The 47391-nt window shown below is 63.2% G+C and carries 45 protein-coding genes (1 of these 45 running past the window's edge); 14 read left to right on the top strand and 31 right to left on the bottom strand.

Annotation, left to right across the window (positions count from 1 at the left end; all coding sequences use genetic code 11):
- The 12 genes from P272_RS0102590 to P272_RS0102535 form a co-directional block, all read right to left on the bottom strand.
- Positions 1 to 1342: HAD-IC family P-type ATPase (locus P272_RS0102590; protein ID WP_044097657.1), on the bottom strand; the 1342-nt coding region annotated here is incomplete at its 3' end.
- A 14-nt stretch (positions 1343 to 1356) separates the two neighbouring features.
- Positions 1357 to 1971, bottom strand: a complete 615-nt coding sequence (locus P272_RS0102585) for a substrate-binding domain-containing protein (protein ID WP_029678012.1) — start codon at positions 1969 to 1971, stop codon at positions 1357 to 1359.
- A 1-nt stretch (position 1972) separates the two neighbouring features.
- On the bottom strand, positions 1973 to 3259 hold the full coding sequence (locus P272_RS0102580) for a class I SAM-dependent RNA methyltransferase (RefSeq protein ID WP_029678011.1): 1287 nt from the start codon (positions 3257 to 3259) through the stop codon (positions 1973 to 1975).
- Positions 3252 to 3953, bottom strand: a complete 702-nt coding sequence (locus P272_RS0102575) for a DUF3159 domain-containing protein (RefSeq protein WP_029678010.1) — start codon at positions 3951 to 3953, stop codon at positions 3252 to 3254. The genes P272_RS0102580 and P272_RS0102575 overlap by 8 nt, the downstream gene beginning before the upstream one ends.
- Before the next feature lie 4 nt (positions 3954 to 3957).
- Positions 3958 to 4788 carry a DUF3710 domain-containing protein gene (locus P272_RS0102570; protein WP_029678008.1) on the bottom strand — a complete coding sequence of 277 codons (831 nt, stop codon included), beginning with the start codon at positions 4786 to 4788 and terminating at the stop codon, positions 3958 to 3960.
- 37 nt (positions 4789 to 4825) lie between these two features.
- On the bottom strand, positions 4826 to 6823 hold the full coding sequence (locus P272_RS0102565) for a dipeptide ABC transporter ATP-binding protein (RefSeq protein ID WP_029678007.1): 1998 nt from the start codon (positions 6821 to 6823) through the stop codon (positions 4826 to 4828).
- Positions 6824 to 6834: 11 nt separating this feature from the next.
- Complete coding sequence (locus tag P272_RS0102560; RefSeq protein WP_029678006.1) at positions 6835 to 7824, bottom strand: ABC transporter permease; 990 nt, start codon at positions 7822 to 7824, stop codon at positions 6835 to 6837.
- Positions 7825 to 7855: 31 nt separating this feature from the next.
- Positions 7856 to 8782, bottom strand: coding sequence for an ABC transporter permease (locus P272_RS0102555; RefSeq protein WP_029678005.1), 927 nt, complete (start codon positions 8780 to 8782; stop codon positions 7856 to 7858).
- A 190-nt stretch (positions 8783 to 8972) separates the two neighbouring features.
- Positions 8973 to 10634: a peptide ABC transporter substrate-binding protein gene (locus P272_RS0102550; protein ID WP_029678004.1), complete on the bottom strand. Its 1662-nt coding sequence runs from the start codon at positions 10632 to 10634 to the stop codon at positions 8973 to 8975.
- Between the two features lie 129 nt (positions 10635 to 10763).
- Entirely contained in the window at positions 10764 to 12434 is a 1671-nt protein-coding gene (locus tag P272_RS0102545) for a peptide ABC transporter substrate-binding protein (RefSeq protein WP_029678003.1), read from the bottom strand.
- 190 nt (positions 12435 to 12624) lie between these two features.
- A complete protein-coding gene (locus tag P272_RS0102540; RefSeq protein ID WP_029678002.1) occupies positions 12625 to 14298 on the bottom strand; it encodes a peptide ABC transporter substrate-binding protein in 1674 nt (557 codons plus the stop codon).
- Positions 14299 to 14448: 150 nt separating this feature from the next.
- Positions 14449 to 15414 (bottom strand): tyrosine recombinase XerC, encoded by a 966-nt coding sequence (locus P272_RS0102535; protein ID WP_044097656.1) that lies wholly within the window; start codon positions 15412 to 15414, stop codon positions 14449 to 14451.
- A 71-nt stretch (positions 15415 to 15485) separates the two neighbouring features.
- Here P272_RS0102535 and P272_RS0102530 point away from each other — a divergent pair, with 71 nt between their 5' ends.
- Positions 15486 to 15758 (top strand): DUF6725 family protein, encoded by a 273-nt coding sequence (locus P272_RS0102530; RefSeq protein ID WP_029678000.1) that lies wholly within the window; start codon positions 15486 to 15488, stop codon positions 15756 to 15758.
- Here P272_RS0102530 and P272_RS0102525 read toward each other — a convergent pair.
- The 13 genes from P272_RS0102525 to msrB all read right to left on the bottom strand — a co-directional run bounded on the left by P272_RS0102525 (position 15748) and on the right by msrB (position 28136).
- Positions 15748 to 16785, bottom strand: a complete 1038-nt coding sequence (locus P272_RS0102525; RefSeq protein ID WP_029677999.1) for a prephenate dehydrogenase — start codon at positions 16783 to 16785, stop codon at positions 15748 to 15750. The two genes, P272_RS0102530 and P272_RS0102525, sit on opposite strands and share 11 nt — an antisense overlap.
- 65 nt (positions 16786 to 16850) lie before the next feature.
- Entirely contained in the window at positions 16851 to 17816 is a 966-nt protein-coding gene (locus P272_RS0102520; protein ID WP_029677998.1) for a prephenate dehydratase domain-containing protein, read from the bottom strand.
- Positions 17813 to 18277: a hypothetical protein gene (locus P272_RS0102515; protein ID WP_052323137.1), complete on the bottom strand. Its 465-nt coding sequence runs from the start codon at positions 18275 to 18277 to the stop codon at positions 17813 to 17815. The genes P272_RS0102520 and P272_RS0102515 overlap by 4 nt, the downstream gene beginning before the upstream one ends.
- Positions 18278 to 18348: 71 nt before the next feature.
- Positions 18349 to 20268, bottom strand: a complete 1920-nt coding sequence (gene typA, locus P272_RS0102510; RefSeq protein ID WP_029677996.1) for a translational GTPase TypA — start codon at positions 20266 to 20268, stop codon at positions 18349 to 18351.
- A 114-nt stretch (positions 20269 to 20382) separates the two neighbouring features.
- On the bottom strand, positions 20383 to 21045 hold the full coding sequence (scpB, locus tag P272_RS0102505) for an SMC-Scp complex subunit ScpB (protein WP_029677995.1): 663 nt from the start codon (positions 21043 to 21045) through the stop codon (positions 20383 to 20385).
- The gene (locus tag P272_RS0102500) at positions 21042 to 21845 is read right to left on the bottom strand and encodes a segregation and condensation protein A (protein WP_029677994.1); all 804 of its coding nucleotides are present in this window, start codon (positions 21843 to 21845) and stop codon (positions 21042 to 21044) included. Before P272_RS0102500 ends, scpB begins: the two co-directional genes overlap by 4 nt.
- Positions 21842 to 22681 (bottom strand): ParA family protein, encoded by an 840-nt coding sequence (locus tag P272_RS0102495; protein WP_029677993.1) that lies wholly within the window; start codon positions 22679 to 22681, stop codon positions 21842 to 21844. Before P272_RS0102495 ends, P272_RS0102500 begins: the two co-directional genes overlap by 4 nt.
- 45 nt (positions 22682 to 22726) lie before the next feature.
- A complete protein-coding gene (gene xerD, locus P272_RS0102490) occupies positions 22727 to 23656 on the bottom strand; it encodes a site-specific tyrosine recombinase XerD (RefSeq protein WP_029677992.1) in 930 nt (309 codons plus the stop codon).
- 107 nt (positions 23657 to 23763) lie between these two features.
- A complete protein-coding gene (locus P272_RS0102485; RefSeq protein WP_081709019.1) occupies positions 23764 to 25350 on the bottom strand; it encodes a spermidine synthase in 1587 nt (528 codons plus the stop codon).
- 291 nt (positions 25351 to 25641) lie between these two features.
- On the bottom strand, positions 25642 to 26025 hold the full coding sequence (gene rplT, locus P272_RS0102480; RefSeq protein ID WP_015021618.1) for a 50S ribosomal protein L20: 384 nt from the start codon (positions 26023 to 26025) through the stop codon (positions 25642 to 25644).
- 48 nt (positions 26026 to 26073) lie between these two features.
- The gene (rpmI, locus tag P272_RS0102475; RefSeq protein WP_015021617.1) at positions 26074 to 26268 is read right to left on the bottom strand and encodes a 50S ribosomal protein L35; all 195 of its coding nucleotides are present in this window, start codon (positions 26266 to 26268) and stop codon (positions 26074 to 26076) included.
- Positions 26249 to 26920, bottom strand: coding sequence for a translation initiation factor IF-3 (gene infC / locus P272_RS0102470; RefSeq protein ID WP_029676114.1), 672 nt, complete (start codon positions 26918 to 26920; stop codon positions 26249 to 26251). The genes rpmI and infC overlap by 20 nt, the downstream gene beginning before the upstream one ends.
- Before the next feature lie 238 nt (positions 26921 to 27158).
- A complete protein-coding gene (gene msrB / locus P272_RS0102465) occupies positions 27159 to 28136 on the bottom strand; it encodes a peptide-methionine (R)-S-oxide reductase MsrB (protein ID WP_044097655.1) in 978 nt (325 codons plus the stop codon).
- Between the two features lie 171 nt (positions 28137 to 28307).
- Here msrB and P272_RS0102460 point away from each other — a divergent pair, with 171 nt between their 5' ends.
- The 5 genes from P272_RS0102460 (at position 28308) to gap (ending at position 31878) form a co-directional block, all read left to right on the top strand.
- The gene (locus tag P272_RS0102460; RefSeq protein WP_029677989.1) at positions 28308 to 29045 is read left to right on the top strand and encodes an AzlC family ABC transporter permease; all 738 of its coding nucleotides are present in this window, start codon (positions 28308 to 28310) and stop codon (positions 29043 to 29045) included.
- On the top strand, positions 29042 to 29398 hold the full coding sequence (locus tag P272_RS0102455) for a branched-chain amino acid transporter permease (RefSeq protein WP_029677988.1): 357 nt from the start codon (positions 29042 to 29044) through the stop codon (positions 29396 to 29398). Before P272_RS0102460 ends, P272_RS0102455 begins: the two co-directional genes overlap by 4 nt.
- Before the next feature lie 14 nt (positions 29399 to 29412).
- On the top strand, positions 29413 to 30189 hold the full coding sequence (locus P272_RS0102450; RefSeq protein ID WP_172636691.1) for a thiamine diphosphokinase: 777 nt from the start codon (positions 29413 to 29415) through the stop codon (positions 30187 to 30189).
- A 39-nt stretch (positions 30190 to 30228) separates the two neighbouring features.
- Complete coding sequence (locus tag P272_RS0102445) at positions 30229 to 30633, top strand: arsenate reductase family protein (protein ID WP_029677986.1); 405 nt, start codon at positions 30229 to 30231, stop codon at positions 30631 to 30633.
- A gap of 189 nt (positions 30634 to 30822) precedes the next feature.
- Positions 30823 to 31878 carry a type I glyceraldehyde-3-phosphate dehydrogenase gene (gene gap, locus P272_RS0102440; RefSeq protein WP_029677985.1) on the top strand — a complete coding sequence of 352 codons (1056 nt, stop codon included), beginning with the start codon at positions 30823 to 30825 and terminating at the stop codon, positions 31876 to 31878.
- Positions 31879 to 31950: 72 nt separating this feature from the next.
- On the opposite strand, the gene P272_RS08840 is transcribed toward gap, so the two are convergent.
- Positions 31951 to 32547 carry a DedA family protein gene (locus P272_RS08840; protein ID WP_052323135.1) on the bottom strand — a complete coding sequence of 199 codons (597 nt, stop codon included), beginning with the start codon at positions 32545 to 32547 and terminating at the stop codon, positions 31951 to 31953.
- 76 nt (positions 32548 to 32623) lie between these two features.
- On the opposite strand from P272_RS08840, the gene ybaK reads away from it, so the two are divergent.
- A complete protein-coding gene (ybaK, locus tag P272_RS0102430) occupies positions 32624 to 33130 on the top strand; it encodes a Cys-tRNA(Pro) deacylase (protein WP_029677983.1) in 507 nt (168 codons plus the stop codon).
- Positions 33131 to 33148: 18 nt separating this feature from the next.
- Here the strand turns inward: ybaK and P272_RS0102425 are convergent, their stop codons facing one another.
- On the bottom strand, positions 33149 to 34222 hold the full coding sequence (locus P272_RS0102425) for a 4-hydroxy-3-methylbut-2-enyl diphosphate reductase (RefSeq protein WP_044097653.1): 1074 nt from the start codon (positions 34220 to 34222) through the stop codon (positions 33149 to 33151).
- Positions 34223 to 34394: 172 nt separating this feature from the next.
- On the opposite strand from P272_RS0102425, the gene P272_RS0102420 reads away from it, so the two are divergent.
- The gene (locus tag P272_RS0102420; protein WP_155804927.1) at positions 34395 to 35363 is read left to right on the top strand and encodes an aldose 1-epimerase family protein; all 969 of its coding nucleotides are present in this window, start codon (positions 34395 to 34397) and stop codon (positions 35361 to 35363) included.
- A 96-nt stretch (positions 35364 to 35459) separates the two neighbouring features.
- Entirely contained in the window at positions 35460 to 35534 is a 75-nt protein-coding gene (locus tag P272_RS09660; protein ID WP_099327425.1) for a 50S ribosomal protein bL37, read from the top strand.
- 151 nt (positions 35535 to 35685) lie between these two features.
- Here P272_RS09660 and P272_RS0102415 read toward each other — a convergent pair whose 3' ends face one another.
- Positions 35686 to 35973 carry a hypothetical protein gene (locus P272_RS0102415; protein ID WP_198186955.1) on the bottom strand — a complete coding sequence of 96 codons (288 nt, stop codon included), beginning with the start codon at positions 35971 to 35973 and terminating at the stop codon, positions 35686 to 35688.
- Positions 35974 to 36022: 49 nt separating this feature from the next.
- Positions 36023 to 36634 (bottom strand): sigma-70 family RNA polymerase sigma factor, encoded by a 612-nt coding sequence (locus P272_RS0102410; RefSeq protein ID WP_081709018.1) that lies wholly within the window; start codon positions 36632 to 36634, stop codon positions 36023 to 36025.
- Between the two features lie 153 nt (positions 36635 to 36787).
- Between P272_RS0102410 and P272_RS0102405 the strand changes: the two genes are divergently transcribed.
- The 4 genes from P272_RS0102405 (at position 36788) to P272_RS0102390 (ending at position 41372) form a co-directional block, all read left to right on the top strand.
- Positions 36788 to 37546, top strand: a complete 759-nt coding sequence (locus P272_RS0102405) for an exonuclease domain-containing protein (RefSeq protein WP_029677978.1) — start codon at positions 36788 to 36790, stop codon at positions 37544 to 37546.
- 187 nt (positions 37547 to 37733) lie between these two features.
- Positions 37734 to 39302 carry a Mur ligase family protein gene (locus P272_RS0102400; protein WP_029677977.1) on the top strand — a complete coding sequence of 523 codons (1569 nt, stop codon included), beginning with the start codon at positions 37734 to 37736 and terminating at the stop codon, positions 39300 to 39302.
- Positions 39303 to 39387: 85 nt separating this feature from the next.
- Entirely contained in the window at positions 39388 to 40632 is a 1245-nt protein-coding gene (locus P272_RS0102395; RefSeq protein WP_029677976.1) for a carboxylate--amine ligase, read from the top strand.
- On the top strand, positions 40629 to 41372 hold the full coding sequence (locus P272_RS0102390) for an aspartate/glutamate racemase family protein (protein ID WP_029677975.1): 744 nt from the start codon (positions 40629 to 40631) through the stop codon (positions 41370 to 41372). Before P272_RS0102395 ends, P272_RS0102390 begins: the two co-directional genes overlap by 4 nt.
- Here P272_RS0102390 and smc read toward each other — a convergent pair.
- Together smc and P272_RS0102380 are read right to left on the bottom strand one after the other, a co-directional pair.
- The gene (gene smc / locus P272_RS0102385) at positions 41305 to 44943 is read right to left on the bottom strand and encodes a chromosome segregation protein SMC (RefSeq protein ID WP_029677974.1); all 3639 of its coding nucleotides are present in this window, start codon (positions 44941 to 44943) and stop codon (positions 41305 to 41307) included. The two genes, P272_RS0102390 and smc, sit on opposite strands and share 68 nt — an antisense overlap.
- Positions 44943 to 46364 (bottom strand): bifunctional folylpolyglutamate synthase/dihydrofolate synthase, encoded by a 1422-nt coding sequence (locus P272_RS0102380; RefSeq protein ID WP_029677973.1) that lies wholly within the window; start codon positions 46362 to 46364, stop codon positions 44943 to 44945. Before P272_RS0102380 ends, smc begins: the two co-directional genes overlap by 1 nt.
- A 155-nt stretch (positions 46365 to 46519) precedes the next feature.
- Here P272_RS0102380 and P272_RS0102375 point away from each other — a divergent pair, with 155 nt between their 5' ends.
- Positions 46520 to 47391 carry the 5' portion of an aminopeptidase P family protein gene (locus tag P272_RS0102375; RefSeq protein WP_029677972.1) on the top strand. The gene runs 730 nt beyond the window's last position, so the window shows 872 of its 1602 coding nt (coding positions 1-872); the start codon lies at positions 46520 to 46522; its stop codon lies off the right edge, out of view.

The raw sequence follows: 47391 nt of genomic DNA, 5'->3' as shown, positions 1-47391 counted from the left end.
CATCGGGGGCGGCCAGCATCAGCACCCGGTAGCCGCGGTCGGCCAGGTCGGCCACCTGCTGATCCACCTGGGGCCAGCTGCCCGCCTGGGAGGCCAGGAGCACCTCCGGGGCGCCGAAGTACCAGATTTTGCCGGACTGGTCGGCCACGGCGCTCCACTTGCGGGCCGAAGAAAATGGCAGGCGGCTGACGGCTCTGCCGGGGTGCAGGTCATCCATCCCCTTGAGGATGGCCCGGCCGGTGGCGTTGGGGCTCTCCTCCGCGCAGACATCCACCAGGGCCTGCCGCAGCTGCTGGGCCGGAATGTCCTCGACCAGTTGGTGCAGGTCGTCGTAGACGATGCCCCCGTCGGTGATGGTGCCGGTCTTGTCCAGGTTCAGGGCATCCACCCGGGCCAGGGTCTCCACGGACTCCATCTGCTGGACCAGGGTCTGATGCCGGGCCAGGCGGATGGCGGCCAGGGCGAAGTTCAGTGAGGTCAAGAGGACCAGACCCTCGGGAATCATGCCCACCACCCCTGCCACAGCAGACACCACGGCCTGCCGCCAGGCTCCGGTGACCAGCGCAGTCTGGAAGCCGCCCACGGTTCGCATCTGGGTGAAGATGAGCAACAGGCAGAGGGGAATGACCACCACGGTCATGACCTTGAGGATGGTGTTGATGCCCTCGTTCAGGTCGGAGCGGACCTTCTTGTAGACCTTGGCCTTGGCAGTCAGCGTGGCGGCGTAAGAGTCGGCGCCCACGGCGGTCACCTGGGCCAGAGCCATGCCCGAGACGGCCGTGGAGCCCGAGTAGACCTGGTCGCCCGGCTTGTGCTTGACGGTGCGCGACTCGCCGGTCAGCATGGACTCGTCCAGCTCCAGGCCATAGGTGTCAATGATCTGCGCGTCGGCGGGCACCTGGTCCCCGGAACGGATCCAGAGCAGGTCCCCCTTGACGATGTCATCGTGGGGCACGGTCAGGTTGCATCCATTCCTGCGCACCGTGTAGTCGGAGGCCACCAGGATGGACAGCCCGTCCAGGGTGTGCTTGGCCTTGAGCTCGGTGGCTACGCCGATGCCGGTGTTGATGATGATGACCAGGCCGAAGACCGCGTCCTTCCACTGGCCGGTCAGCAGGACCACCACCATGGCGGTCAGGATGATCCCGTTGAAGAGGGTGAAGACGTTGTCGCGGATGATCTGGCCCAGGCTGCGGGAGGTTTGGTCCTGGGAGACGTTGACCAGGCCCTGGGCTTTCAGCTGCTCCACCTCCTGGGAGCTCAGCCCCGGCCGGTCGGTGTCCGGAAAGCCTGTGCCCGCTGCTGTGCCCGTAGTCGGCTCTTGATCACTGCCTGTGCTCATCCTTGGCCCCCCTCTCAGTCGGCGCTCAGGCGCACGGCCATAATCCTTTCATGCGGTCCGTCGTCCACAATGGTCTGCAGAGCGTCAGCCAGCAAGGGCGCGTGTGGATTCCCTGCAGGATCGACCGGGTGGACCGTAGCCGCATAGTAGAGCCTACCTGGGTCAGGGGTCCAAGCCTTGGCGCTTTGAGCGAACTCTACCACAGGAATGCCGGCCTTCCGGGCTGCCTTCAGGGCCGGGGTCCAGTCGCCGGCTCCGGGTTGACGGATCAGAATCAGACTGACCCCGCGGTTGACGGCATCCTGCACCCCATCCTGCTGATCGCTGGTGGACTGCGCCGAGGAGAAATAACCCTTCATGCGCTCCGCCTTCAAGGATGCCAGAATACGGCTGTCAAGACCGGTATCGGGCTCCTTGTCACCCTTCTGCGGGCATCCAATCAAAGCCACGAGCGTGTCGGAGCGATCCACGCCGTCATGGGGCACGGTACCCTCATGCCAGGAGTCGCCCACGGCCCTGTCCCTGGGGACGCAACCGGTCAGCATGGGCAGACCTGCCAGCAGAGCGACCGCCAGCAGCAGACCCGCCAGCCGCCTGACTGCTGCCACAATCCGCCCGGCGCGGCTCATGTCAGCGCTGCCTTCCCACCGTGCGGGTGAAGACCGCCAGGGTTTCCACATGATGGGTCATCGGGTAGATGTCAAAGGCCTCAAGATGCTTGGGGCTGTACCCCAGGGAGATCAGGGTGGCCGTATCCCTGGCCAGGCTGGTCGGGTCGCAGGCCACATAGATGATGGTCCCCGCCCCGCTGGCGGCCAACAGTCGGCAGACCTGAGCCTTGGCGCCGGCCCTGGGCGGATCCAGCAGGATCAGGTCGGGATGTCCCAGCCCCTTGGGCGCACCGCCAGCCAGGACCTTGGCCACGTCCCCTCGCCGCAGGACCACGCGGTCCAGTCCGGACTGCTTCACGTTGTGTTTCGCGCTGGCAATGGCTCCGGCGGATCCCTCCACGGCCAGGAGCCGGGCACGTCCGTCAGCCAGGGCGGCCAGGGGCAGGGTGAAGAGCCCTGACCCGCAGTAGAGATCCCAGATGATCGGTTCGGCGACTCCATCCAGAGCCTGCCTGGCCTGATCCAGGACCGCCTTGGTCAGCACGACCGGTGCCTGGCGGTGGACCTGCCAGAATCCGTCAGCCCGGACCTGGTATTCAGGTCCTGCTCCGGCTTCCAGCCGCTCAGTCAGCAGGCGGCTCCCCTTGCTCAGGCGGCCATCCACCAGCAGGGCGAAGTTGTCGCCAACCGGTCCCCCATCGCGCGGCTGGGGCACGGCCAGGCGTATGCGGGCACCCGCCGGCAGGCCGCCTTCCCAGATGCCCAGTTCGTCGGCCAGGTCCAGCAGCTCCTGGGTGGCCAGGGGCATGGTCTGAATCGGCAGGCGGTCATGCGAACCCCGCCGACGCATGGAGGGGCGTCCCTGGTCGTCGGCCACCAGCTCGATTCGAGTCCTCCAGTGCAGGCCACCCAGCTCCTCATCGCCCGGAACCCGGACCACCGGCACCTGGACGTCCACCCCGCCCAAACGGGACATCTGCTGACTGATCAGATCGGCCTTCCAGGTCAGCTGACCGGGCAGACTCACGTGAATCAGATCGGCACCACCCAGGCCGCCTCCCCAAGCCAAGGGTCCAGCCAGGGGCCAGACGGGTTCGCGTCGGTCAGGGCTGGCCTCTAACACCTGAGTGACCTCGCCCGTGGCGAATCTGTCGGCCCGACCGTGAGGCTCGTCCAAGAGGACCTCCACCAGCTCTCCGGGCAGGGCAAAGCGGACGAAGACCACCCGGCCGTCCTCCAAGTGGCTCACGCAACGGCCCTGGTCGGCATAGCGTTCGATGCGCAGACGAACTCTGGTCTCAGTCATGATCGGCGTGAACCTCCTGATCGGCCTGACCCTGGTCAGCCTGGCGGCGATGGTAGGGGCCCCCGATCAGCAGCCAGCTAATCCAGATGCCCAGGGCGAACAAGGGCAGGCCCAATATCAGGCGTGCGGCGCCAAGAAACCCGACGGAACCAGTCAGGTAGAGCGGCACCTGGACCAGCAGGCGCAGCGCGAAGACGGCGATCCAGACCAGAGTGGCCTGGGTATAGGCCCGTACCAGTTCTGGCTCGCCCCGCCAGGAGGCCAGCCATTGCTTCCAGCCTGAGACGACAGGTCGGCGCAGGTACTCCACAACCAAGCCTATGCCGGGTATCCGTGCCAGCAGTGAGGCGCCCAAAACGATAATCCAGAATCCGTTGGTCAGGAATCCCGGCAGATAGTAGTTACGCGCATCCCGGGTCAGCCATGCAGCCACCAGGCAGATGCCCACCGAAAGCAGACCGGTCAGCGCACCCAGAAAGGACTGCCGCTGGACCAGGCGAATCAGAAGCTGCACCAGGGCCAGGGCCGCCGAAACCGCCACGGTCAGCCCCAGACGGCCGGTCACCAGGAAAACAACCAGAAAAACCAGCCCTGGCAGCAGGGACTCGACAATCCCCCGCCATCCGCCGATGGCTTCCATGACGGAGAAATCGTCGTCGGCCAGCGCTGCCAGTCCGGAATGCTTCTGCTTCACAGCCTCAGCGGACCTCCGAGAACATGGGTCCGCGGGACAGTGTGGTCTTCACCTCGGTCTGCTGGTCCGAGTCGAAGGGGCCCTCCGGCTTGCCGGGGATCTGCGCTGCCTCATCGTCCTTGGACTCCGAATCTTCGGCTTCTCCGCGTCGCTGGTTGGGGGTGATGGGCGCATGCATGGGAACCAGGTCACGGGGGGCCAGGGGCTCATCGCCACGGACCACGACCATGTCGGCCAGGTAGCCGTCGAGCACATCCTTCTCCTTGCCACCCTTGGCTGCCGGGCCGGAGAATATACCACGCAACATCCAACGGGGTCCGTCGACGCCCACCACCCGGGTCAGCAGGTTCTTGCCCTTGACCTTGACGGGCAGGGTCAGCTCCTTGCCGAAGACGCCGTCCACCTCCTTGCAGGAGGGGTTGGCCTTGAGCAGGTCGGCCCGGACCTCGTCCCACAGGCCCAGGGACTTGGGGGCCGCAAAGGGCTCCAGCTCCAGACTGGAGGACTTGTAGGTGATGGTGGCTCCCAGCACGTCGCCGGTCTGTGAATTGGCCTTGAGTCTGAGCTCACTACCCTGCAGGAAGGGCAGCATCAGGGCGCCGATGTCCAGGTACTCATCGGTGTCGGGGGCCTCGGGATCCATACTGTCCCAAGGGCCTTTCCCGCTCTGCTCGGCTTCGTCCTGCTCCGCAGCCGTCTCATCGCGGTCCACCTCAGTCGTCAAATCAGATTTCTCAGTAGACTCCTCAGCGTCCTTGGACTCGTCCTTCTGATCCTCGACGTCCTCCTCGGCCTGCCGCTTGGCGCGTTTCTTTCCGAAACCAAACAATCCCATGATGCCTCATTTCCTTGTGAGTCTGTGCAAAGGATACCTAGTCAAGACCCAGGCGCAGCTTGCCACCGGGGATGGCGTCCAGCAGATCCTTGGTGTACTGGCGCTGCGGATGGTCGAAGACCTCGTCGGTGGTGGCATGTTCCACCAGCCGGCCGTGCTGCATGACCACGACCTCGTCGGCGATCTGCCTGACCACTGCCAGATCGTGGGTGATGAACAGGTAGCTGAGCCCTCGCTCGGCCTGCAGGTCGTTGAGCAGCCGCAGCACCTGGTCCTGGACCAGCACGTCCAGGGCGGAGACAGCCTCGTCGCAGATGATCACATCCGGATTCAGGGCCATGGCCCGGGCGATGGCGATGCGCTGACGCTGTCCGCCGGAGAGCTCGTTGGGGTAGCGCCCCATGACCGACTCGGGCATCTCCACCATGTCCAGCAGCTCCTTGACCCGCTTCTGCCGGGACTTGGCGTTGCCGATCTTGTGGATGCGCAAGGGCTCCTCGATGGAGCGGTATATGGAATACATGGGGTCCAGGGAGCCATAGGGGTTCTGGAAGACCGGCTGTACGTGCCGCCGGAATTCCAAGAGCTGACGGCCGCCAAAGCCGGCGATGTCCTGGCCCTCGTAGGTCACCTTGCCCGAGGTGGGCTTCAGCAGGTGTAGGACCATGTTGGCTACGGTGGACTTGCCCGAGCCGGACTCCCCCACAATGGCCAGGGTGGTCCCCCGCTTGACCGAGAAGGAGACGTCGTCCACAGCCTTGAACATCTCCTTGCGCCGGGGCAGCCTGAACTCGCGGGTCAGGTGCTCCACGGTGATGACGTGCTCGCTGCGCTCCAGGGTGCTCTCGCCCTTGACGTGGTGCTCCAGCAGGCCCTCGGCATCCTGACCGCGCTGCTTGGCGGAGATGATGCGCTGAGAGGCCAGTGAGGGCGCAGCCTGGACCAGCCGCTTGGTGTAGGGGTGCTGGGGGTGCTGCAGGACCTCCAGGCTGGGCCCGGACTCCACCACCTGACCCCGGTACATGACCACGATGTGCTGGGCGCGCTCGGCCGCCAGACCCAGGTCGTGGGTGATGAAGAGCACGGCGGTGCCCAGGGATTCGGTCAGGCTGCGCAGGTGGTCCAGAATCCGCTTCTGGACGGTCACATCCAGGGCACTGGTTGGCTCGTCCGCAATCAGCAGGTCAGGCCGGGAGGCCAGGCCGATGGCGATCAGTGCACGCTGACGCATACCGCCGGAGAACTCGTGTGGATACTGCCGGGCCCTGGTGGCGGCCTCGGGCAGTCCAGCTTCGGACAGCAGGCCGGCGATGCGGTCGTTCATGTCCGAGCCGGTCACATGCTCCTTGGCCAGCGTCCAGGCCGTGTCGTCATCCACACCGGCGTCGATCAGGGACTTGGCCACGCCCCAGCGGGTCTCGGAGCCCACATCCCACTCGGCCTTCATGGCCTCCATGGTCTTGTCCACGTCGGCGACCCCGGCATCGTTCAGGGCCTTACGGGCGGCCTCGAGCAGGCCAGGCAGGTCCTTGGAGGAGATGAAGAGCTCGTCGTCGGACTTCTTTACCTTCACCTCTTCGTCGCCGGCCAGGGCCTTGGCCAGTCGGGAGCGCTTCTCCCGGGAGACGTCCATATGGTTGGCGGTCAGCGCCTCCTTGACCTGGGAGCCGATCCGCCAGACCGGGTTCAGGTTGCTCATGGGGTCCTGCGGGACCAGGCCCACCTGGGAGCCGCGCAGCGCCTCGTAGTCCTTGCGATCCAGACCCACCAGCTCGCGGCCCTTGAGCCGGATGCTGCCGCCGGTCACCTTGCCAGTGCCGGGCAGAAGGCCCAGCACAGCCATGGCCGAGGTGGACTTGCCCGAGCCGGACTCCCCCACGATGGCCACCCACTGGCCGGGATAGACGTTGAAGGAGGCGTTGCGAACCGCGTGGACCGTGCGTCCATCGGCGGTGAAGTCCACCTGCAGGTCCCGCACGTCGAGCAGGGGCTGCTGCTCCTGATTGGTGGTCATGTTCTTGTCTGCTTCAGTCATGCTTCCTCCACTCAGGCCGTTCTGCTCTTGGGATCCAATGCATCCTTGACCGCGTCGCCCATCATGATGAAGGCCAGCACGGTGATGGCCAGGGCTGCGGAGGGATAGAAGAGGACCGAGGGGTTGGTGGTCAGGAGGGTCTGGGCCGTCGAGATGTCCCCGCCCCAGGAGACCACGGTGGAGGGCAGGCCGATGCCCAGGAAGCTCAGCGTGGCCTCGGAGACGATGTAGGTACCCAACGACATGGTGGCCATGACGATGACCGGGGCCAGTGAGTTGGGCAGGATATGCCGGAAGAGGTTGCGCAGGGGCGTGGAGCCCAGGGCCGTGGATGCGGTGTTGAATTCCAGGTTTTTGGCCTCCAGGACGGCGCTTCGGGTGATACGCGCCATGTTGACCCAGCCGAAGAGGGTCAGGGTCAGGATGATCTTCCACAGTGAGGTGGATGTACGGAACATCTGCAGGAGCACGATGGCGCCCAGGATCATGGGGATGGCGAAGAAGATGTCGGTGATGCGGCTGAGCACTGCGTCGACCCAGCCACCGAAGAATCCAGCGATTGCGCCGATGAGTCCGCCGAAGACGGTAACCAGAATGGTGGTCATGATGCCGATGGCCACCGAGGTCCGGGCCCCGTGGATGACACGGCTGTAGACGTCACAGCCCTGCAGGTCGAAGCCGAAGGGGTGTCCCGGCCGACCTGGTTCCACGGAGTTGGACAGGTTGCAGGCCATGGGGTCCTGCTTGGCGAAGAGGTTGGGGAAGAGGGCCACCAGGATGACCACGATCGCCAGGATTGCGGAGATGATGAAGAGCGGGTTGCGCCTCAGGGTCTTCCAGGCGTCGGCCCACATGCTGGTGGGCGGCACGTCCTCATCCACCGAGTCCACCTCGCGAAGGGGCGTCTCGTCGATGGGGGCCACGAACCGCTCCTGCCCCGGCAAGGGGTCGGGGAAGTATACGCGGGCCTGGCTTTCGTTCTGTTCGCTTGACTCGTTCATTGCCGTTTCACTCATAGTCGGTCCCTCTCCCTCACGCATACCTGATCCGCGGATCGAGCACTGCGTAGAGCAGGTCGACCAGGAGGCTGGTTATGACGAAGATCAGGACCAGAATGGTCACGATGGAGACCACCAGGGTGCCTTCGCCCCTCAGGATGGCCTGGTAGAGGGTGTTGCCGACACCCTGGATGTTGAAGATACGCTCGGTAATCATGGCCCCTCCCATGAGTCCGCCGATGTCGGCGCCCAGGTAGGTGACCACAGGGATCAGGGAGTTGCGCAGCACGTGCCGCATAATGACGGACCGGTTGCTCATGCCCTTGGCCCGGGCCGTGCGCACGTAGTCCTCGGAAATGTTGGAGGTAATCTCCGTCCTGGTCAGACGGATGATGGAGGCCATGGATACCGACCCCAGCACGATGGCCGGCATGAGCAGATCAATGAAGCCCGGATTGGCTCCGGCTGTGGCTGGCAAAAGCTTCCATTTGACGCCGAACAGGTACTGCAGGATGAAGCCGGTGACGAAGGTAGGCACCGAAATCAGCAGCAGGGAGAGGACCAGAATGATGTTGTCCGACCACTTGCCCTTGGTCAGGCCTCCGATGATGCCGAAGATCACGCCGAAGATGCCCTCGAAGACGAAGGCCATCAGGGCCAGCTTGATAGTCACCGGGAAGGCCCTGCCGATCACGCTGATGACGGGCTGGCCGGCGAAGGTGTTACCGAAGTTCAAGGTCAGCGCGTTCTTCAGGAAGAGCACGTACTGCACGATGAAGGGCTTGTCGAGATTGTATTCCGAGCGTATCTGTGCGGCAACGGCCTGGTTGACCGGCTTGTCCCCGAACATGGCGGCCACAGGGTCGCCAGGAAGCGCGAAGACCAGCGCGTATATCAGCAGTGTCGTGCCGAGAACGACGGGGATCATCTGCAGAATACGTCGCAGAAGATATTTTCCCATCGGCTATTCTCCTTTGTCATCCGCGACCGGGATCGGCATGGGGATCGGGGCCGCCGCAAAAATTCTTGTTTGAGTCTACCAGCACACCTCAACAGGGGTGCAAGAACACCAAGGCCGGCGCGGAGTGGATCCTTCCGCGCCGGCCCGGGCGGTGTCAGTTTTAAGGTGCGGGATTCAGGCTCCCGTCACCTCACTTGCTGAGGTTGTAGTAGGCGGGGGTTCCCTTCCAGGTGAAGGAGAATCCCTTGATGTTCTTGGCTGCCACGCCGTTGGAGTTCTGGTAGTAGAGCGGGACTGCGGGCAGATCGCGGAAGAGCAGTTCCTCGGACTGCTGGTAGATCTTGTTGGCCTCGTCGATGTTCTTGGCGGAGGCCGCCTTGTCCATCAGCTCGTCGAACTCGGGGTTCTTGTAGTCGCCGTCGTTGGACCCGTTGCCATCGGCAGCCGAGCTGGCGAAGTTGCTGGACAGGTAGCTCTCGGGCGAGGGGTAGTCAGGCTGCCAACCGGAGCGGAAAGCCGAGTCGGTGAACTTGCGGTTCTGCACGTTGGAGCGGAACTCGCTGAAGGTGGGCAGAGGATTGCCCGCAGACTGGATGCCCAGGGCGTTCTTGATGGAGTTGGTGACCGCGTCGTAGATCTCCTTGTGGGCGCCATCGGCGTTGAAGGCGATCTTGAAGGTGTCACCCTCGCCCCAGGGGGAGATCTTGTTGGCCTCGGCCCAGAGCTCCTTGGCCTTGGACGGGTCATACTTGAGCACGTCGGATCCCTTGATGCTGGTTGAATAGCCGGGGATGACGGGGGCTGTGAAGTCGTGGACCTCCTTGGCGGTTCCGGACAGCACCTTCTTGATGATGGTCGGCCGGTCGATGGCCATGGAGATGGCCTGGCGACGGAGCTTGCCCTCCTGATCCTGGCCGAAGTGCTTCATGTAGGAGGGGATGGTGAACATCTGGATGACCGAGCCCGGGTCGTTGATGGCCTGGACCGTGTTGTCGGTCTGGAAGGTCTTGCGAGCAGAGGCAGGCAGGGTGTCCAGAACATCCAGGTTGCCGGCCTGCACGTCGCGGTAGGCTGCGGTGGCATCGGTGTAGGCGCGGAACTCAATGCCGCCGTTCTTGACCTTGATGCCGCCCTTGTAGGAAGGATCCTTGACCAGCTTAATGGCCTTGTTGTGCTCCCAGGACTGGAACTTGTAGGGTCCCACGGTCACCGGCTTCTCACCGAAGGCCTTGGTGTCCTTGTAGAAGGACTCAGGCAGCGGCGCAAAGGCGGTGTAACCCACCTGAATGGGGAAGGTGGACGAGGGCGAAGTCAGATCCACAGTGAAGGTCTTGTCATCGATGACCTTGAGGCCGGACAGCTGGGCATCACCAGGGGTGCCCTCCTTCTGCAGGTCGTCATAGCCCTTGATGTTGGCGAAGAAGCTGGATCCCAGCTGCTTGTTGGCGATATTGGCCGCCCATGACCAGGCCTTGGTGAAGGACTGTGCGGTGACCGGGGTGCCATCCGAGAACTTCCAGCCGTCGTTGATGGTAACGGTGTACTGGGTATTGTCCTCGTTGGCCTTGATCTGCTTGGCGATCTCGTTGGCCGGCTTGCCCTTGTCGTCGAAGCGGACCAGCTTGGAGAACATGACGTCGATGGGGTTTCCACCGCCCACCTCGTTGGTCATGCTGGGAATGAGTGGATTGGCCGGCTCAGGGTTGAAGACCGAGATGACGGCATCCGAGCTGCCGCTGTTGGTCCCCTTGGCTGAGGAGTCGGATCCGCCGGATCCGCCGCAGGCGCCCAGCGTGAGCGCCATGACGCACAGTCCGGCGCCAGCAATGGTCAGGGCCGATTGCTTCTTCATATATGCTGCTCTTTCCTTTGGTTGGTTTCCCGAATCCGCCGCCAGTACACAAGACCCGGGCGCGAATCCGCTTTGACGCGGATCCGGCCGGGTCAGTGACGACGGATTATGCCGTTTCCGGCACGATCATCACTTCTGCTTGGACAACTCCGCGAAGTTCGGATAGCTGTTCCAGCCCAGAGTCAATCCATGCACATTCTTGGCTGACGCACCCTTGTTGTTGGCGTAGTAGAGCGGCACCGCCGGCATGTCCTGCAGAAGAATCTCCTCAGCCTGCTGGAAAAGCTTGTTGGCCTCATTGGTGTCCTTGGCCTTGGCAGCCTGCTTCAGCAGATCGTCGAACTTGGGATTCTTGTAATCGCCGTCGTTGGACCCGTTGCCATCGGCAGCCGAGCTGGCGAAGTTGCTCAGCAGGTAGCTCTCAGGCGAGGGGTAGTCCGGCGACCAGGCCGACCGGAAGGCCGCATCGTTGTAAGCGCGCTTGTTGACGTTGCCACGGAACTCGCTGAAGGTGGGCACAGGCGTGGCTATGGCCTTGATCCCCAGTGTGTTCTTGATGGAGTTGGCCATGCCGTCGTAGAAGTCCTTGGCTCCGCCGTCGGCGTTGTAGACCATTTGGAAGCTCTTGTCGGCAGGCCACTTGCTGATGGCATCGGCCTTGGCCCAGTACTCCTTGGCCTTCTTGGCGTTGTACTTCAGATTATCGGAACCCTTGAGGTTCTTGGAGTAGCCAGGGATGGCCGGCGCGGTGAAGTCGGTGGGCTGGACACCCAGACCGCCCAGGACCTTGTCGATCAGCATCTTGCGGTCCAGAGCCATGGAGATGGCCTGACGACGCAGGTGCCCCTCCTCGTTCTGGCCGAAGTGCTCCATGGTGGTCGGGATGGTGAACATCTGCAGGACGGAACCAGGCTTGTTGTAGCCCTGAACCAAGTTGTCGGTCATGAAGGTCTTCTGGGCCGAGGTGGGAATGGTATCGATCGCGTCCAGGTTGCCCGCCTGCACATCGGAGTAGGCCGCAGCAACGTCGGTGTAGACCTTGAAGTCGATGCCGCCGTTCTGGACCTTGATATCACCCTTGTAGGTGGTGTTCTTGCGGAGCTTGACCATGGCGTTGTGCTGCCAGGACTCAAACTTGTAGGGACCCGAGCTGACCGGGTTCTCGCCATAGGCCTTGGTGTCCTTATAGAAGGACTCAGGCAGCGGCGCAAAGGCGGTGTAGCCCACCTGAATGGGGAAGGTGGACGAAGGCGAGCTCAGATCCACGGTGAAGGTCTTGTCATCCACGACTTTCAGACCGGACAGCTGCCCGTCCGCAGGCGCGCCCTGCTTCTGCAGATCGTCATAGCCCTTGATGTTGGCGAAGAAGCTGGAAGCCAGCTGGCCGTTGTTCACATTGGCCGCCCAGGACCAGGCCTGGGTGAAGGACTTGGCCGTGATTGGGGTGCCGTCCGAGAACTTGCGCCCATCGACCAGGGTGACCTTGTACTGGGTCATGTCATCGTTGCCCTTGATCTCCGAAGCCAGATCATTATGGGCCTTGCCCTGGTCGTCAAAGCGGACCAGCTTGGAGTTGATGGCATCCACGACCTGCCCGCCGCAGCTCTCAACTGTGTTGCTGGGAATGAGCGGCTTGGCCGGTTCACACCCATGGACCGAAATGACGGTATTGTTGCTGGACTGGCTGCTGGACGACTGCTGTGCGCCCTTGGTGTCTGAACCTCCACCGCAGCCGCTTGCCAAAAGCGCCAAAGCGCAAATGGTAGCGGACACGAGCGTAAGCTGTGAACCCTTCTTCATTGCTGCTCCCTATATTTCTTATATTTACTGAGTGTCAACCTCACGTCTATGACCAGGAACACTGGGATGACCGAACCTCAAGGATCCCTGACTGACGTGTAAGCCACATTACGCCATATTCTGGTACGAAGATGTTTCGTAAAGCAAGTCTCATCTCATTTCCCGGTCTCAGGCCCGCAGCTGCTTGACATCACTGGTCCTTGGAAAGCTCCGCGAAGATCGGGAAGCCATCCCAGCCCAGACGCATACCATGGACCATCTTGGCAGAGGCGCCGGTGTTGTTGGCGTAGTAGAGCGGCACCGCCGGCATGTCCTGCAGAAGAATCTCCTCCGACTGCTGGAAGAACTTGTTGGCCTCATCGGTGTCCTTGGCCTTGGCTGCCTGCTGGAGCAGGGCATCGAACTTGGGGTTCTTGTAGTCGCCGTCGTTGGACCCATTCCCATCGGCCGCAGAGCTTGCGAAGTTGCTCATCAGGTAGGTCTCAGGCGATGGGTAGTCGGGTGACCAGGATGACCTGAAGGCCGCATCATTGTAGAGGCGCTTTTTGATGTTGCCACGAAACTCGCTGAAGGTGGGCACGGGGGTGGACTCGGCCTTGATTCCGAGCGTGTTCTTGATGGAATTGGCCATGCCGTCATAGAAATCCTTGGCACCGCCGTCTGCATTGTAGAGCATCCTGAAAGTCCTGTCAGCCGGCCACTGGCTGATGGCGTCGGCCTTGGCCCAGTACTCCTTGGCCTTCTTGGCGTTGTATTTGATGTTGTCCGAACCCTTGAGGTTCTTGGCATAGCCAGGGATGGTAGGTGCGGTGAAGTCGGTGGGCTGGACACCCAGACCGCCCAGGACCTTGTCGATCAACATCTTGCGGTCAATTGCCATGGAGATGGCCTGACGACGCAGGTGACCCTCCTGATCCTGGCCGAAGTGCTCCATGGCTGTGGGAATGGTGAACATCTGCAGGCCGGAACCGGGCTTGTTGTAGCTCTGGACCATGCTGTCCGTCATGAAGGTTTTGACGGCTGAGGTGGGAATCCTGTCAATCACATCAAGGTTGCCCGCCTGCACATCCGAATAGGCGGAACCCAAGTCGGTGTAGACCTTGTAGTCAATGCCACCGTTCTGGACTTTGACATCACCGTTGTAGTCGCTGTTCTTGCCAAGCTTGATCATGCCGTTGTGCTGCCAGGACTCAAACTTGTAGGGGCCCGAACTGACCGGGTTCTCCCCGTAGGCCTTGGGGTCCTTGTAGAAGGACTCGGGCAGGGGCGCGAAAGCCATGTAGCCCACCTGGATGGGGAATGTGGAGGAGGGCGAGCTGAGATCCACGGTGAAGGTCTTGTCGTCGATGACCTTCAACCCGGAGAACTGGGCATCCGCAGGCACACCCTGCTTCTGCAGCTCGTCAAAGCCCTTGATGTTGGAGAAGAAGCTGGCGTTCAGCTGGCCGTTGGTCACGTTGGCGCTCCAGGACCAGGCCCTTGTGAATGACTTGGCGGTGATTGGAGTGCCGTCCGAGAACTTGCGTCCGTCAGCCAGGGTGATCCTGTACTGGGACATGTCGTCGTTGCCCTTGATCTCGGTGGCCAGATCGTTGCGGGCCTTGCCCTGGTCGTCAAAGCGGACCAGTCTGGAGTTGATGGCGTTTACGACCTGCCCGCCGCAGCTCTCCGCAGTACTGCTGGGAATGAGAGGCTGGGCCGGCTCGCATCCATGGACCGAGACCACTGTGTTGCTGCTGGGTTGGCTGCTGGGCGACTGCTCGGCACCCTCGGTGTTGGTGCCGCCACCGCCGCAGCCGCTGGCCAAGAGCGCCAAGGCACAGATGGTTGCGGATACAAGCGTAAGCTTTGAACCCTTTTTCATGGCTGCTGCCCCCTTTAGCTGGTTCTCAATATCGCGCATGCACTTCAAAGGTCCTTGACCGACGTTCCTTGACTGACGTGCAAGCTGCGATACGCCATATTGTGGTACGAGCATGTTTCCCAGGACAAGTCACATCTCACTTGCCGAATCTCAGGCCCTTGGAAAAGCCTGCTTGTACCGTGCCCGTAGCTGCTCGATGGAGACGTGGGTGTAGCGCTGGGTGGTGCGCAGGGAGGAGTGGCCAAGCATCTCCTGAACCTCGCGCAGATCGGCTCCCCCATCCAGCATGTGTGTGGCGGCCGAGTGCCGCAGGGCATGGGGGGCGATGTCAGGCACCCCGGCCTGACCAGCCGCCTGATGAACCACCTTGCGGACCTGACGCTGACCAACCCTGCCGCCCAGCTGACCCAGAAAGAGGGCCTGACCTGCCTTGCGGGCCGATTTGGCCGTTGCGCCCGCCAGGACCGGACGCCCCTCCCCCAGCCAACGGTCCAAAGCACGATCAGCGGGCAGGCCATAGGGCAGAACCCGCTCCTTGGATCCCTTGCCCAGGACCTTGACAGTGCGGCTGTGCCGGTTCACATCATCCAGGTCAAGTCCGCAGAGCTCGGCCACACGCATGCCCGTGGCATACAGCAGCTCCAGCATGGCAGCATCCCGCACCTGCAGGGCCGCTTGAACTTTCTCGTCCTCCCGGGGCTCGACCGGATCCTGGTCGACCGTGTCCATCAGGGTGCGGGCCTGGTCATGCGTCAGAATCCGAGGAAGATGCTCGGACTGCTTGGGGCTGCTCAGGGCCAGGGTGGGGTCGGTCTTGATCCGGTCGTGCCGGCTCAGCCAGCCGAAGAAAGACCTCAGTGCGGCCGTCTTTCGTGCCATGGTCGATCGGGCATGGGTCGATGCCTCGTGAGCCAGCCAGGATCTGATGGTGGCCAGGTCGATCTGCGCTGGGTCATCGATGCCATGCAGATGCATCAGGTGCAGGAAGCCCGACAGGTCGGCCCGGTAGGAACGCACCGTATTGGGACTCTTGCCTGCAACCCGGGAAAGATAGTCGGTAAAGTCCTGCAGATCCTGGTCCACTACGGGCGCTCCCTTCGCTTGGCTGTGTTGCATGTGCAATACAGTCTAGGCGCTTAGGCCCTCGTCGCAGCCGCAGGCGATACTGACCCAGGAGGTGGATGGCCATGCGTTTGCCAGCAACCATACCGGCCGGAGCACGGCTGGTGGTCAGGATTGCCCTGGGATCGGACCCGGATGACGGAAGGCCCAAGTTCCGCGACTATGTGGGCCATGTGGTCGACTGGGACGGGCATCGGCTGATCCTGGACAGGGATCCGGCGGCCAACGGGTCGCGTCCCGGGGAGCGCGTGACCCTTCAGGCGGCAGACATGGTGGCGCTGAAACCGGTCCCGGAACGCCGTTCGCCCCGACCGGACCCTTCCGATCTCAGTCGATGACCGGCGGGTACAACACCCGGGCCCGGCTTGTGGTCAGGAAGGCCGAGACCTGCTCCCCGCGCAGGGCCGAATCCAGCAGATCCTTCCGCCAGTTGCCCTCCTGCGCATCCAGTTCCAAATCAGTTGTGGGGATTTGCTCCTGGTCGCTCAAGGCAGCCTTATAGCGCCGGAAGGGATCGGCCTGGAGGAAGAAGTCCCTACGCCTTTCGCCGGTCTCCGGCTTCTGATCCCGCAAAAGGGAAGCCATGCCCTGCAGATTCTCGACCAGGACATCCAGAAGGTCGGCCACCTGGTCGGCGTTCTCCTCCACCATGGCCCGGGTTCGTTCCGGGTCGGTCAGGGCCACACGGGTCATGTCCCGCCAGGATCCGGCCGCCAGGGCCGAAGCCACACGGCGGTCAGGCGACCTTGTCAGCATGTTGGCCAGGGCGGTGGCCACCACATGGGGCATATGCGAGATCAATGCCGCAGCACGGTCATGGGTGGCATCGTCCAGGACAATCAGCCGGTTGCCCAGCCCCTGGGTGACCATGTCGGCCACTGTCAAAAAGCGGCTGTAGTCCGTATGCTCATCGACGCATAGAGCCCAAAGGGCATCTTCCAAAAGGGCCGGGTCCGAGTCCTCATAGCCGGAGCCTTCGCTGCCTGCCATGGGATGGGCGCCTACATAACGATCGGCCAGACCGGCCTGCTCGACCTGCCTGCGGACCGGTCCCTTGACGCTGCCCACGTCGGTCAGGGTGGTGCCACGGGTCAGCACGGGTGCCAAGGCCTGGAGCACGTCGGGCATGGCCCGCAAGGGGGTGGCCAGCACAAGCACATCGGCCTTTCCCTTAGCCAGCTCCTCCAAGGTGTCAACACAATGGATTCCCTGGCTGCGGGCCTGCTCATAGGGACGGTCGTTATGGTTCCACGCAATCACGAATCGACCCCGGGCGGCCAGGCGACGAGCCAGCGATCCGCCGATCAGACCCAGTCCCGCCACGGCAATCTTGTGGGCCGATGTCAGCACCGGCGAGGCGGCCATGCCTGCTATTGGATGCATGTGCTCGGGCCCTGACAGGTCCATGTGTGGGAAGGGCGCGGATTCATCTACCATAACAACTCCTTGCTAATCGTCTCGGAATCGGGGTCCTCACCCCGGAAGGCCCCCGCCCTGGGCAGCATCCATTCACGGATGGGGGGCGCTGGATGCGGGGTGCGCGGATGGACCGCCAGGGTCTTGAGCCAGTCCCCCCTGTCCAGCAGGTCGGCCAGCACCCGATGCAGGCCCTTCTGCCATGGTGCGGCGTCGATGCTGGCTACGAAGCTGTAGGTCCCGTCGTGCCCTTTGATGGGCCGGGACATGAAAGAGGTCATGTTCAGGCCCGCATCACGCAGACGGTCCAGCAGGTTGGCCAGCACGCCCGGCCCGGTATTCAGGGGAATGAAGGTGACGATGGACTCGAAATCCCCTGCCGGCGCCAGGCTGCGTGCCAGCCCGGCGGCCTGATCCCGGGGTGCCAGCATCAGAAAGTCGGTGCGGGCCCCCTGATAGTCCTGCACCTCACGCCGGTAGGTCTCCAGTCCGTAGAGGCTCCCGCAGATGCGCGGCCCCAGAGACACCTGATCGGTCCTCAGGTCACGACAGGCCGCAGCGTTGGAGTTGGCTGTCACCGGATCCAGGCCGGTCTCTTTGATGAAGCCCTTGCACTGGGCCAGTCCGTGAGGGTGGGCCCCGACCTGGCGCAGGGGACCATGGTCGGCTCTGACGAAGGCATCGAAGACGATGGGCAGGCGGACCATGCCGAAGCCCGCTACCGCCTGAGCGTCAATCAGGGCATCCATGTTGGGCACCACATGGCCCTCCACGTTGTTCTCCCAGGCCAGCACTCCCCAACCTCGGCCCTCCTCCACAGCGGCCACGATGGCAGCCGCGTCCGTGCAGGGCATCAGATCCGCCTGGCAGCCCAGCCTTGTCGCCATGAGGTCGGAGGCCTCAAGGGCGGCCTGATGGGTGAAGGTCCCCTCGGGTCCCAGGAAATACAGGGGAATACGGTCTGACGAAGCCTGGCTCATGCGGATCGCCCCCGACGACGCAGGGGGCCGTCGGCAAACCAGGAGGACGGCAGGCAGATGGCCAGGGTCTGGATCAGAACCAGCCCGCCCATCCAGAGAAAGACCGCATACTTGGCAAAGAATGTAGGGAAGTTGGCGTAGGGCATGAGCACATCGCCGCCCGGCCCCCGCATGGAAAGCAGCCAGACCGTGACCGTCGATGCCACCAAATGCAGGGCCAGACCCATGGTGCCGCTGTCGCAACGGACCCACCAGGCGGCCAGGGCCACCAGCAGATAGGCCAGGACCATCCCCCAGGGCAGACCCTGAGCGGCCCCGGAGCGCTGGACCAGAGTCCCCAGCACGCCCACCGCCAGGCCGATTGGCAGGCCCAGCAGGCAACGGAAGGGACTTGCCTTGCCAGACTCCCCCGTCGAATGGGAGGCGGCTGGGCCCTTGGATTTGGAAACCTGAGACTTCATGGGTTCAAGACTAGTCCGACCCGGTCACCGTGGGGCGGCCGGGTCGGACTGTTCTGATTGTGAGAGAAGACTTACTTCTTGTTGGCCCTGCGCTGGCGGGCGTTCCACTTGTACCAGGCATCCCTGTCCAGGATGATCTTGCGCACGCGGATGGACTCGGGCGTCACCTCCACGCACTCGTCATCGTTGGCGAAGTCCAGGGACTCCTCCAGGCTCATGTCGATGGGCGGGGTCAGGGTCTCCAGCACGTCGGCGGTGGAGGAACGCATGTTGGTCATGTGCTTCTCCAGGGTGATGTTGATGTCCAGGTCGCCTGGCTTGTTGTTGATGCCCACGATCTGCCCCTCGTAGACGGGCGACTGGGGCTTGACGAAGAACTCGCCGCGGGCCTGGAGCTTCTGCATGGCGTAGGGGCTGGCCTTGCCCGAGCGGTCGGAGACCATGGACCCGTTCTGCCGGGTCTTGATGTCACCTGCCCAGGGGGCATAGCCGGCGGAGATTGACGAGGAGATGCCGGTGCCTCGAGTGGCGGTCAGCAGGGCGGTGCGGAAGCCCAGCAGGCCACGGGAAGGCACGGTGAACTGCATCCTGACCCAGCCGGATCCATGGTTGGTCATGGTCTCCATACGGCCCTTGCGATCGGCCATGAGCTGGGTGACCGCGCCCATGTACTCCTCGGGCACGTCGATGGTATCGGACTCCATGGGCTCCTGAAGCTTGCCGTCCACGGTCTTGGTGACCACCTGGGGGCGACCCACGGTCAGCTCGTAACCCTCTCGGCGCATCTGCTCGGCCAGGATGGCCAGGGCCAGCTCGCCACGGCCCTGGACCTCCCAGGCGTCGGGACGGTCGGTGGGCAGCACCTTGATGGAGACGTTGCCTATCAGCTCGCGGTCCAGACGGTCCTTGAGCATACGGGCGGTCAGCTTGTGATCCTTGCCCTCGGTGCCGGCCAGGGGCGAATCGTTGGTGCCGAAGGTCATGGAAACGGCCGGGTCGTCCACGTGAATCAAAGGCAGGGGGCGGGGGTCGTCCTGGTCGACGATGGTCTCGCCGATCATGATGTCCTCCACACCGGCCACAGCCACGATGTCTCCGGGGCCGGCCTCATCCACCGCGAAGCGCTGCAGACCCTTGGTACGCAGGATCTCGGTCAGCTTGAAGTTCTCGATGGACCCGTCCACGCGCGACAGGCCGTACTGGCGGCCCTTGGTCAGGGTGCCGTTGTAGATGCGCACCAGGCCCAGACGGCCCAGGTAGTCGGAGGCGTCGATGTTGGTCACGTGGGCCTGCAGGGGCGCGCCCTCCTCGTACTCCGGGGCGGGGATGTTGTTCAGGATGGCCTCGAAGAGAGGCTCCAGGTCGTCGTTGTCGGGCACAGCGCCGTCGGCGGGCTGGTTGACGGAGGCCTTGCCGGCCTTGGCTGCGCAGTAAATCACCGGCAGGTCCAGCAGGGAATCCAGGTCCAGGTCCACTCCCTCCTCGCTCACATCCTGGGCCAGACCCAGGAGCAGATCGGTGGACTCGGAGACCACCTCGGAGATGCGGGCATCGGGACGGTCGGTCTTGTTGATGACCAGGATGACGGGCAGCTTGGCCTCCAAGGCCTTGCGCAGAACGAAGCGGGTCTGGGGCAGAGGCCCCTCGGAGGCGTCCACCAGCAGGACCACACCGTCGACCATGGAGATGCCGCGCTCCACCTCGCCGCCGAAGTCGGCGTGGCCGGGGGTGTCCACCACATTGATGGTGATGCCGTCGGGCTGGCCCAGCTTGGCTGCCAGAGGGCCTGTGTACTTGACGGCGGTGTTCTTGGCCAGGATGGTGATGCCCTTCTCCTTCTCCAGGTCGTTGGAGTCCATGACCCGGTCGGGCACCTCCTCCCGTTCGGAGAAGACGTGCGACTGCTGCAGCATGGCGTTGACCAGGGTGGTCTTGCCGTGGTCAACGTGTGCCACAATCGCCACATTTCGTATATCGCCGCGTACCGCCATCAAAACCTCATTCTCGTGAATGCTATCCATGCCTCCACCGGCCTGACTGCCGGTTGGCGTGGTCCAGGAATTGGACAAACAGAGACAAGTGTAACCGCCTTGTGTGACAGCCGATCACTGTTCCTCGCCCTGGGGTGAACCCTGGGTCGGATCCGGGGATTGGGGCTGCCCGGACAGCTCCTGACGGGCCTGGGCCAGAGCGGAGTCCTCGTCGGGCAGGAAGGGGGCCAGGGAAGGCAGATCCTCCAAGGATTGCAGGCCCATCCGCTCAAGGAAGAGGTCGGTGGTGACCAGCAGGGCGGCATGGGTCTGCTCGTCCAGGCCCTCCTCGCGAACCAGGCCGCGCACCAGCAGGGCCCGAATGACCCCGTCGGAGTTGACTCCGCGGATCTGCCCCACCTGGGCACGGGTCATGGGCTGGCGGTAGGCCACGATGGCCAGGGCCTCCAGGGCCGCCTGGGAGAGGCGTGCCGTCTGGCCATCCTTGACGAAAGCCGCCACCACGGGCTGGTAGGCGGCCCGGCTGGTCAGCTGCCAGCCCCGGGCCGTCCGACGCAGTTCGAATCCCCGGTCGTTATAGGACTCAGCCAACGATTCCAGGGCGGCATTGACCGGCTCCGGATCCACGGCCAGCACCCGGGAGAAGTCCTCTGCGGTCAGCGGCCGGTCCGTAGCCACCAAGATGGCCTCCAGACAGGCGGCCAGTCCACCGGGAAAGTCCTGCACGTCGAAGTCCACATATTCGGGACGGGTATCGGGAGCCGAGGATTGGCTCATGCAAAGTCCCCCTCACTGATCAAGGCCGTTTCCGGCTCCTGGGTCGGCCCTACCCAGCGCAGGTAGAGCGGCTGATAGGGGCCATCCTGACGGTACTGGATCAGCTCCTGCCTAAAGAAAATCAGCACGGCCAGGAATCGGGCCACCACCTGCGCCCGGCCCTTGGAGGAGGCGACCAGATCGGCGAAGGCCACCGGCTGCCCGGGCTGTACCAGTAGAGCTTGGCGAACCTGTTCGGCTTCCTTGTTCAGGTCGACCAGGGGCACGTGCAGCTGGTCCAGACGAACCTGGGAGGCCGGAGCGTTGACCAAGGCGTTGGCGCAGAGCAGGGCCAGATCCTCCGGCTTCAGGGTCCAGACCAGATCAGGCAGCAGATGGACCAGCTCGGGCTCCAGATGGCCGGGATGCGGGTAGCGGCCCGAGTTGGCGGCCAGCCTGGCTCGAAAGTCCTGCCCCGCCTGCTTGAAAGCCCGGTACTGCAGCAGCCTGGCGAAGAGCAAATCACGCTCCCGCAGGGCATCCATGGAGGCCTGGTCACGCATGGACTCGTCCTCCACCGGCAGGAGGGCAGCGCTCTTGGCCTCCACCAGAACCGAGGCCACATCCAGAAAGGCGCTGGCCTGGTCAAGTCCCTGGCTGAAATCCAGGGTGCGCACATAGTCCAGAAATTCCCCGGTGATGGAGGCCAGGGAGACCTCCGTCAGTGAGAGCTTTCGGTTGGCCAGCATGCCCAACAGCAGGTCGAAGGGCCCCTGGTAGACATCCAGATCGACGGCGAAGCCGTCCGATGATCCGCTCACGCCACGATGCCGCGGGCGATCAGCTCCCGAGCGACCTCCCGATATTCCTTGGCGGTCTTGTGCTCGGGGGCGAACATGGTGATGGGCTCGCCGGCCACCGTGGCGTCGGGCAGCTTGATGGATCGGCTGATGATGGAGTGCAGGACCTTGTCCTTGAAGGCCTCGTAGATGCGCTGAAGCACCTCGTCCGAATGCAGGGTCTTGGTATACATGGTGACCAGTACTCCGTAAACCTGCAGGTCTGGGTTGATGCGGCTGCGGACCTTCTCTATGGATTGCATGAGCAGGGCCACGCCGCGCAGGGCGAAGAACTCGGCCGCCACGGGAATGATGACACCGTCCGCAGCGGTCAGCGCGTTGACGGTCAGCAGACCGAGCGAGGGCTGGCAGTCGATGATGATGGCGTCATACTCCTGCCGCAGGGGCCGGATGGTGGCCGCCAGGGCCTGTTCCCTGCCGACCTCGGTGACCAGCTGAATCTCTGCGGCCGACAGATCGATGTTGGCCGGGATGATGTCCAGACCGTCAAAACGAGTGTGCCGGACAACCTCGTGAACATCCAGGGAGGTGTCAAACATGGCGGTGTAAATGGTGTTGTCCACGCTGTTGGCATTGATGCCCAGACCCACGGTGGCCGCACCCTGGGGGTCGAAGTCCACGATCAGCACCCGTCGCCCATACTGGCACATGGCCCCAGCGATGTTGATCGATGAGGTGGTCTTGCCCACGCCGCCCTTCTGGTTGCACATGGCGAGGACACGGGCCGGGCCGTGCTGTTTCAAAGGCTCCGGGGCAGCGAACGTCTCATACTCGCGCCCTAACAAATCCGTAGGCATGCCTCTACCCTATCAAGTTTCCGGCCGCATTCGCGGGTTGGCGGGTCAGCGTGCGCGGGGATGGGCCGTCTGGTAGGTCTCCATCAGGGCCTGGGGGCTGACGTGTGTGTAAATCTGTGTCGTGGTCACCGAAGCGTGGCCCAGCAGCTCCTGGACCGAACGCACATCGGCGCCTCCCTCCAGCAGATGAGTGGCGAAGGAGTGCCGCAAAGTGTGAGGGTGCAGGGGCCTGTTCAGTCCCGCCCGGCGGCCCGCATCCCTGACCACCTGCCAGACCGTCTGCCTGGTCAGCCGCTTACCCCGCTTGTTGAGGAAGACAGCCCGCAGCTCCCTGCCCTTGGTGGCCCGATTACACAGGCTGGACCGCCCCAGATTCAGGTAGGTCTGCATGGCCTGGCAGGCATAGGATCCCATGGGCACCAGACGCTGCTTGTCGCCCTTGCCTGTCAGACGGACCACCCGCTCATCCAGGTCCATGTCCTCAAGGTTGGTGCCTACGGCCTCCGAGACCCGGCAGCCGGTGGCGTACATGAATTCCAGCAGGGCCTTGTCCCGCAGGACCACCGGATCCTTGGACCCGCCCATGGCGGCCACATCCAGCAGCCGGGTCACCTGGTCCACGTCCAGCACATCCGGCAGGGCCGAGGTTCCCTTGGGAGCCTTGACGGTACGGGAGACATCCCGGTCGGTCACCCCCTGCTTGAGGGCGAACCGGTGCCATTCATGGACGGCGGCCATCCTCCGCGAGCGGCTGGCCGGGCTCTCATCGGCCAGATGGGCAAGAAAACCTTCCACATCGGCGGTCTGGATCTGCTCCAGGCTGGTGATGCAGCGGCCGGACAACCAGTTGATATACATGGTCAAATCGGACTTATAAGCCTTGACCGTGGCGGGGGCAAGACCCCGCTCCAGACCGGTATAGGCCAGGAACTGATCCAACAATGCGGTCAGCCCCTCCTGATGATCACCGTCCACTACCGCTTAACCTCCGGTTCTCTTTCATCAGTGCTGGTCTCAGGCCATAGTAACGCTACGCTCCCCTGTTTCCATGCTTCCAACGCGCTTGGGATTGAGACAACCGCCTAGGAGACCTCACGGATCAGCCCTTGAATCCCCTCTTGCTGAAGAATGCGTCGGTAGGGGCCGGCCTCCCTGCTGATGATGCCGTCGATGGCGTGCATGCCCAGCAACTCCACCGGCGCATTGTCATCGGTCAATACCCTGCCCTTTGCATTCCCAACCGTGCTCAAACGGGAGCTGACCTGCTCCATCATCTGCGACAGATCCGGATCAGGACTGACCCGGGAGGCAGCTTCTGCCAGCAAGTCAGAACCAGGATAGTCCCGCATCGTCGCCTTCCTGGGTCCTCCAGATTCCGCAAAAGCCTCGGAAACTGGGCGACGCGCAAAGAGCTCGCGGTTGGTGGTACGAGGCACGTCGGCCGTCAGAATGGCGTCGGATCCGAAGACCCTGGTGATGGTGTTGGTCAGGGCTGCATTGATGAACCCCTGGCCGTCGTCGATCATGTTCATGTTGACCACCATGACACCACCCGGATTCAGGTGCTTCCTGACCAGGCCGAAGAACTCGGTGGAGCTCATTTGGAAGGGTATGGTGATGTCCTGATAGGCATCAACCATGATCAGATCGTAGCGCTGACCACTGGCTGCCAGCCAGGCTCGGCCGTCGTAGGTGGAAACCGGAATATCGCTCGGCTGATCGAAATACTTGATGGCCAGGTCGCTGATGGTCCGATCGATCTCAACCCCCTGGATGGCCATCCGAGGATAGTACCGCCTCAGCTGCCGGGCGTAGGTCCCTGTCCCCATGCCAAGGATCAAGGCCGAGCGGGCCTGATCAGCCATGAGCGGCGCCGCCAGGGCCGTGTCGTAGTACATGCCGGTCATCCCGGGATGCTTCATGGTCACCGACTGGACGCCGAAGAGCACGTTGGTGGAAAGAATGGTTCTGTCCGCCAGGGTTTTGACCTGCAGGTAGTTGTAGATGGACTCGCCCTCGTAGGTCAGGCCCTTCTCCCAGAAGGCGAACCCCGTCATCGGGGACAGGGCTGCCGAGGCCACAAAGGCCACCGTGGCGATCAGGCAGGCCAGGCGGTGCACCTGTGAGGAAAGAAAATAGGCCAAGGCCACCAGGAGCAGTATCCCGGAGAAAATCAGAAAGGTTACGAAGGTCCCTACGGCAGGGATGGTCACGAAGGTGGGCAGAAAGGTACCCAGGATGGATCCCACGGTGTTGCAGGCGCTGAGCCGGCCGACCACCGAAGCGTTGTCATCCAGGGAGTCGGTGGCGCTCTTGACCAGGCCGGGTGTGATAGTCCCCAGGAGGAAGAGGGGCGGAACAAAGATGATCAGGCAGGAGATGAAAGCCGCCAGGACCAGGAAGTTGGTGGAGACGGCCACAATCAGCAGCCCCGAGATCAGGATGATCAGATACTTGCCGACCAGGGGGATCAGGGCAATCCAGACGGCCGCGGCCATAATGCACAGGTAGAGCCTGTCCGGGTCAGGGTTTCTATCGGCCCAGCGACCGCCGACAACGGCGCCCAGGGCCAGGGCGATCATGATGGTCCCGATGATGATGGTCCACACGATCTGGGAGGACGAGAAGTAAGGAGCCAGCAGACGGGAGGCCCCGAGCTCGGCGGCCATGACGGCCATCCCCGAGAAGAACTCCGTCACATAGAGAAAAACCCGCGACCGCAGAATAGGGCGCGACTGATTGATTCTAGCCGGCTTGGGTCTACCGCTGCTCTCTGGTGGAATGGACTGACCCGCCGATGCTGCCGAGACAGCCGATGCGTCTAGGCTGTGATCTTCATTCATGGCGGCTCCCGGCATCATTGTCGTCAATCAACTTACCGTCCAGCTGGGGAATGGTCAAATATGCAAAGAACCCCGCGAAAGGCGAGGTTCTTGCAATACGGTGTTCAGGTCCGCTGATCAGGCAGCGACCGGAGCGTTCACATCGGCAGGCAGGGCCTTTTTGGCCTCAGCCACGATGGCGTTGAAGGTGTCGATGTCGTTGACGACCAGGTCGGCCAGGGCGCGGCGGTCCAGCTCGATCCCGGCCAGGCGCAGACCCTGGATGAAGCGGTTGTAGGTGATTCCCTGGGCGCGGCATCCGGCGTTGATGCGCTGGATCCACAGCTTGCGGAAGTCGCCCTTGCGGGCCTTGCGGTCCCGGAAGTTGTACGTATATGAATGGAGCAGCTGCTCCTTGGCCTTGCGGTAGAGACGGGAGCGCTGGCCACGGTAGCCTGACGCCCGCTCCAGGACGACCCGACGCTTCTTATGCGCGTTGACTGCCCGCTTGACTCGTGCCATAGATATTCCTCAGCTTTCTAAAATCTCACTCGACGCGACAGCACCCGCTCAGCGGGCCAGCATCCTCTTCATGTTCTTGGACTGGGTCGGAGCGAGCACCTCGTCAGTGGACAGGTGACGACGCTTCTTGGCCGACTTGTGCTCCAGATTGTGGCGCATACCGGTCCCGGCGTGCATGAGCTTGCCCGAACCCGTGGTCCGGACGCGCTTGGATGCGGCGGAGTTACTTTTCATCTTCGGCATTGCTGCCCTCCTTGGATTTCATCTGCTTGGGAGAAGTATTGTTGTCGGCCTTGGCAGCCAGATGGGCCGCCTGACGGGCCTTGCGCTCGGCACGGGCCTGGCCGCCCCGCCGACGCTGCTCGGACTGGGTGTGGACCTTCTTGCCCTTGGGCGACAGGGTCATGATGATGTTGCGCCCCTCCTGCTTGGGGGCAAACTCGATAGAGCCCAGATCCGCAACGTCGTCAGCCAGCTTGCGCAGAAGCTCCACGCCGCCGATGGGTCGGGACTGCTCACGCCCACGCAGCATGATGGTGACCTTGACCTTGTCTCCTGCGGACAGGAAGCGGCGCACGTGCCCCTCCTTGACCTCGAAGTCGTGGTCGTCGATCTTCAATCTGAAGCGGATCTCCTTGATCTCCGACATGCTCTGGTTGCGACGCGCCTCACGAGCCTTGATCTTCTCGTTGTATTTGAACTTGCCGTAATCAATGAGCTTGGCGACCGGAGGCTTGGCCTTGGGTGCAACCTCGACCAGGTCAAGGTTGGCCTCCTTGGCCAGGTTGAGGGCGACGGAGGTCGCAATGATTCCCACCTGCTCGCCGTTGGGCCCGATCAGGCGTACCTGAGACACTCGTATATCGTCGTTAATCCTTGGTTCGTCGCTAATGATGACTCCTTCTCAAATACCACAACATCCACTGCCCAGCGAAGAACCCATAGTTTCGAACATGGCCGCCGCAGCCATATGGCAACGAAACCGCCAATGCCTGCACCGTACATGATGACGGCCGACCGTCACCGGAGCAGGTCGAACCCGAAGCCATGGAAGGCTCCCAGGTGGGATCATCCGCTTTCTTGATTTCTCAAGCCGAGTAGCAGTATAACACAACCCTCAGGACCGGGCCTGGTCAGGCGGTTGCTCCGTCCACCAGGGGCAGGTAGTCGCCGTAGCCCTCCTCCTCCATCCGGTCACGTGGCACGAACCGCAGGGCGGCGGAGTTCATGCAGTAGCGCTGCCCGCCACGGTCGGCCGGACCGTCGTCAAAGACGTGTCCCAGATGGATGCCGGTCTGTGCCGTCCGCACCTCGATCCGAGGCCGACCCAGCAGCTTGTAGTCCTTGCGGTTGACCAGCAGGTCTGGATCAATGGGCTTGGTGAATGCCGGCCAGCCGCAGCCCGAGTCGTACTTGTCCGCCGATGAGAAGAGCGGCTGCCCACTGACCACGTCCACATAGATGCCGGGGCGGAACTCCCCGTCGTAGGCGTTGATGAAGGGCCGCTCGGTGGCCGAGTGCTGGGTCACCTCGTAGCTTTCAGGGTCCAGGGACCAGATGCGCTCGATGTAGCGCTGGCGGGAGGCGGCGTTGGCGATGGCCTCCAGCGGTATGTGGCAGTATCCGCCTGGGTTCTTGAGCAGATAGTCCTGGTGGGACTCCTCCGCCGGGTAGAAGTTGATCAGAGCCTCCACCTGCACAGCGGGATGACGGCCGGTCCTGTGCTCCAGCTCCTCCAAGGCGCGCCGGAAGACGGGCTCCTCCTGCTCGCGATGCTCGGGATCCCAGTAGAGGCCGCTCCGATACTGCCGACCCCGGTCGTTACCCTGCCGATCCACCGAGAATGGGTCGATCAGATCCAGCAGAAGCAGGGTCAGGGTCCGCAGACTGACCGTCTGGGGATCATAGGTCAGCCGCACGCTCTCCACGGCGTCGGTGACACCGCTGCAGACCTGCTCATAGCTGGGGTTGGGCACTGTGGACTGGGCGTATCCCACCTGGGTGTCGACAATCCCGTCCACCTCCTGGAAGAACCGCTCGATGCCCCAGAAGCAACCCCCCGCCAGGACGACCGCGGCAGGGTTGTTGGCTGAAATCTTGTTCTTGTCCATGATTCCTCCTCGCATGCCTGTGCCTTCGCTAGGCTCAACAGGAGCAGGAGAGCGCCTATTCCGCCCCTGTTGCGTCTTGACAGCCTTCTCACATTGTCGACCGGCTTGCCCCAGCAGCGTAAGAGGCGATTATCATATGACCATCTCCAAATCGAAGTCAGGAGGCGGGTCATGCAGCGAGCGCAGGAAGATGCTGACAAAGACACGAGGTCCGCCGGGACCATTCTGGGCTCCCTGGCTGCGGCCTTCCCACGGACCCTGCCCATCATGGCCGGATTCCTGGTGCTGGGAATCTCCTACGGTTTTCTGATGACCAGCCGCGGGTTCCCGGTGATCTACCCGCTGGCCATGAGCGCCCTGATCTACGCCGGGTCCATGGAGTTCGTGACCGTGGACCTGCTCATGTCCACCTTCAATCCCTGGGGCGCGCTGATGCTGACCCTGATGGTCAATGCACGCCACCTCTTCTACGGCCTGGCCATGCTCCCAGTCTTTCGAGGGACGGGCCGGAAGAAGCCCTACCTGATCTTCGGCATGTGTGATGAGACCTTCGCCCTGGAGTCTGCCGATCCTCACCCGGCCGGGACGGACAAGGGCTGGTATCTCTTCTTCGTCACCCTGCTCAACCAGATCTACTGGGTGGGAGGCGCCACCCTGGGTGCTGTGCTGGGCAACCTGGCGAACTTCGACACCAGAGGTCTGGATTTCGTGCTGACCGCCATGTTTCTGGTCCTCTTCCTGGAGCAGTGGCGTCAGGCCGAGGCCCGCCTGCCGGCCCTGATCGGTCTGCTGGCCTCTCTGGCCTGCCTGCTGATCTTCGGACCCGACCGGTTCATCATTCCGTCCATGGTGGTCATCCTGGCCATCTTCATCCTCTTGGACTTCCACAACCAAAGGGAGGCCTCATGACCACTGCGCAGCAACTGATCACCATAGGCATTGTGGTCCTGGGAACCATGGCCACCAGATTCCTGCCCTTCATAATCTGGCCGGAGGGGCGCCGGCCGCCAGCTCTGGTGACCAGGCTGGGACGCCTGCTGCCCGCCGCCGTCATGGGACTGCTGGTGGTCTATTCGTTGAGACACACCAACCTGATGGGAGGCGACCACGGGCTCTATGAAGCCCTGGCTCTGCTGGTCACGGCCCTGGTCCACCTACGCTGGCGCAACATGATGGTCAGCATCGCCTGCGGCACCCTGACCTACATGGCCCTGGTGCAAGGGTGGCTGATCTTCCTGATCCGTCTGGTTGGTCTGGGATGATGGGGGCGCGTCCAATGGGCGAGCGCAGAAAGAAGAATCTTATGCAGGATGACGGTCAGTCTGTTCAGGCACCGATCTGCCGGATCTGGGGCGCCGGACAGTACTTTGGCGAAGAGACGGCACGCGGCGGACAGGCCTTGGTCATCGCAGCGGACGGCGGACTGGAGCCGGCCCTAGAGCACGGGGACGAGCCCGAACTGGTCGTGGGTGACTTCGACTCCCTACCCGCCGGCAGCCGAAAGCTGCGTACAGACATCCCCCGCCGGGTCCTGCCCGCCGAAAAGGACGACACTGACCTGCTGGCTGCGGTCAAGGTGGGCTGGCAGCGGGGTTGCCGACGATTCCTTATATATGGTGGCTTGGGCGGGCGTATGGACCACACGCTGGCCAACCTGAATCTGCTCCATCTGATCGCCGCCAGCGGGGGCCGGGCCGAACTCTGGGGCCAGGGGATGCTGGTCACGGCACTTGGCCCCGGAAACCTGGACTTCCCCGCCTGGGACTGCCCGCCCAGGTCCATGGTCTCCGTCCTGGCTGCCGACGACCAGGCCCTAGGCGTGGTCGAGCAGGGTCTCAAATACCAGACGGACGGCATGACCATGACCAACCAGCAGGTGACCGGCGTCAGCAACGAGTTCCTGCCCGGCAAGCCCGCACACATAGCCTTGAAGCAGGGAACCGTGTTCGTCACCTACCCCACTTCGGCGCCCGAGCCGGTCTGGAGCACCAGCCTGGTGCCCAAGGCCGACCTGGGCTCCCTGGAGACCCGGCCCTCCCGACGGCTGGCCTGAGCCTCTTTTGACTTGAAATCCTACTTGGAAAGGAAAACTATGACAGCATCACCTACACCCGAACACCCGCTCTTCATCTGCTACAGCCGCTGCTCCACCTGCGCCAAGGCCCGCACCTGGCTGCGTGACCACAATGTGGACTTCACCGAGAGAGACATCAAGGGGGACCACCCCACCCAGAAGGAACTGACCGAATGGCTGAACATGAGCGGCCTGCCCGTTCGGCGATTCTTCAACACCTCGGGTCAGGCCTATCGCAGCCAGGGCCTGAGCAAGCGCCTGCCGCAGATGGATACGGAGCAGGCTCTGCAACTGCTGTCGACCGACGGCATGCTGGTCAAGCGTCCCATCCTGCTGGACGGCCGGCATGTCCTGGTCGGATTCCGCCAGCAGCAGTGGGAGGATTGGCTGGCCGATACGAACGAAAATCCTCACAATTCCTGATCGTTTTGTTGCGCAAACAAACAACAAAACCTACCATTTTTTTTGTTCGTTTTTTCCTTGGCAGAACCCGCGTAATCGCTTGCTATAAGTACACAGGGTTCTATAAACTATGAGATGTTATCAGTAATCGGCCATATACGGTCCGGTAATTTTTGTGCTGTATACGGCCAATCTCCAAGGGAGAATTGAATGACAGTAAAGATTGGCATCAACGGATTCGGACGCATCGGTCGTCTGGCCTTCCGGCGCATCTTTGAGCTCCAGGCCCGTGGCGGCGACGCCTCCAACATCGAGGTTGCCGCCATCAACGATCTGACCACCCCGGCCATTCTGGCCTATCTGCTCAAGTACGACAGCACCCAGGGCACCTTCCGTCACGACGACGGCACCAATGTGTCGGTCACCTCAACCGACACCGCCATCGTGGTGGACGGCAAGGAGATCCCGGTCTACGCCGAGAAGGATGCCAACAACATCCCCTGGGTCAAGAACGACGGCGTGGACTACGTGCTGGAGTGCACCGGCTTCTACACCTCCTCCGAGAAGTCCCAGGCCCACCTGAACGCCGGGGCCAAGAAGGTTCTGATCTCCGCTCCCGCCAAGGACGACACCACGCCCACCGTGGTCTACGGCGTCAACGAGGAGACCCTGAAGCCCTCCGACAAGATCATCTCCGCCGGCTCCTGCACCACCGGCTCCCTGGCCGCCATGGTCAAGATGCTGGATGACAACTTCGGCATCCGCATCGGCTACATGACCACCATCCACGCCTACACCGGCTCCCAGATGCTGCTGGATGGCCCCAAGGGCAACAAGCCGCGCAACACCCGCGCCGCCGCCCTCAACACCATCGAGCACTCCACCGGTGCCGCCAAGGCCATCGGCAAGGTCGTTCCCTCCGTCGACGGCAAGCTGCAGGGCCATGCACAGCGTGTGGCCGTTCCCTCCGGCTCTGTCACCGAACTGTTCTGCATCCTGAACAAGAAGGTCACTGTCGACGAGATCAACGACACCGCCAAGAAGGCCTTCGAGGGCAAGGACTACTTCGGCTACAACGACGAGGGCATCGTCTCCTCCGACGTGATCGGCGACACCCACGGTGGCATCTTCGACCCCACCCAGACCGATGTCAACACCTACGGTGACGATCAGATGGTCCGCACCGTTGCCTTCTATGACAACGAGTACGGCTTCACCAGTAACATGATCCGCACCCTGCTCTACTTCGCCAAGCTGGGCGACTGAGCATCCGGCCGGTTCCTCCGGCCATAGCGATTACGGGGTCCGCTCCCTACGGGGCGGGCCCCTTGTTTGTATTCAGCGCCTCCGGGTGAGCGCCCGCATGGCCAGGTCGCAGACCAGGCCGACGACCATACCCGCCAAAAAACCGATGGCCATAACGGCCAGAGGGTTGTTCTCCAGCCAGGAGGCGGCCAGATACCCCAAGGTCCACATGTATATGGACCAGAGCAGACCGGCCAGTGCAGCCAGGGGCAGGTAACGGCTGAGGGGATACCGCGCCGCGCCTGCTGTCAGATTGACCACGGTCCGGCCCGAGGGCACGAAGCGCGAGGCCAGTGTGAAGAATCCGCCTCCCTGCAGCAGGGCCCGGTGGGCCCAGGAGGTCACAGCCTTACCTGCGGCGCCACGGAAAACGGCCAGCCGATTCAGCGGGACCAGCCGCCCCAGCCCATAGGTGCAGGCATCGCCGCCCGCGAAGGCCAGGGCGCATACCAGAAAGACCAGGACGGGCAGGGGTCGCCCCGAGGCACGAAAGGCCGAAGCCGTGGCCAAAACCATAAGCTCCGTGGGTATGGGGATGATCAAGGCATCCAGGAAGGCGGCCAGGAACAGCACGGCCAGCCCCCAGCCGCCTGTCACAGCATCGAGCAGCCAGGCATTGACAGCAGTCATGGACTACCCTTTCCGCGCAATGGCACCAAAGACACCCCTCAGCCTACCTGAACGGTCAGTACCTTAGCATGGAGTCATGAGCAAGAAGAAGCGGGCAGACTCAGATGCCGCGACTCCGGCCATGGCCCAGCTGGAGCGTCTGGGGGTTCCCTTCACCATCCACGAGTATCAACACAATGCGGACCACATGGACCAGGGGTACGGCATCGAGGCCGCCAAAAAGCTGGGCCTGGACCCGCGCACGGTCTACAAGACCCTGATGGCCGACACGGGCAAGGAGCGGGTCATCGGCATAGTACCGGTGACCGGCCACCTGAACCTCAAGCACCTGGCGGCAGCTGTAGGCGCCAAGAAAGTAAAAATGGCCGACAAGGCCCAGGCCGAACGAGAGAGCGGATACGTCCTGGGCGGTATATCGCCTTTCGGACAGCGCACCCAACACGTGACCGTGCTGGATCAGGGTGCATTGGAGTTCGACACCATCATGGTCTCCGGCGGCAAGCGCGGCATCAGCCTTGGGCTGGACCCTCGGGATCTGATCCGTGTCCTCAAGGCCAAGACCGCACCTCTAGCCACCGACTGAAAGATCTGAGCGGTGGCCTTAGCCCTGTGGTTGCGGGACTTTCTTTGATGCGCGTGCTGAACGAAGGGCGGCAGGCAGGACGAAGTGCATGTGCTCGTCGACTGCTCGTTCCCGGGTCACCTGGGTGAACCCTCGGGCAGCCAGGGTCTCCAGCACCCCCTGAACCAGATTTTCGGGAACCGAGGCACCCGAGGTGAGCCCTACCGAATCCATGCCCTGCAGCCAGGTCGGGTCCAGCTCGCCAGCATCGTCGACACGGTGGGCCCTCATCTCGCCCTGACCAGGAAAGCGCACATCCAGGGCCTGACGGGCCACCTCGACCAGACGCACCGAATTGGAGGAATTGGCCGAACCCACCACAATCATGCAGTCTGCTTGACCGGCCACCAGCTTGACCGCCTGCTGCCTGTTCTGGGTGGCGTAGCAGATGTCCGAGCCCGGTGGCTCCTGGATCCAGGGGAACCGTCGACGCAGGGCCGCAGCCAGGTCGGCGGTCTCATCAAGGCTCAGAGTGGTCTGGGTCAGCATGACCAGCGGGGTGTCGGGTCCGAAGTCCAAAGCCTCAATATCATCCTCATGCTCCACCAGATGAACCCGGTCCGGGGCCTCCCCCATGACTCCGATAGCCTCGTCATGCCCCCGATGGCCTATGTAGATAATCGAGTAGCCGTCGCGAACGAAGCGGTGGACCTCCCGGTGGACCTTGCTGACCAGGGGGCATGAGGCATCGACCACACGCATCCCACGCCGCTGGGCCTCCTTGACGACCGAGGGAGCGATTCCATGGGCCGAGAAGACCACAGGCACCCCGGCACGGACGGCCTGGTCGGGAATCTGGTCCAGCTCATCCACGAATACGGCTCCTCGCCGGGCCAGGTCCTCGACCACATGCCTGTTGTGGACTATCTGCCGGCGCACGTAGACCGGGGGCAGACCCTGACTCTGGTGGGGGTTGTCCGCATCCAGGATGGTCTGCACAGTCTGGATGGCACGGTCCACCCCCGCGCAGAACCCGCGCGGATCGGCCAGGATGACTCGCCCGTGCCCCTGTGGGGTCGGCTGTTCGCACACGGTGGTCCGAAATCCTGCCACTGCCGCTCCTTATCGATGTCAATCCGGACGGTTCCGGACAATGCAAGTCCATGGTAGAAAGCCGAAGAGCACCCCGGTAGTCCATCCGCCACTCTTTCACCAAGAAGCCAAGACCACCCAGGCGCTAGGATGGTGGCGTACCAAGCATCAACGGCACTATGGAAGTGGGAGCATGCATACGAACGAGATGATGGGCGGGGCCGTGCCCCGGACAGGACAGCAGTACAGCATCCGTCACGGGGACTACGAGGCGGTGGTGACCGAGCTGGGAGCCATCCTGCGCGTTCTGAAATACCAGGGAAAGGACCTGCTGGCCTCCTTTGACCCGGATGGAACCGTACCCTGCAGCAACGGGAACGTGCTGGTCCCCTTCCCCAACCGGATCGAGGATGGCACCTACGAATTCCAGGGCCACACCTACACCCTTCCCATCGACGAGCACGACCGGAACACCGCCATCCACGGCTACGGATACCGGGCCTACTGGCGGCTGCAAGCCCTGACCGAGGACTCCGTCAGCCTTTCCTGGCGGGTGCCGGACATGGGCGGATACCCCTTCGACGTGGTGGTCACCGTCACCTACACCCTGGACGACCAGGGGCTCACCATGACCACCCGGGCCCTGAACCTGGGCGACGATGCAGCACCCTGGGCCTTCGGCATCCACCCCTGGCTGGCCAACGGCAAGCAGGGTGTAGGTGACCAGATCCAGAAGGACAACGCCCCCTGCACCCTGTCCATCCCCTGCCGCACGCATGTGGTAGTAGATCCGGACAGGCTGCTGCCCACCGGCACCGAACCCGTCCAGGGGCGAACCGATCTGCGCCAGGGTCCTGTGCTGGGCGAGGATGCGAACTTCGACGATGCCTGGACCGATGTGGAGCGGGACGACGACGGCACCTGCTCGGCCTGGTTCACCCGGCCGGACGGCATCCGCATTCAGCTCTGGGGCGATGAGACCATCACCTCATGGCAGGTCTGCACCGGGACCGGATTCGACGCAGGCATGCGCCCGGCCGGCGTTGCCGTGGAGCCCATGACCGCCTATGCCAACGCTTTCCGAACCGGCCGGAACCTGGTCATTCTGCAGCCTGCCGCCGTCTACACCACCCAGGTGGGGTATCGGGCACAAGAGGTCTGAGCGGAGTCTGCGCAACCGAGCTGGTCGACAAAGGTCAGCCCGGTGTGCGATAATCGGCAAGGCTTATAGGTTCATCAGTAGCAAAGGAGTCCAATCATGGGCATGCGCGGACGCAAGCGCAGGGATCGCCGCAAGAAGGCCGCCAACCACGGCAAGAGGCCGAACACCTGATCGTCTGCCCCGGCACCAACGGTGCCGGGGTTTTGCATATATACGTAAAAAAAAACATGGCTGCACGCGCAAGACCATGATTTCTGCAATAGCCTGAATAGCCGGACAGAACCGCTGCTCTGCCCAAAAAACTGGACCTACTTGACTGGATCTACTTGTCTGTAGTGCGGTCCGAGGTCCCCTGCTCCAGTTCATCCATCTGATCGAACATATGCCTGAGCCGATCCAGCAGACAGTCCGGTGCGCACTCGGGGCGCAGATATCGGCGCAGCTCCTCGATGACCATGCGCTCCCGATCATCACAGCAGGATTCCGGATCGAAGCAATCGCTGGGATCCACGCAGGAGGCATCCTGGTAGATGCGCAGACTGGTGTGGGATACCCTGACAGAGCCGCCGTCATCGTAGGCGTAGTGACTCATCTCCACGCGTCCGTCCATGCTCCTGCCCGCTTCCTGGTACCCAATCTTCGGGGGCCCTCAGCGCCCCTTACTGCTGATCTTCTTTTTTTATACTAGGCCTGGCAGCACCAGCGCCATGTTGTTCCGCTGAGGGCTTGCCTGCAGCATCACGACCCTGCTGGTAGCCACGCTCCTGGCCATACCGCTCCAGCTCCTGGCGCAGCTGCGATCGAGCACGGTTCAGCCGGCTCATGACCGTGCCGATCTTGATGCCCTCCTCATCGGCCACCTGCTGGTAGCTCTTGCCGTCGATGGCGGCATCGATGAAGACCCGCCGGCGTTCCGGACTGAGCCGGTCCAGGGCGGCCATGATCTCCTCGGGGGCGAAGGTCTCCATGTACTCCTGCTCGGCGGACTTGAGCCCCTCGGACCCGTGCTCCGAAGCCGAATAGATGTCCCAGTCGTTGTACTCGCCGGTCGAGTCGTTGGCCCTCTGAGGGCGCCGCTTGGCCTTGTGATACTGGTTGAAGTAGGCATTGCGCTCGATGGTGGTCATCCAGGCCTCGAAGTTGCTGCCGGGCTGGAAGCGGTCAAAAGCCTTGAATCCGCGCTCGAAAGTGTCCTGGACCAGATCCTGGGCGTCGTCGGGGTTATTGGTCAGGCGCATGGCCTGTCGGTAAAGCACATCCACCGCAGGCATGGCCAGGGCCTCGAATTGACGTTTTCTGCTTTCGAGTTCGCTGGTATCTGCCACACCCCTATTGTGCCATCCCCCCTCGCCCGTCGCGGTTCCGACCCGGTCGCGGGCCGGTAGCTCCTCGGTTACCATAATGACGAAGGAGAAATCACGCTTATGGAAAACACCGAGTACACAAGCATGGAGCAGGCGCTTGAGTCCGCCCCGCAACAGGAGGGATCAACTCGCCTAGGGGACTCCTGGCTTCTGGGGTTCGACACCGAGACCACGGGCACCAGACCGGGGAAGGATGGCATTGTCTCGGCCAGCCTGGTTCTGCGCGACCCGACCAAGGGCTACTCAGGGGATGTAGTAGCCACCTGGATAGTCAATCCGCACCGGCATATCAGCAAGGGTGCCAGTCGGGTCAACGGGTTCACCGATCAGCAGCTGGCCGCCGAGGGTATGGAGCCTGAGCTGGCCACCGAGCAGATGGCCGGATTCATCGCCCGCGCCCAGGACAAGCGCATCCCCCTGCTGGCCTACAACGCCCCCTTCGACGTGCAGATGCTGGACGGGGACATCGCGCGCTGGTGCGCGGGTTCGGTCAAGCCCCTGAGCGAAGGCGATCTGCTGGTGGTGGACCCTCTTGTTCTGGACAGGGAGATCTCCCATCGGTCGGGCCGCCGCAACCTGGGAATGACCAGCGAGTACTACGGTGTCATCCCCCACGGCAACTTCCACAATGCCACGGCGGATACGGTGGCCGCCGTGGACCTGATCAAGCCCATGACCACCCTCTTCCCCCAGGTGGCCCGAATCACCATGGACTCCCTGATGGACTGGCAGCGGCAGGCGCAGGCCAAGTGGCGGGAACAGTTCAACCAGCACCTGATCTCCCAGGGCCGCCGCCCGGTCACCGACTCCTGGCTCTGACCTTTCATCACCGGGCAATGGTTGGCCCAGTCACTTCCGGTATGGGACCTGAAGCATATGTATATTTTCGGTCAAGGGGTGGCGGGACTCCTCTGTGCCTGCCTGGCCGGGACTATAGACTTGGACCTGGCCTCGACCGGATTGCAGTCGGGCTGAAAGAATCCCATCAGACGAGGAGGAAGACGGCATGGCGCTGACGATGGCTTCGGCCCTGGAACTGCTGCGCAAACACGATCAGCTGCGCGAGGTAATTCAGGGTGACCGATGGACCTTGGATCAGCCCGCGGATCACCATTTGCTCAAGCCCTTCACCGACGTCACTTACGACACCCGCCAGGCGGGACCCGGCAGCCTGCTCTTCTGCAAGGGGCATTTCCTGCCCGAGTACATGGATGCTTGTGGCCCCGAAGGCCCGGCAGCCTACGTGGCCCAGCAGGATCTGTCCGCCCGCACCAGCGCCCCGGGAATCATCGTCAACGACGTGCGCAAGTCCATGAGCCTGCTCTCGGCCGCCTTCTACGGCTACCCCCAGAACCAGCTGACCCTGGTGGGAATCACCGGCACCAAGGGCAAGACCACCACCGCCTACTACCTGCACGCCATGCTGGGCGAACTCTCCGGAGGTCGGGCGGCCCTGTTCTCCTCGGTGGACAACTGCCTGGACGGCCGCCATTATGTAGAATCCCAGCTGACCACGCCCGAGTCGCTGGACCTCTTCCGCATGATGCGCCAGGCGGTGGATGACGGCATGCGCTACCTGGTCATGGAGGTCTCCTCCCAGGCCTACAAGGTGGATCGTGTCTATGGACTGACCTTCGACCTGGGTGCTTTCCTGAACATCTCCCCCGACCACGTCAGTCCCATGGAGCACCCCACCTTCGAGGACTACCTCTACTGCAAGCGCCGCATAGCCTACAACAGCAGGCAGCTGGTCATGGGAGCCGACATCCAGAGGGCCGACCTGATCCGTCAGGATGCGAGAGCCGCCGACATTCCAGTGACCACCTTCGGATTCGGCCAACAAGAGGCCGACTTCGTGGCTCGCAAGGCTCCAGGCAAGGGCAACGACTATCTAATCGGCCCCTCCAGTGGTCCCATGACCCCGATCAGCCTGTCCATAGCCGGTGATTTCAACGCCCTGAACGCCATAGCCGCCTTTGCCATGCTGAACCGGCTGGGGCTGGAACCCGATGCCGATGCACTCCACGCCATGGAGAAGATCCGCATCGCCGGCAGGATGGAATGCTTCCAAGCCGACAACCGGATTGTCTATGTCGATTACGCCCATAATTACGCCTCCATGAAGGCCCTGCTGGACTTTGTGGATGAGCGCTACGGCGAGCGCAAACCTGAGATCACCCTGGTCTGCGGAGCAACCGGCGGCAGGGGAATCGACCGCCGAAAGGGCATCGTCCAGGCAGCCCAAGACCGTATCGATCGGCTCATCCTGACCGCTGACGACGAAAACGAGGAAAGCTCGGAACATGTGGACCAGGAGATGCTGAGTTTCGTCACCAACGCCAACCTGAAGACCAGCATGGTGCTGGACAGGACCCAGGCCATCGAACAGGGTCTTGGCCAACCAGGCCAGCCGGGGGATCGTTTGCGGATCATTCTGGTCACCGGCAAGGGCGAGGAACGCTGGTTCAAGAACAAGGGCCGCCACGTGCCCTACGAGGGCGACGACCACGTAGTGGCACGCCTGCTGGGCACAAAAAGCTACGACCTGGGAGCCACAGGCGCAGCCAAGGTCTGACGATTCCGACAGGTTCTAAGATGGAAAGCCGAATGCCCCGCGGCAGGGTGGGGCGCACGAGCACATGGTAGGTGGTTTCAGAAATATGAAAGAATTCCAACCGGTCATACTGGGAACCGACATCAACACCTACGGGATGGCGCGAGCCTTCCACGAGGCCTACGGCCTGGTCTCCACCGCATTCGGCCACTATCAGCTCTCCCCCACCAAATACAGCAAGATCCTGGACCTGCACCTGGTCCACGACTTCACCAATCCCAAGGTCTTCGTGTCCACCCTGAACGACTGGGCCGACGCTTATCACCGGGACCACCCAGGGGCCACCCTGCTCCTGCTGCCCTGCGGGGACACCTACGCCAACCTGCTGGACGAGTTCGGTGAGCCCCTGCGCGAGCGGTTCGTCTTCAACGCCATCGACAAGGAACTGAACCGGTCCCTCTCGCTCAAATCCTCCTTCTACGAGCTCTGCGACCGCTATGATCTGCCCCACCCGAAGACTGTTTCGGTGGATGCCGATGACGTCAAAGCCGGCCGCCACCGCAACCTGCCCTTCGACTACCCGGTGGCCATGAAGCCCGCGGACAGCGACGAGTGGCTGGGCATCGACTTCCCGGGCAGGAAGAAGGCCTTCATCTTCAGCAACCCGAATGAGCTGGACACCATGATCCGCAGGTCCTACCAGGCCGGATACACCTCCAAGATGGTCATCCAGGACTTCGTGCCCGGGGGCGATGACAACATGAGGGTGCTCAACGCCTACGTGGACCGTCACCACCGGGTGCGCATGATGTTCCTGGGCCATCCCCTGCTGGAGGATCCCGCGCCCGAGGCCGTGGGCAACTACGCGGCCATCATCCCCGACTACAACCAGGACATCTTCGACCGGATCAAGGCCTTCCTTGAGGACATCAAGTACAGCGGGGTGGCCAACTTCGACATGAAGTACGACCCGCGCGACGGCATCTACAAGCTCTTCGAGATCAATCTGCGCCAGGGCCGCAGCAGCTACGTGGTCACCCTGAACGGCTTCAACCTGGCCCGCTACTTCGTGGACGACCTGGTTCTGGACACCCCCTTCAACGGACGCACCGTCTTCGGCCGGGGGCATCGCCTCTGGATGGAGATCCCCAAGGACATCTTCCGCAAATACTGCGCCGAATCCGAGGACAAGCGACAGGCCATGGCCATGATTCGCCGCGGGGACTGGGGCACCACCCTGGAGTACGGCAAGGACCGCAATTTCAAGCGCTGGCTGCTGATTCGACACATGTTCGCAATCTATCGGCGTCGTTACCGGCGCTACTTCCGTGACAAGAGGACACTGGCATGAGAAACTTCTTCGTCGTCCTGGGCGGCATGGGCACGCTGGCCACCGAGAGCTTCGTACGGGTGCTGGACCGGATGACCGGGGCGCACCGGGACCAGGACTTTCTGGACTATGTGGTCTTCAACCACGCCACCGTGCCCGACCGCACCGAGTTCATCCTGGGCCGCAGCAAGGATGACCCCTTCCCCTATCTGGCCGAGGACGTGCGCCAGGCCACAGTCATGGGCGCCTCCTTCATGGTCATGGCCTGCAACACCGCCCATCAGATTCTGCCCAGGCTCCAGGCCCTGACCCCGGTGCCCATTTTGAGCATGCCCCAGGCCACCATCGACTGGGCTGATCGGCACTATCCTGCGAAATCCCATCCGCGCATGGGGTACATGGGCACCGAGGGGTCCCGTCATGCCGCCATCTACCAGGGCCCGGCCGACAGCGCCGGCTACCAGCTGGTGGACCCGGACCAGGCCCTGCAGGACCGGGTGAGCGCGCTGATCTACGACGACGTCAAGGAAGGCCGACTGGACCGGGACCGCTACCTGAGCGTCCTCGAAGCCTTCCTGAACAACTACCACTGCGATTCGGTCCTGCTGGGCTGCACGGAGCTTTCGGTGCTCAACGAGGCCTACCCCATGCCGCAGCTGCCTATCGTGGACTCTCAGGCAGTCCTGGCAGAGGTCACCCTTGATCGGGCTCTGGCTCTTCGCGGCCGGAATGATTCGGCTCCTTCAGCCGCTGGGAAATGACGGCCGTCACCCCGTCCCCCCGCATGGTGACCCCGTAGAGGGCATCGGCGATGCCCATGGTCCGCTGCTGGTGGGTGATGATGATCAGCTGGGCATGCTCCCGCAGCTGTTCGAAGGCCTTGAGCAGTCTGGTCAGGTTGACGTCATCCAGGGCGGCCTCGACCTCATCCATGACATAGAAGGGGCTGGGCCGGGCCGTGAAGATGGCCAGGAGCAGGGCCAGGGCCGTCAGCGAACGCTCCCCACCCGAAAGCAGGGAGAGCCGACTGACCTTCTTGCCGGCTGGACTGGCCTCGACCAGAACGCCTGTGGTCAGCAGGTCGTCCGGGTCCTCCAGCCGCAGCCGCCCGCGCCCTCCGGGGAAGAGGGTGGCGAAGATGCGTTCGAAGGCCTGGGCGGTGTCGTCGAAGGCCTCCTTGAAGACCGTGACCATGGTCGAATCCAGATCCTTGACCAGGGCCATCAGATCGTCCCGGGAACCTATCACATCCTGACGCTGCTCATGCAGGTAGCGGTTGCGGGACTCCAGGGCTTCGTATTCCTCGGTGGCCAGCGGGTTGACCTTGCCCAGGGCGGCCAGGTCCCGCTTGGCCTTGGCCAGCCGCTTCTCCTGCTCACCGCGCTGGTAGGGCACCGTTTTGAAGGCCGGTGAATCCCCGTCTTCATCCGTCCCCTCCTGGTCCAGGGGCACGGGGTTGCCCTCGTCATCCAGGACAGGCACCGGACGGTCGGGACCGTATTCGCGGATCAGCTCCGTAGGCTCCATGCCCAGGTCATCCTGGATGCTCTGGCGCAGACGGCCGTCCTCGCCGGCCAGACGCTCCCGCTCCAGATCCAGACCATGCTCGTCCTGTCGCAGACCGGCCACCTTGGGTTCCAGAGCATCCCTGTCGGCCCGCAGATCGGTTAGCTCCTTGTCGTGGGCCGAGGCCTTGGCCCTGAGCTGATCCCTGCGGCGGGACGTGTGCTCCATCCTCTCTTTGATCAGCTGGGCCAGTAGGTCGGCCCTGAGCGCAATCAGCCCCAGGGAGGCCATGCCTGCCTTGCGACGACGGTTCTCCTCATTTATCCGCTGCCGATGGCGTTCGGCCTGGTCGGCCTGGTCCCGCAGCAGATCAATCTGACGCAGCAGGGAAGCGTGCCGCCGGTCGGTCTCGGTCCAGGTCAGCTTGGCCTCCATCTCGGCAGTTCGGGCCTGGTCCAGGGCGGTCTCCAATTCATGCTGTCGGTCTTCCATGCCCTCCGGGTCGTCAGGGTCAGACCCCCCGTCCTTCTGGGCGCGGGCCAGGCCGGCCCTGAGATCCTCCAGTTTGAGTTCGTGGGTGCGCACCTGGTCACGCACCTGGGTCAGCCGGTCATCCAAATCCTTGACCCCGGCCTGGGCCCGATCCGATTCCTTGCGGGCAGCGGCCAGCTCCCGGGAGGCCTGCTCGGCCTTGACCCGGGCCTCTGTGCATTGGTTGCGCGCCTCCTGCAGCTTCTGCTCAGCCTGCTCGAGGGCGGCGCGGGCCGCATCCAACTGCGGCTGCAGTGCCTTGGATTCCTCCTGGAGGGTCTCCACCTGCGACAGGGCCTTATCCCTGCGTGCGGTCAGCGCCAGGTCGCTAGTGGCCGGGGCGGAACCGCCCACAGCACCCACCCGGTCATAGAGGTCGCCCGGGCGGGTCAGCGCCTGCTGCCATCCGTCCTCCAGGGCATGGTGGGCCTGATCAGCGTCATCGACGGCAGCTGTGGAGGCCAGCAGACTGCGGACAGCCGCCAGCACCCCCTGGGCCCGGTCAGGATCGGCAGGATGCTCCCGCAGGGCCACCAGGTCAGCGGCCGACCGCCAGGGGCCCTCGCCGGGCTTTACGCTTGCCCCCTCGAGCTGGCCTGATGCCGAAATCAGTGCGGCGCGTCCCAGACGGTCCCGGCGCGCCCGCTCCAGGGCCTGGTCGACCGTCTGGCCATCCTTGGCCACCAGGGCCGAGGCATAGTCGTGCAGGGCCTGGGCCAGGGGCTCCTCCCAGCCCTCCTCTACGCGGACGAAGTCGGTCAGCTGACCCAACAGGGCCGGATCCCCGGCCTGGGACAGAGCCTCGCTAGCGCCACGATGGTCCAGTGTGTCCGCCAGGGCATCGGCTTTGGCCTGAGCCGAGATGGCATCGGACTGGATGCGACGTTCGTGCTCTTGGAGGTCGTTGAGCCTGCTGCGGGCCTGGTCCCTGACCTGACCTGCCTGGTCCAGTGCCTGTCTGCCATCCTGGTCAGGGCTTTCCTCCTGGCTGTCCAGGTCCCGTACCCGGTTCCTGGCACGTTCCAGGCCCTCCCTGAGCTGATCCTGCTGCCGGGTCAGATCACGCTCGCGCTGCTTGGAAAGTTCCAGAGCCGATTCCTCCTTGGCCACCAGCTGTGCCAGGTCCCCCAACCGAGCCTGCCGTTTTCTGGCCGCCTGCCGCAGTTCGGTCATGGTCTGCCGGTGAGCGGCCAACCGTCGCTCCAGATCCGCACGGGCTTGGACACAGCCATCCAGGGCGATCCGGTCGGCTCCGACCTGGCCCTCCTCCTGGTCGGCCTGACTCTTGAGCTCGTCGGCCCGCCGCCTGAGCACCCCGGGGTCCTGTCCCTGGTCGGCCACCATGCCTGCCTCCAGCGAACGACTGCGTTCCCTGGCCAAGGATGCCAGGGATCCGGACCGCTCGCCGAGCTTGGTCAGGTCGTTCCACTGCTGGTTGACCGCCTCCAGGGCCGGGCTGGACTGCCGATCCAGCCCCTCCAGCTGTTCGATGCGCAGCTTGACCTTGGTCAGGTCCTCCTGCCCCCTGGCCAGCTGGCCTCGAGTCTGAACCATCCGCGAGCGCAGATCCTCCAGCTTCTTTTGCGAGGTCAGGGCGTCGTCGGCATGGATGCGGGCCTGGGCGTCCCGCAGGCTGACCTGGATCATGTCGGCCCGGCGGGAGACCTTGGCCTGGCGTCCCAGCGGCCCCAGTTGCCGATGAATCTCGCCGATCAGGTCGTCCAGGCGGGACAGGTTGGCCTCGGTGTTGGCCAGCTTGTGCAGGGCCCGCTCCTTGCGCTTGCGGTGCTTGAGGATGCCGGCCGCCTCCTCGATGAAGGCCCGATGGCCGGCCGGATCAGCCCTTAGAATGGCATCCAGCCGCCCCTGACCGACGATCACGTGCATCTGCTGGCCCAGCCCGGTGTCGCTGAGCAGCTCCTGGATGTCCAGCAGGCGGCAGTCCGATCCGTTGATGGCGTATTCGGACCCGCCGTTGCGGTAGATGGTCCGGCTGATGGTGACCTCGGTGTAATCGATATCCAAGGTCCGGTCGGTGTTATCGATGGTCAGGGTGACCTGCGCCCGGCCCAGCGGCGGTCTGGAGGAGGTGCCGGCGAAGATGACGTCCTCCATGGATCCGCCGCGCAGGCTCTTGGCCCCCTGCTCGCCCATGACCCAGGCCAGGGCGTCGACGATGTTCGATTTGCCTGATCCGTTGGGGCCCACCACAGCGGTGATGCCCGGCTCGAAGCGCAGGGTGGTGGCCGAGGCGAAGGACTTGAAGCCCTTGAGGGTCAGCTCCTTGAGATACATCAGGCGCGCTCCGCCTTAGGTTTGGCCAAATCGGGATTGGGACGCTCGGCAAGTAGGGTGCGGGCATCGCCGGCGGTGACAAAGCTGCCGCAGATCAGCACTCCCCGGCCATAGCCCACGCCGGTTTGGTCCTCGCTGTCGACCATGTCGACGGCCGTCTGGATGGCATCGGGCATCCGGTCGCGCCGGACCACCCTGTCGGGCCCGAAGACCCGGACGGCGACCCGCTCCAGATCCTCGGCCGGCATGACCCGGCCCTTCCAGGAGTTCTCGGTGACCACGACGCTGTCCAGCACGGGCTCCAGCAGGCCCAGGTAGTCCTCCACCTGTTTGTCGGCCATCATGGAAATCACACCCACCAGTTGCTTGAAGTCGTAGTTCTCCTCAATGGCCGCCCGCAGGGACTGGGCTGCGTTCAGGTTGTGCCCGCCATCGATGATGATGGTGGGCGACGTACGCACCTGTTCGATCCGTCCGGGGATGCGCACCTGGCTCAAGGCCTCGGCCACCAGATCCTGGTCCAGGGCTCCGTTGACAGGGATGACCGTCTCGGCCGCGGCCAGGGCTGCCAGAGCGTTGTGGGCCTGATGCTCGCCGAACTTGTCGATGGGTACATCCTTGTAGAGTCCCTGAGGCGTGCGCAAAGTGGCCACCTGGCCGCCCACTGCAGGCATCCGGGAGACCACCTCCAGCTCGTTGCCGTCCCTCAACAGTGTAGGGGCGCCCTGCTCGCGCACGGCCTGCTCGATGATGGGCATGACGGCATCCTCATGGGGCTGGGCGCCGACGATGACCGTGGACTTGGGCTTGATGATCCCGGCCTTCTCTCCTGCTATCTGCTCGACCGTATCCCCCAGCCACTGCATGTGATCCATGTCCACCGGCCCGATGATGGAGGCATCCCCGTCGAGGACGTTGGTGGCATCCCAGCGACCGCCCATCCCAACCTCGACGATGGCCACGTCCACGGGGGCGTCGGCGAAGGCCCAGACAGCCATGGCAGTCAGAACCTCGAAGAAGCTCATGGGAGCCCTGCCCTGCTGGGCGAAGCGGTTGTCCACCATGGCGATGAAATCCTCGATCTGCTGGTATAGGTCTACGAAGTCCTCGTCTGAGAGCTCCTTGCCGTCGATGGCAATCCGCTCGTTGATCCGCTCCAGGTGGGGCGATGTATAGAGCCCGGTGCGTAGACCATAGGCCCTCACCAGAGCCTCGGCCATCCGCGCCGTGGACCCCTTGCCGTTGGTCCCGGTGACGTGGATGACCCGGAAGCTGTGCTCGGGGTGGCCTAGCAGGTCCAGCATCATCCCCATCCTGTCCAAGTCCAGTTTGGGGCTGTCATGCTCGGCGGGACGCGACATGATGGCCCGCTCGACATCGCGAATATTCTGACCCTTGCTGTTGGGGTGTTCGAATGACATATTCTGCCTGCGCCTCCTGCTGGCTGTGGATGCTTCCCGCCTATTCTAAGCGCGACCGACCCCGATTGAAGGCCGAAACAGCCGACTGTCACATCGGCCGAACGCACTACCATGGAACCAACATAGTCAGAACCGGAATTTCAAGGAGGCAGGACGTGACCGTATCCGCTCAGGAGCATCTACAAGGAGACACTGATCCCAAGAATGTGGACCTGGATGAGCAGAATATGGAGGACCGGGTGAACAACCGCACCCTGCGCCCCAACTCCCCCGCCTTCCAGAAGTTCATGACCACCGGCTGGCAGGCCCAGGAGCCGCAGATCGAGCCGCTGGAGTCCAGCAAATATACTGAGCGCCGTCTGCGTGAACTGGGTAAACGCTTCCCTGGCGAACGCCTGGTCATTCCCGCCGGTTCCTACAAGACCCGTAACAACGACAACGATTACGCCTTCCGCCCAGATACCACCTTCGCCTACTACACGGGACTGGGCGAGGACTATGAACCCGGAGCCATCCTGGTTCTGGACCCGGTGGACCCCGACAGTCCTGAGGCCGCCAAGGGCCTGACCCATACCCCTGAGCTCTTCGTCCATCCCCGGGCCGACCAGTCCACTCGCGACTACTACCGGTCCGCCCAGTACGGGGAATATTGGGTGGGTCCCCGGGCCGGACTGCGGGAGCTGGCCATCATGACCGGCATCCCCACCAAGGACATCGCCTCCTTCCCTGATGCCATCGCCAAGGATCTGGGGCCGGACCAGGGGGCGGTCAAGATGCGGGTAATCCGCACTGCCGACCAGGAGGTCCTGAACCAGGTGGAGGCCGCCCGCAAGGCCAACGGCATCGGTGGTCCGGACCGCAATGAGGAAGCCGACGACAAGCTTGAAGAGTTCACCTCCGAGGCCCGCATGATCAAGGACGACTACGAGGTGGGCGAGATGCGCAAGGCCATCGACGCCACCAAGGACGGGTTCGACCGGATTCTGACCCACCTGCCCCAGGTGGTGGGCAAACCCCGCTCCGAGCG

This window comes from Bifidobacterium sp. 7101 (genome assembly GCF_000499285.1).
GTDB lineage: Bacteria > Actinomycetota > Actinomycetes > Actinomycetales > Bifidobacteriaceae > Bombiscardovia > Bombiscardovia apis_A.
The sequence above is the reverse complement of the archived record's forward strand: the minus strand, read 5'-3'. Positions and strand labels throughout refer to the sequence as shown.

Bases quoted from the DNA above. Each gene is read 5' to 3' on its own strand.
- P272_RS0102395 (WP_029677976.1), top strand. From the start codon at position 39,388: ATGAAAGAATTCCAACCGGTCATACTGGGAACCGACATCAACACCTAC.
- P272_RS0102410 (WP_081709018.1), bottom strand. From the start codon at position 36,634: ATGCCTGCGGTGGATGTGCTTTACCGACAGGCCATGCGCCTGACCAAT.
- P272_RS0102445 (WP_029677986.1), top strand. From the start codon at position 30,229: ATGACAGCATCACCTACACCCGAACACCCGCTCTTCATCTGCTACAGC.
- P272_RS0102550 (WP_029678004.1), bottom strand. From the start codon at position 10,634: ATGAAGAAGCAATCGGCCCTGACCATTGCTGGCGCCGGACTGTGCGTC.
- rplT (WP_015021618.1), bottom strand. From the start codon at position 26,025: ATGGCACGAGTCAAGCGGGCAGTCAACGCGCATAAGAAGCGTCGGGTC.
- P272_RS0102530 (WP_029678000.1), top strand. From the start codon at position 15,486: ATGCGTTTGCCAGCAACCATACCGGCCGGAGCACGGCTGGTGGTCAGG.
- typA (WP_029677996.1), bottom strand. From the start codon at position 20,268: ATGGCGGTACGCGGCGATATACGAAATGTGGCGATTGTGGCACACGTT.
- P272_RS0102515 (WP_052323137.1), bottom strand. From the start codon at position 18,277: ATGAAGTCTCAGGTTTCCAAATCCAAGGGCCCAGCCGCCTCCCATTCG.
- P272_RS0102525 (WP_029677999.1), bottom strand. From the start codon at position 16,785: ATGGCCGCCTCGCCGGTGCTGACATCGGCCCACAAGATTGCCGTGGCG.
- P272_RS0102485 (WP_081709019.1), bottom strand. From the start codon at position 25,350: ATGGCCGCCGAGCTCGGGGCCTCCCGTCTGCTGGCTCCTTACTTCTCG.
- P272_RS0102570 (WP_029678008.1), bottom strand. From the start codon at position 4,788: ATGGGATTGTTTGGTTTCGGAAAGAAACGCGCCAAGCGGCAGGCCGAG.
- P272_RS0102540 (WP_029678002.1), bottom strand. From the start codon at position 14,298: ATGAAAAAGGGTTCAAAGCTTACGCTTGTATCCGCAACCATCTGTGCC.
- P272_RS0102390 (WP_029677975.1), top strand. From the start codon at position 40,629: ATGAGAAACTTCTTCGTCGTCCTGGGCGGCATGGGCACGCTGGCCACC.
- P272_RS0102545 (WP_029678003.1), bottom strand. From the start codon at position 12,434: ATGAAGAAGGGTTCACAGCTTACGCTCGTGTCCGCTACCATTTGCGCT.
- P272_RS0102520 (WP_029677998.1), bottom strand. From the start codon at position 17,816: ATGAGCCAGGCTTCGTCAGACCGTATTCCCCTGTATTTCCTGGGACCC.
- msrB (WP_044097655.1), bottom strand. From the start codon at position 28,136: ATGGACAAGAACAAGATTTCAGCCAACAACCCTGCCGCGGTCGTCCTG.
- rpmI (WP_015021617.1), bottom strand. From the start codon at position 26,268: ATGCCGAAGATGAAAAGTAACTCCGCCGCATCCAAGCGCGTCCGGACC.
- P272_RS0102535 (WP_044097656.1), bottom strand. From the start codon at position 15,414: ATGCAACACAGCCAAGCGAAGGGAGCGCCCGTAGTGGACCAGGATCTG.
- P272_RS0102495 (WP_029677993.1), bottom strand. From the start codon at position 22,681: ATGCCTACGGATTTGTTAGGGCGCGAGTATGAGACGTTCGCTGCCCCG.
- P272_RS0102405 (WP_029677978.1), top strand. From the start codon at position 36,788: ATGGAAAACACCGAGTACACAAGCATGGAGCAGGCGCTTGAGTCCGCC.
- P272_RS0102560 (WP_029678006.1), bottom strand. From the start codon at position 7,824: ATGAACGAGTCAAGCGAACAGAACGAAAGCCAGGCCCGCGTATACTTC.
- P272_RS0102380 (WP_029677973.1), bottom strand. From the start codon at position 46,364: ATGTCATTCGAACACCCCAACAGCAAGGGTCAGAATATTCGCGATGTC.
- P272_RS0102585 (WP_029678012.1), bottom strand. From the start codon at position 1,971: ATGAGCCGCGCCGGGCGGATTGTGGCAGCAGTCAGGCGGCTGGCGGGT.
- P272_RS0102400 (WP_029677977.1), top strand. From the start codon at position 37,734: ATGGCGCTGACGATGGCTTCGGCCCTGGAACTGCTGCGCAAACACGAT.
- gap (WP_029677985.1), top strand. From the start codon at position 30,823: ATGACAGTAAAGATTGGCATCAACGGATTCGGACGCATCGGTCGTCTG.
- P272_RS0102460 (WP_029677989.1), top strand. From the start codon at position 28,308: ATGCAGCGAGCGCAGGAAGATGCTGACAAAGACACGAGGTCCGCCGGG.
- P272_RS0102555 (WP_029678005.1), bottom strand. From the start codon at position 8,782: ATGGGAAAATATCTTCTGCGACGTATTCTGCAGATGATCCCCGTCGTT.
- P272_RS0102455 (WP_029677988.1), top strand. From the start codon at position 29,042: ATGACCACTGCGCAGCAACTGATCACCATAGGCATTGTGGTCCTGGGA.
- P272_RS0102580 (WP_029678011.1), bottom strand. From the start codon at position 3,259: ATGACTGAGACCAGAGTTCGTCTGCGCATCGAACGCTATGCCGACCAG.
- P272_RS0102415 (WP_198186955.1), bottom strand. From the start codon at position 35,973: ATGGACGGACGCGTGGAGATGAGTCACTACGCCTACGATGACGGCGGC.
- smc (WP_029677974.1), bottom strand. From the start codon at position 44,943: ATGTATCTCAAGGAGCTGACCCTCAAGGGCTTCAAGTCCTTCGCCTCG.
- ybaK (WP_029677983.1), top strand. From the start codon at position 32,624: ATGAGCAAGAAGAAGCGGGCAGACTCAGATGCCGCGACTCCGGCCATG.
- P272_RS0102565 (WP_029678007.1), bottom strand. From the start codon at position 6,823: ATGACTGAAGCAGACAAGAACATGACCACCAATCAGGAGCAGCAGCCC.
- P272_RS0102450 (WP_172636691.1), top strand. From the start codon at position 29,413: ATGGGCGAGCGCAGAAAGAAGAATCTTATGCAGGATGACGGTCAGTCT.
- P272_RS0102420 (WP_155804927.1), top strand. From the start codon at position 34,395: ATGCATACGAACGAGATGATGGGCGGGGCCGTGCCCCGGACAGGACAG.
- scpB (WP_029677995.1), bottom strand. From the start codon at position 21,045: ATGAGCCAATCCTCGGCTCCCGATACCCGTCCCGAATATGTGGACTTC.
- P272_RS08840 (WP_052323135.1), bottom strand. From the start codon at position 32,547: ATGACTGCTGTCAATGCCTGGCTGCTCGATGCTGTGACAGGCGGCTGG.